Annotated in this window: 52 protein-coding genes (2 of these 52 only partly in view); 27 read left to right on the top strand and 25 right to left on the bottom strand. The window is 67.3% G+C overall.

Features of this window, described 5'->3' with window-relative positions; genetic code table 11:
- Positions 1-700: the 3' portion of a CpcT/CpeT family chromophore lyase gene (locus ACWCOP_RS01815; protein WP_478249516.1), read on the top strand. It extends 23 nt beyond the left edge of the window; 700 of the gene's 723 nt are visible here — the last part of the coding sequence; its start codon lies off the left edge, out of view; its stop codon occupies positions 698-700.
- A 46-nt stretch (positions 701-746) separates the two neighbouring features.
- On the top strand, positions 747-2,609 hold the full coding sequence (gene mnmC2 / locus ACWCOP_RS01810; RefSeq protein WP_478249515.1) for a tRNA (5-methylaminomethyl-2-thiouridine)(34)-methyltransferase MnmC2: 1,863 nt from the start codon (positions 747-749) through the stop codon (positions 2,607-2,609).
- Positions 2,610-2,618: 9 nt separating this feature from the next.
- Here the strand turns inward: mnmC2 and ACWCOP_RS01805 are convergent, their stop codons facing one another.
- From ACWCOP_RS01805 to ACWCOP_RS01795, 3 genes are all read right to left on the bottom strand, one after another.
- The gene (locus ACWCOP_RS01805) at positions 2,619-4,403 is read right to left on the bottom strand and encodes an LVIVD repeat-containing protein (protein WP_478249514.1); all 1,785 of its coding nucleotides are present in this window, start codon (positions 4,401-4,403) and stop codon (positions 2,619-2,621) included.
- Positions 4,403-5,215, bottom strand: a complete 813-nt coding sequence (locus ACWCOP_RS01800; RefSeq protein WP_478249513.1) for a DUF305 domain-containing protein — start codon at positions 5,213-5,215, stop codon at positions 4,403-4,405. Before ACWCOP_RS01800 ends, ACWCOP_RS01805 begins: the two co-directional genes overlap by 1 nt.
- A gap of 83 nt (positions 5,216-5,298) precedes the next feature.
- Positions 5,299-5,586, bottom strand: a complete 288-nt coding sequence (locus ACWCOP_RS01795) for a hypothetical protein (protein WP_478249512.1) — start codon at positions 5,584-5,586, stop codon at positions 5,299-5,301.
- A gap of 124 nt (positions 5,587-5,710) precedes the next feature.
- On the opposite strand from ACWCOP_RS01795, the gene ACWCOP_RS01790 reads away from it, so the two are divergent.
- The 3 genes from ACWCOP_RS01790 to ACWCOP_RS01780 are packed head-to-tail and all read left to right on the top strand — an operon-like array spanning position 5,711 to position 7,935.
- Entirely contained in the window at positions 5,711-6,571 is an 861-nt protein-coding gene (locus ACWCOP_RS01790; protein WP_478249511.1) for a WecB/TagA/CpsF family glycosyltransferase, read from the top strand.
- 38 nt (positions 6,572-6,609) lie between these two features.
- Entirely contained in the window at positions 6,610-7,065 is a 456-nt protein-coding gene (locus tag ACWCOP_RS01785) for a hypothetical protein (protein ID WP_478249510.1), read from the top strand.
- Positions 7,066-7,098: 33 nt separating this feature from the next.
- Entirely contained in the window at positions 7,099-7,935 is an 837-nt protein-coding gene (locus ACWCOP_RS01780) for an SDR family NAD(P)-dependent oxidoreductase (RefSeq protein ID WP_478249509.1), read from the top strand.
- A 33-nt stretch (positions 7,936-7,968) separates the two neighbouring features.
- Here ACWCOP_RS01780 and ACWCOP_RS01775 read toward each other — a convergent pair whose 3' ends face one another.
- From ACWCOP_RS01775 to ACWCOP_RS01765, 3 genes are read right to left on the bottom strand one after another with little or no spacing between them, the layout of a single operon-like run.
- Complete coding sequence (locus ACWCOP_RS01775; RefSeq protein WP_478249508.1) at positions 7,969-8,292, bottom strand: GrlR family regulatory protein; 324 nt, start codon at positions 8,290-8,292, stop codon at positions 7,969-7,971.
- Between the two features lie 50 nt (positions 8,293-8,342).
- The gene (locus ACWCOP_RS01770) at positions 8,343-9,305 is read right to left on the bottom strand and encodes an L-threonylcarbamoyladenylate synthase (RefSeq protein ID WP_478249507.1); all 963 of its coding nucleotides are present in this window, start codon (positions 9,303-9,305) and stop codon (positions 8,343-8,345) included.
- 15 nt (positions 9,306-9,320) lie between these two features.
- Positions 9,321-9,707 (bottom strand): Kazal-type serine protease inhibitor family protein, encoded by a 387-nt coding sequence (locus tag ACWCOP_RS01765; RefSeq protein WP_478249506.1) that lies wholly within the window; start codon positions 9,705-9,707, stop codon positions 9,321-9,323.
- Between the two features lie 119 nt (positions 9,708-9,826).
- Here ACWCOP_RS01765 and ACWCOP_RS01760 point away from each other — a divergent pair, with 119 nt between their 5' ends.
- From ACWCOP_RS01760 to ACWCOP_RS01740, 5 genes are all read left to right on the top strand, one after another.
- Positions 9,827-10,783, top strand: coding sequence for an oxidoreductase (locus tag ACWCOP_RS01760; protein WP_478249505.1), 957 nt, complete (start codon positions 9,827-9,829; stop codon positions 10,781-10,783).
- 77 nt (positions 10,784-10,860) lie between these two features.
- Positions 10,861-11,790 carry a methionyl-tRNA formyltransferase gene (fmt, locus tag ACWCOP_RS01755; protein ID WP_478249504.1) on the top strand — a complete coding sequence of 310 codons (930 nt, stop codon included), beginning with the start codon at positions 10,861-10,863 and terminating at the stop codon, positions 11,788-11,790.
- Positions 11,791-12,065: 275 nt separating this feature from the next.
- Positions 12,066-12,806 (top strand): tRNA pseudouridine(38-40) synthase TruA, encoded by a 741-nt coding sequence (gene truA, locus ACWCOP_RS01750; RefSeq protein ID WP_478249503.1) that lies wholly within the window; start codon positions 12,066-12,068, stop codon positions 12,804-12,806.
- A gap of 169 nt (positions 12,807-12,975) precedes the next feature.
- Complete coding sequence (locus ACWCOP_RS01745) at positions 12,976-14,952, top strand: DEAD/DEAH box helicase (protein ID WP_478249502.1); 1,977 nt, start codon at positions 12,976-12,978, stop codon at positions 14,950-14,952.
- A gap of 71 nt (positions 14,953-15,023) precedes the next feature.
- Entirely contained in the window at positions 15,024-15,629 is a 606-nt protein-coding gene (locus ACWCOP_RS01740; RefSeq protein ID WP_478249501.1) for an ankyrin repeat domain-containing protein, read from the top strand.
- A gap of 138 nt (positions 15,630-15,767) precedes the next feature.
- Here ACWCOP_RS01740 and folP read toward each other — a convergent pair whose 3' ends face one another.
- Positions 15,768-16,601, bottom strand: coding sequence for a dihydropteroate synthase (gene folP / locus ACWCOP_RS01735; protein WP_478249500.1), 834 nt, complete (start codon positions 16,599-16,601; stop codon positions 15,768-15,770).
- Between the two features lie 130 nt (positions 16,602-16,731).
- On the opposite strand from folP, the gene ACWCOP_RS01730 reads away from it, so the two are divergent.
- The 3 genes from ACWCOP_RS01730 to ACWCOP_RS01720 are packed head-to-tail and all read left to right on the top strand — an operon-like array spanning position 16,732 to position 18,664.
- Entirely contained in the window at positions 16,732-17,433 is a 702-nt protein-coding gene (locus tag ACWCOP_RS01730) for an exopolysaccharide biosynthesis protein (protein ID WP_478249499.1), read from the top strand.
- A gap of 38 nt (positions 17,434-17,471) precedes the next feature.
- A complete protein-coding gene (locus ACWCOP_RS01725) occupies positions 17,472-18,098 on the top strand; it encodes a disulfide bond formation protein B (RefSeq protein ID WP_478249498.1) in 627 nt (208 codons plus the stop codon).
- The gene (locus tag ACWCOP_RS01720) at positions 18,095-18,664 is read left to right on the top strand and encodes a demethoxyubiquinone hydroxylase family protein (protein ID WP_478249497.1); all 570 of its coding nucleotides are present in this window, start codon (positions 18,095-18,097) and stop codon (positions 18,662-18,664) included. The genes ACWCOP_RS01725 and ACWCOP_RS01720 overlap by 4 nt, the downstream gene beginning before the upstream one ends.
- A 22-nt stretch (positions 18,665-18,686) precedes the next feature.
- Here the strand turns inward: ACWCOP_RS01720 and pyrF are convergent, their stop codons facing one another.
- Positions 18,687-19,394 carry an orotidine-5'-phosphate decarboxylase gene (gene pyrF, locus ACWCOP_RS01715; RefSeq protein ID WP_478249496.1) on the bottom strand — a complete coding sequence of 236 codons (708 nt, stop codon included), beginning with the start codon at positions 19,392-19,394 and terminating at the stop codon, positions 18,687-18,689.
- 101 nt (positions 19,395-19,495) lie between these two features.
- Here pyrF and ACWCOP_RS01710 point away from each other — a divergent pair, with 101 nt between their 5' ends.
- Positions 19,496-20,902, top strand: a complete 1,407-nt coding sequence (locus ACWCOP_RS01710; protein WP_478249495.1) for an FAD-binding oxidoreductase — start codon at positions 19,496-19,498, stop codon at positions 20,900-20,902.
- On the opposite strand, the gene ACWCOP_RS01705 is transcribed toward ACWCOP_RS01710, so the two are convergent.
- The 6 genes from ACWCOP_RS01705 to ACWCOP_RS01680 all read right to left on the bottom strand — a co-directional run bounded on the left by ACWCOP_RS01705 (position 20,899) and on the right by ACWCOP_RS01680 (position 25,976).
- Positions 20,899-21,687 (bottom strand): metallophosphoesterase family protein, encoded by a 789-nt coding sequence (locus ACWCOP_RS01705; protein ID WP_478249494.1) that lies wholly within the window; start codon positions 21,685-21,687, stop codon positions 20,899-20,901. The genes ACWCOP_RS01710 and ACWCOP_RS01705 overlap by 4 nt on opposite strands.
- A 141-nt stretch (positions 21,688-21,828) precedes the next feature.
- Positions 21,829-22,092, bottom strand: a complete 264-nt coding sequence (locus ACWCOP_RS01700; RefSeq protein ID WP_478249493.1) for a hypothetical protein — start codon at positions 22,090-22,092, stop codon at positions 21,829-21,831.
- 29 nt (positions 22,093-22,121) lie between these two features.
- Entirely contained in the window at positions 22,122-22,703 is a 582-nt protein-coding gene (locus tag ACWCOP_RS01695) for a DNA-3-methyladenine glycosylase I (RefSeq protein ID WP_478249492.1), read from the bottom strand.
- Positions 22,704-23,933: 1,230 nt separating this feature from the next.
- Positions 23,934-24,806: an SDR family oxidoreductase gene (locus ACWCOP_RS01690; protein ID WP_478249491.1), complete on the bottom strand. Its 873-nt coding sequence runs from the start codon at positions 24,804-24,806 to the stop codon at positions 23,934-23,936.
- Positions 24,807-24,876: 70 nt separating this feature from the next.
- The gene (lepB, locus tag ACWCOP_RS01685; protein ID WP_478249490.1) at positions 24,877-25,626 is read right to left on the bottom strand and encodes a signal peptidase I; all 750 of its coding nucleotides are present in this window, start codon (positions 25,624-25,626) and stop codon (positions 24,877-24,879) included.
- Complete coding sequence (locus tag ACWCOP_RS01680; protein WP_478249489.1) at positions 25,623-25,976, bottom strand: YbjQ family protein; 354 nt, start codon at positions 25,974-25,976, stop codon at positions 25,623-25,625. The genes lepB and ACWCOP_RS01680 overlap by 4 nt, the downstream gene beginning before the upstream one ends.
- A gap of 195 nt (positions 25,977-26,171) precedes the next feature.
- Here ACWCOP_RS01680 and ACWCOP_RS01675 point away from each other — a divergent pair, with 195 nt between their 5' ends.
- Entirely contained in the window at positions 26,172-26,585 is a 414-nt protein-coding gene (locus ACWCOP_RS01675; RefSeq protein WP_478249488.1) for a DUF4870 family protein, read from the top strand.
- Here ACWCOP_RS01675 and ACWCOP_RS01670 read toward each other — a convergent pair.
- On the bottom strand, positions 26,582-28,363 hold the full coding sequence (locus ACWCOP_RS01670; RefSeq protein ID WP_478249487.1) for an acyl-CoA dehydrogenase: 1,782 nt from the start codon (positions 28,361-28,363) through the stop codon (positions 26,582-26,584). The two genes, ACWCOP_RS01675 and ACWCOP_RS01670, sit on opposite strands and share 4 nt — an antisense overlap.
- Positions 28,364-28,642: 279 nt before the next feature.
- On the opposite strand from ACWCOP_RS01670, the gene ACWCOP_RS01665 reads away from it, so the two are divergent.
- Both ACWCOP_RS01665 and ACWCOP_RS01660 read left to right on the top strand, forming a co-directional pair.
- Positions 28,643-30,139, top strand: coding sequence for a SulP family inorganic anion transporter (locus ACWCOP_RS01665; protein ID WP_478249486.1), 1,497 nt, complete (start codon positions 28,643-28,645; stop codon positions 30,137-30,139).
- A 256-nt stretch (positions 30,140-30,395) separates the two neighbouring features.
- The gene (locus ACWCOP_RS01660) at positions 30,396-31,259 is read left to right on the top strand and encodes a universal stress protein (RefSeq protein ID WP_478249485.1); all 864 of its coding nucleotides are present in this window, start codon (positions 30,396-30,398) and stop codon (positions 31,257-31,259) included.
- Between the two features lie 156 nt (positions 31,260-31,415).
- Here ACWCOP_RS01660 and ACWCOP_RS01655 read toward each other — a convergent pair whose 3' ends face one another.
- On the bottom strand, positions 31,416-31,847 hold the full coding sequence (locus ACWCOP_RS01655; RefSeq protein ID WP_478249484.1) for an iron-sulfur cluster assembly scaffold protein: 432 nt from the start codon (positions 31,845-31,847) through the stop codon (positions 31,416-31,418).
- 31 nt (positions 31,848-31,878) lie between these two features.
- Positions 31,879-33,270 (bottom strand): cysteine--tRNA ligase, encoded by a 1,392-nt coding sequence (gene cysS, locus ACWCOP_RS01650; RefSeq protein ID WP_478249483.1) that lies wholly within the window; start codon positions 33,268-33,270, stop codon positions 31,879-31,881.
- A 277-nt stretch (positions 33,271-33,547) separates the two neighbouring features.
- Between cysS and folE the strand changes: the two genes are divergently transcribed.
- Positions 33,548-34,177, top strand: a complete 630-nt coding sequence (gene folE, locus ACWCOP_RS01645; RefSeq protein WP_478249482.1) for a GTP cyclohydrolase I FolE — start codon at positions 33,548-33,550, stop codon at positions 34,175-34,177.
- 167 nt (positions 34,178-34,344) lie between these two features.
- Entirely contained in the window at positions 34,345-34,764 is a 420-nt protein-coding gene (locus ACWCOP_RS01640; RefSeq protein WP_478249481.1) for a DUF4168 domain-containing protein, read from the top strand.
- A 75-nt stretch (positions 34,765-34,839) separates the two neighbouring features.
- Here ACWCOP_RS01640 and ACWCOP_RS01635 read toward each other — a convergent pair whose 3' ends face one another.
- Positions 34,840-36,339, bottom strand: a complete 1,500-nt coding sequence (locus ACWCOP_RS01635; RefSeq protein ID WP_478249480.1) for a peptidoglycan DD-metalloendopeptidase family protein — start codon at positions 36,337-36,339, stop codon at positions 34,840-34,842.
- Positions 36,340-36,583: 244 nt separating this feature from the next.
- Here ACWCOP_RS01635 and ACWCOP_RS01630 point away from each other — a divergent pair, with 244 nt between their 5' ends.
- From ACWCOP_RS01630 to ACWCOP_RS01600, 7 genes are all read left to right on the top strand, one after another.
- Positions 36,584-36,808, top strand: a complete 225-nt coding sequence (locus ACWCOP_RS01630; RefSeq protein WP_478249479.1) for a hypothetical protein — start codon at positions 36,584-36,586, stop codon at positions 36,806-36,808.
- A 93-nt stretch (positions 36,809-36,901) separates the two neighbouring features.
- A complete protein-coding gene (gene chpT / locus ACWCOP_RS01625) occupies positions 36,902-37,576 on the top strand; it encodes a histidine phosphotransferase ChpT (RefSeq protein WP_478249478.1) in 675 nt (224 codons plus the stop codon).
- A 118-nt stretch (positions 37,577-37,694) separates the two neighbouring features.
- A complete protein-coding gene (locus tag ACWCOP_RS01620) occupies positions 37,695-40,415 on the top strand; it encodes a chemotaxis protein CheW (protein ID WP_478249477.1) in 2,721 nt (906 codons plus the stop codon).
- Between the two features lie 11 nt (positions 40,416-40,426).
- On the top strand, positions 40,427-40,879 hold the full coding sequence (locus ACWCOP_RS01615) for a chemotaxis protein CheW (protein WP_478249476.1): 453 nt from the start codon (positions 40,427-40,429) through the stop codon (positions 40,877-40,879).
- A 15-nt stretch (positions 40,880-40,894) separates the two neighbouring features.
- Positions 40,895-41,260: a response regulator gene (locus ACWCOP_RS01610; protein WP_478249475.1), complete on the top strand. Its 366-nt coding sequence runs from the start codon at positions 40,895-40,897 to the stop codon at positions 41,258-41,260.
- An 18-nt stretch (positions 41,261-41,278) separates the two neighbouring features.
- Positions 41,279-42,391, top strand: a complete 1,113-nt coding sequence (locus tag ACWCOP_RS01605) for a protein-glutamate methylesterase/protein-glutamine glutaminase (protein ID WP_478249474.1) — start codon at positions 41,279-41,281, stop codon at positions 42,389-42,391.
- Complete coding sequence (locus ACWCOP_RS01600; RefSeq protein WP_478249473.1) at positions 42,388-43,218, top strand: CheR family methyltransferase; 831 nt, start codon at positions 42,388-42,390, stop codon at positions 43,216-43,218. The genes ACWCOP_RS01605 and ACWCOP_RS01600 overlap by 4 nt, the downstream gene beginning before the upstream one ends.
- 233 nt (positions 43,219-43,451) lie before the next feature.
- Here ACWCOP_RS01600 and ACWCOP_RS01595 read toward each other — a convergent pair whose 3' ends face one another.
- The 3 genes from ACWCOP_RS01595 to fliI form a co-directional block, all read right to left on the bottom strand.
- Positions 43,452-43,949 carry a hypothetical protein gene (locus ACWCOP_RS01595; protein WP_478249472.1) on the bottom strand — a complete coding sequence of 166 codons (498 nt, stop codon included), beginning with the start codon at positions 43,947-43,949 and terminating at the stop codon, positions 43,452-43,454.
- Between the two features lie 463 nt (positions 43,950-44,412).
- On the bottom strand, positions 44,413-44,832 hold the full coding sequence (gene fliJ, locus ACWCOP_RS01590; protein WP_478249471.1) for a flagellar export protein FliJ: 420 nt from the start codon (positions 44,830-44,832) through the stop codon (positions 44,413-44,415).
- Between the two features lie 3 nt (positions 44,833-44,835).
- Positions 44,836-46,155: a flagellar protein export ATPase FliI gene (gene fliI / locus ACWCOP_RS01585; RefSeq protein WP_478249470.1), complete on the bottom strand. Its 1,320-nt coding sequence runs from the start codon at positions 46,153-46,155 to the stop codon at positions 44,836-44,838.
- 367 nt (positions 46,156-46,522) lie between these two features.
- Between fliI and ACWCOP_RS01580 the strand changes: the two genes are divergently transcribed.
- A complete protein-coding gene (locus ACWCOP_RS01580) occupies positions 46,523-47,965 on the top strand; it encodes a KamA family radical SAM protein (protein WP_478249469.1) in 1,443 nt (480 codons plus the stop codon).
- A gap of 572 nt (positions 47,966-48,537) precedes the next feature.
- Here ACWCOP_RS01580 and thiD read toward each other — a convergent pair.
- The 4 genes from thiD to ACWCOP_RS01560 form a co-directional block, all read right to left on the bottom strand.
- On the bottom strand, positions 48,538-49,416 hold the full coding sequence (gene thiD, locus ACWCOP_RS01575; RefSeq protein WP_478249468.1) for a bifunctional hydroxymethylpyrimidine kinase/phosphomethylpyrimidine kinase: 879 nt from the start codon (positions 49,414-49,416) through the stop codon (positions 48,538-48,540).
- A gap of 176 nt (positions 49,417-49,592) precedes the next feature.
- On the bottom strand, positions 49,593-52,091 hold the full coding sequence (locus ACWCOP_RS01570; protein ID WP_478249467.1) for a TonB-dependent receptor: 2,499 nt from the start codon (positions 52,089-52,091) through the stop codon (positions 49,593-49,595).
- 215 nt (positions 52,092-52,306) lie between these two features.
- Positions 52,307-53,197 (bottom strand): DUF1838 family protein, encoded by an 891-nt coding sequence (locus ACWCOP_RS01565; RefSeq protein WP_478249466.1) that lies wholly within the window; start codon positions 53,195-53,197, stop codon positions 52,307-52,309.
- A gap of 372 nt (positions 53,198-53,569) precedes the next feature.
- Positions 53,570-54,962, bottom strand: partial view of an error-prone DNA polymerase gene (locus ACWCOP_RS01560; RefSeq protein WP_478249465.1) — the 3' portion only. It continues 1,856 nt past the right edge of the window; only the last 1,393 of its 3,249 coding nucleotides appear in the window; the start codon falls outside the window, past its right edge — the gene reads right to left on this strand; its stop codon occupies positions 53,570-53,572.

Genomic DNA, 54,962 nt, shown 5'->3' with positions numbered 1-54,962 from the left:
TGTCGCCGGAGCGCTCAGCGCCTGCGCCACGCCTGAGACCGAGCCGGGCGCCGGGGAGGTTTTCTATAATCCCATGGCGCGCGCCGGCCAGGACTCAAGCCTTGATGTCGTGAGCGAGCTTGCAGGCGCCTGGTCCAACGCCGCCCAGTACGCCGCGGCGCCCGATGATCTCAAACGCGCGCCGGCGCCGGGCCATCCCTATGACTGGCTGGATCAGCAATATGCGCAGTTTCACCATGTCGATGCGCCGGCCATCGGCGGCCATGTCCTGTATCTGGAATGGCGCAGCGGCGATGCGGACGGCGAGATCAGCCGCCAGCGCATCTGGGCGTTTCGCCAGAATGAAGACGGCGTGCTCACCGGCATGGATTTTTACACCTTCAGGGACCCCGCCCCCTATGCCGGGCTGGGCGATACGCAGGGCGCGTTCGCAGGACTCGAGCCGGAGGATCTGATCGGCTATCCGGACGGCTGCACGCTCAGCGCAAGCGCCCAGCCGCGCACCGGCCTCGTGTTTGAAGTGACAGCGCGCAACTGCGTCATCACCGCCCGGTCGGGCCGGGAGATGGGCATTGAAGCGCGCATCGAAATCGGGCCGGATCGCATCGCATATCAGGAGGCCGGGATCATGGCGGGCGGCGGGTATGCATTCCGCGTGCCCGGCGGCCCGGCCTATGACCTCAGGCGGGCGGGCGAGTAACCGCCGAAACACTGGCCACACCGCGCCAGCCTGATATATCGCGGCCATGGCCTCTGATCCGTTCGAGCTGAAACGCCCCCACGCCGTGCTGGACTGGCGCGGCGCGGACCCGGTCGCGCGCGAAGCCGATGATGTGTATTTCTCCGCCGTGGACGGGCTGGCCGAGGCCCGCGCGGTGTTTGTGGCCGGCGCCGGCTTTCCGCAGCGCTTTTCACGAGACCTCACCGTGGTGGGCGAGCTCGGCTTCGGCACGGGGCTGAACTTCCTGGCGCTGTGGCAGGCCTTCCGCGCCCACGCCGCGCCCGGCGCCCGGCTTCATCTGGTCAGCGTCGAGGGCTATCCGCTCAGCCGCGCCGACGCCGCGCGTGCGCTTTCCGCATTTGTTGAGCTTGAGCCTTTGAGCACGGCTCTACTGGCGCGCTGGCCCTCGCCGCACAAGGGCGCCCATCGGCTGGTGTTCGAGGACGGACGCGTCACCCTCACCGTGTTTCACGACACGGTGGACGCCGCGCTCAGCCAGATGGATTTCGCCGCCGACGCCTGGTTTCTGGACGGGTTCGCGCCGGCGAAAAACCCCGACATGTGGACGCCCGCCCTCTTCTGCGAGCTCGCCCGCCTGTCAAAGCCCGGCGCCCCGGCGGCGACCTTCACCGTGGCGGGCGCCGTGCGCCGCGGCCTGGCGGACGCCGGTTTCGCGGTGGAGAAAAAGCCGGGCTTCGGACGAAAGCGCGAACGCCTTGAGGCGGTTTATCAGGGCGCGCCGGCGGCGAGGCGCGTCACGCCCTGCCCGGCGCCGTCGCCGCGCTCCGGCCCGGTCGCCGTCATCGGCGGCGGGATCGCGGCGGCGAGCCTTGTCGAGGCGTTTGCGCGGCGACATCGAACCGTCTCGGTCTTCGCCCAAGGCGGCTGGGCGGCCGGCGCATCGGGAGCGCCGCTGGGCCTTCTCACCCCACGCCTTGAAGCCGGCGACCGGCCCCACAACCGCGCGCTGCTGGCGGCGTTCGACTATGCGCGCCGCCTTTATGAGGCAAGGCCGGGTTTTGAGCCCACCGGCGTGCTGCGCCTGGCCGGCGAGGGCGCGGGCCTTGACCGTCTGGAGCGCCTCGCAGGCCTTCTGGACGAGGGTTTCAGCTGGCGCGAGCGCGAGGACGGCCCCGGTCTCTGGATGGCGCGGGCGGGTCTGTTTAATCCCGGCGCCCTGGTGGCGAGCCTTGTCGGCGAAACGCCGGTCATCGACGCGAAGGTCGCCCGCATCGAAAGAATCGGCGGCGGCGCGGTGCTTTACGGCGCGGACGGGCAAAGCCTGGGCGCGTTCGAAACAGTGATCGTGGCGGGCGGTTACGCCGCCTCAAGCCTTTTGCCCGATCTGGCGCCGGAAGCGACGGCGGGCCGGATCGCCGTGTTCGACGGCGACCCTCCGCACGCCCCCGCCACCTGGGGCGGTTACGCCGCGCCTTATCAGGACGGCGTGCTCATCGGCGCCACCCATGTGAAGGCCGACGCGCCCGAAGCGGAAGCCGACGCCGAGCCGGTGCTGCGCGCGCTGGCTGAAGACGGCCCGCTGGCGCTGACGCCAGGGACTTTGCGCAAAAGCTGGGGCGGGGTGCGCGCGGCCCTGAACGACCGGCTGCCGGCGGCGGGGATTCTGGCCGCTGAAGGGTTTGAGGATCGCTGGCGTGCGGCGGCGAGGGGAGCGACCGGGGGCGCGGCGTGGCCTGATGCGCCCGAGCCCGATGACGGCGCGGTGCTCACCCTCACAGGGCTTGGCGCGCGGGGCTTCGCCCATGCGCCGCTACTGGCCGAGGCGCTGGTCTCGGCCCTCATGAACGAACCCGCCCCGCTGGCGCGGGACGGGCTCGAAACATTGCATCCGGCCCGCTTTACCTGGCGCGCCCTGAAGCGGAGCTAGCTGGTCCTGCTAGCTCGCGGCCCGTGCGAGAAGCCCCGCCAGCGCAGCTGCACGTTCGCCGTCTTGGCCCTCAAGTTCGGCGGCCGCCTCGGTGAGGTTGTCGGCCACCCGGCGCGCAGAGCGTTCGCTGAGATTTCCGTCAGCCCAGCGGTCCAGAAGCGTGCGCGCGGCCTGGGCCAGGCGGGGCTCCAGCGCCGCGCCGCGATCGAGCTGATCAAGATAGGCCAGACCCACCTGCGCGGTGTCGGCCCAGACGATGCGTTCCTGGGTTTGCGGATTGTGCACCGCCGTCATCACCTGCTCGGCGGCCGCGATCTCGGCCTCTGAGAGGTCTGCGTTCGGCGACAGGCGGAGCACGTCCAGGCCCCGGGCGATCTCGCTGGCGTAGATGCGCCCGTTATACCAGTAGGACGACCAGTGCCCGCCCACCGTAAGCTCGTCGGCGTCGATGGGGCCTCGATCAAAGAAGCCGATTTCATAGGGTCTGGCCGGATCGGTGAAGTCGATGAGCGACAGCCCGCCCTGATACCAGGACTGGATCAGGATGTCGCGGCCCGGCACCGGCACCAGCGAGCCGTTATGAGCGACGCAGTTCTCTGTCCCGGTCTGCACGCCCGGAATCTTGAACAGGCTCCGGCCCACCAGCTCGCGATCCTCGATGGCGGCGATATAGTTAGCGCCCCATTCTTCCGGACTGTCGGCCTGGCACATGGCCCCGACGCCGCCGCCCCACTCGTCGGTGAAGACGATGGAGTCGGCGTCATTGTTGAAGATCGCGGCGTGCCAGTAGGCCATGTCCGGATCGAAGGTCTCCGAAATCCGCGCCGGGTTCTCCGGGTCGGAAATGTCCAGAAGGATGCCGTTGCCCGAACACGCGCCGGCCGCCAAACCCATTTCGGGATAGACCGTGATGTCATGGCATTGATTGGTCTGGGAGGTGCGCTGGCTCCTGAGCCCCATGCGGCCGCCGCGCCACAGGCCGGCCACTTCGCCGGTCTCGGCGTCGGCGAAGATGCGCGGGCTGTTGACGATGGCCGCCGAGGCGGGATCGTCGAGCATCACCTTGATCACGTCGATGGAGTAGAGCGCGGTGTCGGGGTTCTCCGAGGGATCGCCGGTGGCGCACCCTTCCAGCTCTTCCCCCGAACGCGGCGAGCTGGTGCCCTGATTGTAGACGTAGAGGATCCGCTCATCGCCGGGGTGGGGCACCAGCGTGTGGGTGTGCGAGCCGCGGCAGGTCTGCACCGCGCCCACCTGAACAGGGTTCGCCATGTCGGAAATATCGAAGATGCGGATGCCGCGGAAGCGCTCTTCATTGACGTCGCCCTCGGCGCCGGACGTGCCGCAATCCAGGCGGGCGCGATTCTGCTCGACGCTCATGAACAACAGATCGCCATGGACCGACACGTCGCCCTGGCCGCCGGGGCAGACCACCGACAGCACGGTCTCGGGAGCGCCTTCTCCGGTCACGTCATAAACGTTGAACCCGTGATAGCTGCCCATGAAGACCTTGCCGTCGGCGAAGGCGAGATCGGTGTTTGCCAGGGCCAGAAACGAATAGGCCGGCTCCGGCGCGTCCGCGGCGAACATGCTGGCCCGGGTGATGGCGGCGGGATCATTGAAACCCTCCGGCGAGGGCAGCGCGAAGAGCAGCTCCAGCCCGTCAGCGGCCTCGCCGGCGTCGTAGAGGCCGGGCGCGAGGCCCTGGCGCGGATCGGCGTCCTGGGCGTTTGCGGCGCCGGCCACAAGGGCGGCGAGAGCGGCGGAGCAGGTCAGGCGGGCGAGACGGGTCATCAAGGGTGTCCTTCGTGAGACGGATCCGCGTGCAAAGCCGAGAGCATGCCCTGCATGCGCAGGATCTCTGCGGACTGGTCGGCGACCACATGGGTCAGAAATTCGCTTAACGTCGTTTCCTCGCCGGCGCCGGGCTGGCTGAGCAGGGCGGAGACCATGTCCACGGCCCCCTGGTGGTGATGAATCATGCCTTCCAGAAAGAGCCGATCGAACGTCTCCCCGCGCGCGGCGGCGAGGGTGTCCATCTGGGCCGGCGAAAGCATGCCGTGCATCAGCGGCGTGGTGTGGGGATCGGGATCGGCCATGGCCTCAACCTCGGCCATGGCGGCGTGCCCTGAATGATCTGCGTGCCCTGAATGATCGCCATGACCGGAATGACCGGCGTGCCCGGACATGTCTGATGCGGCGGGTTGCGCGCCGCCGCCGGCGCCGTGGTGGGCGTGACCGGGGCGCAGATCGGCGTCCACAAGCGGTTCGCCGCGTGCTTCCAGCCAGCTGCGCATCCGGGCCATCTCGCCCTGCTGGGTCAGCGAAATGCGCCGCCCCATGCGGGTCACGCCTTCATGATCGGTGCGCGCCTCGATAAGGGCGACCATGTCCACCGCCTGTTGGTGATGGACGATCATGTGCTGCATGAACCGGGCGTCGGCGGCCCCATAGCCGGTCCGGCTGAGCGCAACGCTCTGCTCGGCTGACAGGGTGCGCGACGGGTCGCCGGGCGCGCCCGGCTGGATCAGCGGCGGCGACGCAAGCGATAGCGCCGCGCCAAGCATGGCGCAGGCCGAGCCCGTGATCAAAATCGCGCGGAGCATCCCCTCTCCCCTTCCCCATGCACCTTCGTGCTTATAGGAACTGAGATTACCGCAAGCGGCGCGCCGGGCAAGACAGGGCCGGATTACCGAGCTGTAAGGTGAATCCGCGCCGGGGTTTCGGGTTCGGCCTGCCTTATGCGCAGCTCGATCAGCGGGCATCCGCTGGACAGGCAGTCGCCCGCCGCCACAACCCGCACCGGCCCCTGCGAAGCGGCGAAGGCGAGGATCACAGGGCCGGTCTGCATCTCCACCGCTGCGCCGGTGCGCACCGGACCGGACGTGATCACGCCTGCGGCCATCAGAAAAGCTGCAGCGATCAAGCCGCCCGCCAGAAGGCCGAGGTTCAGGCCGGTCTTGATCCTGGTGGTCATGGCGGAGCTCCCCGACGGTTTGCTGTCTTCCCCTCCATGATGCGCGCCGAGCCCGGTCTGGATGCGGCGCCCTTGTTGCGTGGCCTGCGCCATACCTTTCCCAGGTTGGAGCAAAACGGCACGCATGACGGCGATTTCGCGACCAGAGCAGATCGGTACGGCCACGCCGGTGACGGCCCCCAAGGGGCCGGACCGGCGGGTGCGCGCGCGCCATGTCTGGTTTCTCAATTCGGCGTTCGACCGCATCGGCTTCGACACAGCGCTGGAGCGCATCGCGTTTCGCGATCCCGGACAGCCCTTCGCCTTCGTCGTGACGCCCAATGTGGATCATCTGGTGCGCCTGCGTCGCGATCCGGTCTTCGCCCCGCTCTACGCCCAGGCCTGGCTCACCGTGTGCGACAGCCGGATCCTGGAGCTGATCGCCGCCATGTCGGGCGAGCACATCGACGTCACCGCCGGCTCCGACCTCACCGAGACGCTGTTTGAAACCATGATCGACCGCGATGAGCCGGTCGTGGTGATCGGGGGCGATGAAGCCGTCAAAGACGGCGTGAAGCGGCGCTACGGCCTCACCGATCTGCGCTGGCACACCCCGCCCATGGGCCTGCGGGACAACCCTGACGCCATCGCCGAGTGCGCCCGCTTCGTGGCGGAAAACCCGGCCCGCTTCGTCTTCCTGTGCGTCGGCTCGCCCCAGCAGGAGATGATCGCGGAAGCTTGCATCGAGCGCGGCGACTGCACTGGCGTCGGCCTGTGCGTCGGCGCGTCGCTGGATTTCCTCTCCGGCAAGGCGCGCCGGGCGCCGGTCTGGATGCGCAAGGCGCGCCTGGAATGGCTGCACCGCCTGGGCGAGGCGCCCCGGCGCATGTGGCGGCGCTATCTGGTGGACGGGCCGAAAATCATCTTCCTGTGGTGGGAATGGCGGCGCGCCCGCGCACGCCTGCGCGGGTTCGAGCGCGACATGGCGAAGCAACTGGGCCTCTAGGCTTGCGCCGGCGCCCGGCGCGGCCTTAATCGGTCGCCATGACCCGCCGTCTCCCGCTTCTTCTCCCTTTGCTGCTCAGCCTGACGCTGGCCGCCTGCGGCCGCAATGACGCGCCGGACATACCACTCTACACGATTGATCAATCGACGCCCGCCGCAGCGCCTGATCCCGCCCTTGAAGGCCGGTGGGAGACGGTGCTGGACACCTCGGTGGATCCGCGGCCGTTCACCCTCATGGTTGATCTCTCCGGCCCGGCCGCAGACGTGCGCATGACCTCGCCCAGCCAGGGCGGGGCCGTGATCGCGTTCGAGCAGGTGCGCCTGGACGGATCGCGCATCGCCTTCGCCACGCCGCTGGGCGCGCTGCGCTTTGAAGGTGCTCTGGACGGTGAAGACCGGATCGCCGGCGAAGTCGTGCAGGGCGGGCTGGTGTCGCCGCTCAGCTTTACCCGCGCGCAGGTTTCTGGACAGGAGGCGGGCGAGCCTCCACGTTAACGCCGACTCACAGCGCTCTGAAGGAGCATCGCCATGGCCCGCCGTCTTTGCCTTGTCACCGGAGCCTCCAGCGGCATCGGCGCCGCCTTCGCCCGTGAATTCGCCCGCCACGGCTGGGATCTGGCGCTGGTGGCCCGGCGCGAGGACAAGCTGAAGGATCTGGCCGAGGAGCTGAAAGCCCAGTTCGGCGTTGACAGCCTGGTGATCACCGCAGATCTCGCCGAACCCGGCGCGCCGCAAGCCGTCGTCAGCCAGGTGGAGAACGCAGGCCGCACCATCGACGCTCTGGTGAACAACGCCGGCGCCGGACAGCCGGGCGGCTTCACCGACACCAGCTGGGACACCCAGGCCGGGTTCATGGAGCTGATGCTCACCAGCTATCTCAAGCTCATGCATCTCACCGCCGGCGGCATGGCCGAGCGCGGCTTCGGGCGCATCATCAATATTTCCTCGGTGAGCGCGCTCCTGCCCAGCGCCAACGCTCACACCCGCTATTCCGGCGCGCTGTATCCGGGGATCAAGTCGCTGCTGATCAAGGCCAGCGAAGCGCTGGGCCTGGAGCTTGAGGGCAAGGGCGTAAACGTCACCGCCGTGGCGCCGGGCTATACCCGATCAGAATTTCATGATGTGAACGGCGCCCGCGCCACGGTGAGCAAGCTGCCCGACTACTGGATGTTAACGGCGAGCGACGTGGCCGAAGCCGGCTACGACGCGGTGGAGCGCGGCGTGCCCCTGCGCGTGCCCGGGGCCTGGTATAAATTCCTCGTCGGCGCAGCGCGCGTCCTTCCCGATCCCGTCGGGCGGGCCCTGATGCGCGCCCAGGAAAAGCGGATGGTCAAGCAGGCCGAAGCCCAGACCCAGGGCGTTTAGAGGCGCGAGCGTATCGGCTGAGGGCGCGCCGCCCTATTCAGGCACCCGCGTCAGGACGGCCTGGAATCCGAGGGAGGGCGCGCGGTCTGCGCGGCCTTCAAACACGTAGTGCTCACCCTTGCGGCGCCCGGTGAGGGTGAGCGTGAAATCATCCACCTCGCCGAAGACTGATTCTTTCGACATATCATGCTTGCGCACCCGCAGGCGCACTTTGAGCGCGTCGCTTCTCCCGGTGATCTCGCCCACATAATGCATCGCCGAATCGCCACCGCGCACCCGGTCGCCGTCCACGACGATGACGCCGGAGGCGTCGTCGAGCGGCGTACGGAACTCCGTGATGTAAAGGCCGGGGGTCATCAGCATCGTAGATAGGTAGCACACCAACATAATGCATCGGGAAGCTGCGCTCAGCGCGCCGCCGCCCGGGCGAGCCGGTCAATGATCGCTTCGCCTAATCCCTTCAAGGGGATGGGCGCCACTGCAATCCGATCGGCCCGCTGGTCTAAAAACCGCAGCCCGGCAAACAGGTTCGCCGCCGCTTCGGCCAGATCCCGTGAGGGGGAGAGGTTGAAGATATCAACGCCGTCCATGTGCGGATGCGGCCCGAACGCCAGATAGGCCTCACCGCCCTCCGCCCTGATTGCACCAAGGCGGAGCGTCGCGTTCGGCGCATAATGGCTGGTGAGCATGCCCGGCGCGGTGATCGCGCCGCCCGCTTCAGCGAGCGGTCCGCACACCGTTTCAAGCGCTTCGCGCGAAATGCCGCCCGGGCGCAGAAGGCGCGGAGGATCACCGCTGACATCCACGATCGCGCTTTCAACCCCGACCGCGCAGGGTCCGCCGTCCAGGATCAGGTGGATTCGCCCGTTCAGGCTGTCCTTCACATGGGCGGCGGTTGTGGGGCTGACCTGGCCCGATGCGTTGGCGCTGGGCGCGGCCAGCGGGCGGTCCAGCCGGGCGATGAGCGCCTGAAGCGCGGGCGAGCGCGGCACCCGCACCGCCAGAGTCTCCAGCCCCGCCGCCGCGAGGTCGCTGACGCCGGACCCGGCTTTGCGCAGGCCCACCAGCGTCAGGGGTCCGGGCCAGAAGGCCCGCGCCAGCGCCGTTCCGGTCTCACCCAGCTCCACAAGGGCGGCCGCCCGCTCAAGCGTGTCGCAATGGGCGATGAGCGGGTTGAAGCTGGGCCGGCCCTTCGCCTCATAAATCCCCGCCACCGCTTCACCGTCGCAGGCGTCGGCGGCGAGGCCGTACACCGTCTCGGTGGGCGCCGCGACGCACCCGCCCGCTGCGAGAATCCCGGCGGCGGCGTCAAGGGCGCCGGGATCGCCGGCGGGCCGGATCGGCGTGTCTGAAGGCGGAACGGGGCGCATGGCGTGCGAGAAATCCTAGCGATCCGGCGGACAGGCGCCCTGGGTGGAGACGCTGGTTCCAGCGGCGTTGGCCAGGCACGCATTTGCGTAGGTTTCGCCGTCGCAGCCGCAAACCGGGCTGTAATTGCGCGGACAGGCCACGGGGCGAACCCGGCACATCCCTGTCTGATCGGCGGCGCCGCACATGGCCTCAGGCTCCATGTGGCAATACTGGCGGTCCTGCGGATCTTCAGAGCAGCTAAGCCCCATCATGCCGCCGCACATCTCGCCGTCGCCCACCATGGAGCCGGGGCCCGCGACGAAGGGACCGGACGGCGCTGACGGATCAACAGGCTCATCAGCCGGCGCCTGGGCGCAAGCGGCCAGCACGAGTGCGAAAAGGACGGCGAGACGGCGGATCATGGCGAAGCTCTCCTGCAAGTGGAGCGCAATCATGCCATGGCGGCGCCCACACGGCATCAGGGCTTTCCAGCGCGCGTCATTCGCGCAAGGCTCGCGCCGTTTTCCAAAGGAGCTTTTCCATGTCCGATCCCCGTCAGACCCCCACAGGCAGCCCGTTCGGCGCCCGCTCCACCGCCGCCGAAGTCGCCGCGAAGGCCGACCTTGCCGGCAAGACCGTAGTGATCACCGGCGGCTATTCCGGCATCGGACTGGAGGCCGCCAAAGCCCTGGCGAGCGCGGGCGCGCGCCTCATCGTGCCGGGACGCTCGCCGGACAAGGCGCGCGCCGCGCTTGCCGGCCTTGACGCCGCGGTCGTGGAGCTGGATCTGGGCGAGCCCGACAGCATCAAGGCCGGCGCAGAGGCGATCCGGGCCGAGGCCGGCGCCGGGATCGACATCCTCATCAACAACGCCGGCATCATGGCCGGCCCGCTGCGGCGCAATTCCAAGGGCTGGGAGAGCCAGTTCGCCACCAATCATCTGGGCCATTTCGCCCTGTTCGCACATATCAAGGACCTGCTCCTCAAGAAGCAGGGCTCGCGCGTGGTGGCCCTGTCCTCGCTGGCCCACCGGATCAGCGACGTGAATCTTGACGACTGGAACTGGCAGGCCGGCGAGTATGAGAAATGGCAAGCCTATGGCCGCTCCAAGAGCGCCAACGCCCTGTTCGCGCTGGAGCTGAACGCGCGCTATGAGGACAAGGGGCTGAAAGCCTATTCGGTCCATCCAGGCGGCATTATGACCGAGCTGCAGCGCGACCTGCCGCAAGAAGAAATGCGCGCCATGGGCTGGGTCGATGAAGACGGCAATCTCAACAAGGTCTTCAAGACGCCTGAAGCGGGCGGCGCCACCACGGTGTGGGCGGCGACCTCGCCCCTGCTGGAGGATCGCGGCGGGGTGTATTGCGAAGATTGCGACGTGGCGGGGCCGCCCAAGGAAGAGCGCAGCTTCTTCGGTTTTCAGCCCCATATCCGCAACCGGGACACCGCCGCCCGTCTGTGGACCTTGAGCGAGCGGCTGACCGGGCTGAGCGCCTGAGGCTTCACCTCGCGCCCGCTTCGGCTTAAGTCCCTCGCGTCAGCAAGTTAGTCAGCCAGCCGCGCGGGACTTTCGCCATGCCCCTTCGCCTCGCCTTCATGGGCACGCCAGACTTCGCCGCCGCCAGCCTCGCCGAGATCGTCGGGGCGGGCCATGAGGTGGCCGCGGTCTACACCCAGCCGCCCCGCCGGCGCGGGCGCGGCCAGCAGGAAACAAGGACGCCGGTGCACCTTCTGGCCGAACAGTTCGGCCTGCCCGTCCACACGCCGGAGCGCTTTCGCGAGGACGACGTGCTTGAAGCGTTCGAGGCGCTTCAGCTTGATGCGGCGTGCGTCGTCGCCTACGGCCAGATCTTGCCCGCCCGCGCCCTGGCCGCGCCGCAGCTGGGGTGCCTGAACCTTCACGCCTCGCTCTTGCCGCGCTGGCGCGGCGCCGCGCCGATCCAGCGCGCCATCATGGCCGGCGACGAGATGACCGGCGTGCAGATCATGCAGATGGAGGAAGGCCTCGACACCGGCCCGGTCCTCATGAGCGAGGTGGTCCTCATCCACGACACCGACACGGCCGGCAGCCTGCACGACCGGCTGATGACCACCGGCGCGCTTTTATGGCCGCGCACCCTGGCCGCGCTGGAGCGCGGCTCGTTGGGCGCGGTCCCCCAGTCAGAAGACGGCGTCACCTACGCGAAGAAGATCACCAGCGCCGAAGCGCGCATCGACTGGGCCAAGCCCGCCGGCGAGGTCGCCGACCATATCCGCGGCCTGTCGCCCTTCCCCGGCGCCTGGTTTGAACTGCCCGGCGACAAGGCGGTGCGGGTGAAGGTCCACTTCGCAGACACCGTGAAGGGCGACGGCGAGCCCGGCGAGGTGCTGGACGGCGATCTCACCATCGCCTGCGGCCGCGGCGCGGTGCGCCCGGTGCGCCTGCAGCGCGAGGGCAGAGGCGTGGTGGACCGGGCCGCCTTCCTGAACGGAACCGATGTGCCGGCCGGGACGGTGCTCGTTTAGCAAGCCGCTACAAATCAAACTCACGACTGAGAATGCTGACAAGTTTCTCTGCTGCCGCGCGATCTAGCTGGATAGTTTGGCTAATCTTTCCAGGGAATTGTCGGTCAACTGAGCCGTAGGTGTTCAGCTGAACTAAACGTCCGGCGCCGGTTCCTACGGAAGCGTACTTGCAAACCACTTCTGATTTGTGCGGCTGAAGCCTCATACTATCCATCGATTCAAAATGCGAAATCCTAGCCAAACTCACCTCCCACGTTAGAGGTCCACCTTAGCCCATGCCCCGCTACAAGCTCACCCTTGAATATGACGGCGGCCCGTTCGTGGGCTGGCAGCGCCAGGACAACGGGCCGAGCGTGCAGGCCGCCCTGGAGGCGGCGGCGCGAAAGTTCGATCCGAGCGCCGGCGAGGTCTTCGGCGCCGGGCGCACCGATTCCGGCGTTCACGCCCTTGCGCAGGTCGCCCATCTGGACCTTGAAAAGGACATGCCCGGGGGCAAGGTGCGCGACGCCTTCAATCACCATCTAAGGCCTGCCCCCATCGCAGTGCTCACCGCCGAGCGGGTGGGCGCGGACTTTCACGCCCGGTTTGACGCAAAGCGGCGCGGCTATGTCTATCGCATCGTCTCGCGCCGGGCGCCGCTGGCGCTGGAGCGCGGCAAGGCCTGGCGCATCAGCCGGCCGCTGGACGCCGGCGCCATGCACGCCGCCGCGCAACACCTCATCGGACGCCATGATTTTTCGACGTTTCGCGACGCGCGCTGCCAGGCGCCGAGCCCGGTGAAATCCATCGAGATCGCAAGGGTTACAGCCCTTCCCGGCGGCGAGGTGCAGATCGTGGTGGAGGCCATCAGCTTTCTTCACCGCCAGGTGCGCTCCATCACCGGCTCGCTGGTGGAGGTGGGCTTAAGCAAGTGGAGCCCGGCCGATTTCAAGGCGGCGCTGGACGCCGCCGACCGCACGCGCTGCGGCCCCGTGGCGCCGCCGGACGGGCTGTATCTGGACTTCGTGCGGTACTAGGCCGGCGATCATCGCCCGCTCCTGCTTCGCCTCGCCCGCGCGCCTGCCCCAACATCGCCGTTTTCCAAAAGCGCAAGGCTCTGCTATAGAGCGCGGCTGACATGCGGGCGTTCCCGCTGCGAGACCTTTTGCGCCGGGCCGAACGCCGTCCGGGCTGACACGGATTTTCATGACCCTGCCCGAAAACTTTCCCTCCGCGCTGAAAGCCGCGCTGGAGACCAAAGGCTATACTAGCCTCACCGAAGTCCAGTCCGCCGTTCTGGCGCCCGAGGCCGAGGGCCGCGACCTTCTGGTCAGCGCCCAGACCGGCTCGGGCAAGACGGTGGCCTTCGGACTGGCCATGGCGCCGCAGCTTCTGGACGGCGCCGACCGGTTGCCGCCCGCCGGCGCGCCGCTAGCCATCGTGATCGCCCCGACCCGCGAGCTGGCCCTTCAGGTCCAGCGCGAGCTGGCCTGGCTGTATGCCGACGCCGGCGCGCGTCTGGCCTCCTGTGTCGGCGGCATGGATGCGCGGGCCGAACGCCGCACGCTGGAGCGCGGCGCCCATATCGTTGTGGGCACGCCGGGCCGTCTGCGCGACCATATCGAGCGCGGCGCGCTGGATCTGTCCGCCGCCCGCGCCGCCATCCTGGATGAAGCCGACGAAATGCTCGATTTCGGCTTCAAGGAAGATCTAGAATTCATTCTGGATTCGGCTCCGGCCGAGCGCCGCACGCTGTTGTTCTCGGCCACCGTGTCGAAACCCATCGCGCGCATCGCCGAGACGTATCAGAAGAACGCGCTGCGCATCTCCACGGTGAGCGGCCAGGGCCAGCACGCCGACATCTCCTATATCGCCCACCTGGTGGCGCCCCATGACCGCGACAACGCGGTGATCAACGTGCTGCGCTATCACGGCGCGCCCCGCGCCCTGGTGTTCTGCGCCACGCGTGAAGCGGTGAACCGTCTCGCCGCCCGGCTTGGCAATCGCGGCTTCTCCAGCGTCGCCCTGTCCGGCGAGCTGTCCCAGGCCGAGCGCACCAAGGCGCTGCAGGCCCTGCGCGACGGACGCGCGCGGGTTTGCGTCGCCACCGACGTGGCCGCGCGCGGCATCGACCTGCCGGGTCTGGATCTTGTGATCCATGCCGAACCGCCGACCAATGGTGAAGGCCTCCTGCACCGCTCCGGCCGCACCGGCCGCGCCGGCGCCAAGGGCGTCAGCGCCCTGATCGTCCCGACCAATCGCCGCGGCAAGGTCCAGCGCCTCTTGCGCGACGCCCGCATCGAAGCCGAATGGACCGACGCGCCCGACGCCGACGCCGTGCGCGCCAAGGATTCCGAGCGCCTGGCCGACCACCCGGCCCTGGCCGGCGAGATCGACGAAACCCGCCTTGGCGAGGCGCGCGCCCTTCTGGAGCGCTTCAGCGCCGAGAAGATCGCCGCGGCCTTCATCGCCGAGCTGGAAACCCGCCTGCCCGCGCCGGAAGAGCTGGGCGCCGCGCCCGCCATGCGCGACCGGCCCGAGCGCGGCGACCGGCCTGAGCGCGGCGAACGCCACGAGCGGGGCGATCGCCCTGAGCGCGGCCCGAAGCCGTCACGCTCAGATTTCGAACCCGGAGCCTGGTTTGAGATGAATGTGGGGCGCAAGCATCGCGCCGAACCGCGCTGGATCCTGCCGCTCATCTGCCGCATCGGCGGGGTCACCGGCTCTGATATCGGCCAGATCGATATCGGCGAGACCGCGACCCGCTTTGAAATCACGGGCTCCCAGGTGGCGGCTTTCGAAGCCGCCATGACGCAGCCCCGCGACCACGACGAGAAAGTGCGCATCGCCCGCGCCGGCGCCGCGCCGCTCCAGCCCGCTGACGCCAGCGCTCCGCCGCCGCGCAGCAAGCCGGCCCGCAAGCCCCGTCCCGGAAAGTCGGAGCGTCAGGTGATCAAGACCGAGCGCAGCCCGTCCGCCATCTATGAGGACGGCCCGGCCCGCCCGAGAAAGCCGCGTCCCGGCAAGTCCAACGGCGACGGCCCGGCGAAATTCGCCAAGCCGGCCGGAGACGGCCCTCGCAAATTCGCCAAGCCGGCCGGGGACGGTCCGCGCAAATCCGTCAAGCCCTGGCCGCCCGAGGGCGCAAAGCAGCTCAAGCGGATCAAGCGCAAGAAGGATTAAACCCTTGTAACTATCCGATTTGTCACATCCTGGCAGGGACCCGGCAAGGGCGCTCCGCCTAGATGTGACGTATGGATACGTTTCGCGTCTTTCTTGAGTCTGCGCCTGCGCCATCCCTCAGGGCGGCGTCGCCATACCTTGCCGAAACATCGCCGCTTGGTGAGGCTTGCACGCCGCACCCGATCCAGGCGGTGTGCGAGCAGGTGTTCGACGCGCGCGTGAGCGACGCAGAAGGGTTCGCCCGCGCCAAGGCGTTGATCCGCGCCGGCGCGGACCTGTTCCACCGCGACCCGGTCACCCTCGACGGCCTGGTGACGATCGCGATTCGGCTGTCCGCGCCTTCGCTCGCCCACGCCCTTCTGGACGCTGGCGCGCCCCATGATGTGAAGGGCCGCTCCGGCGCGCGCCCCCTGCACTGGGCCGCGATCATGGGCATGCCTGATCTCCTGGAGCGGTTCCTGCCCGGTGCTGACCTTGCCGAGCGCGACAGCAAACTAGGGTCCACCCCTCTGGGCTGGGCGTTGGAAGGCTGGGCCAGCCCGCCAAAAGGCTCTCATGGTGGTCAAATCGTCTGCGCGTCCGCGCTGGTGGAGGCCGGCGCGATTGTCGAGGCCCCGTGGCGCGAGAGCGCTCGCGTGAAGCAGGACTGCGCCCTGCGCGCGGCGTTGCGGATCTGATCAAACCTCTTTTTTTGTTTGCATATTCATAAAACGACGGCTTTAACCGGGTCGCCGCAGGCTGGGGAGCCGCGCGGGGGACCGGTTGGCGGCGCACCAGATCTGGAGCGCCGCCAACCTGTCCTCTCCCTTTGACCGTCAGCCGGCGGCCAGAATCGCGGCCTGGACCTTGAGCGCCTGCACGGTTTCGCGCACATCATGGACACGGATCACCGCGCACCCGGCGCGCGCCGCGTGCAGCGCCGCAGCCAGACTGCCGCCCAGCCGGTCCTGCGCGTCGTCCGCCGTCTCATCCACCGCCTGGATGAAGCGTTTGCGCGAGGCGCCGAACAGCACCGGAAACCCCAGCCCTGAAAAACGCTCCAGCGCCGCCATGAGCGCCAGATTGTGCGCCAGCGTCTTGCCGAAGCCGATGCCTGGATCCAGCAGAATCCGCGCACGGAGCACGCCATGGGAGAGCGCCGCGCCCGCACGCTGTCCCAGATGGCGGGCCACATCGGTGACGACGTTTTCATAGGCGGGGCTCTGCTGCATCGTCTGCGGCGCGCCCTGCATGTGCATGAGCGCCACAAGGCATTTCAGCTCCGCCGCAGTCTCCAGCGCGCCCGGCGCCTGCAGCGCGTTGACGTCGTTCCACATGAGCGCCCCGGCCTTCACCGCGGCCCGCGCCACGCCCGGCTTCATGGTGTCGATGCTGATGGCGGCTTCCGGGCGCTCCGCCAGAATGCGCTCAATCACCGGCAACACGCGCGCGAGCTCTTCGTCCTCGCTCACCGGATCGGCGCCGGGGCGCGTGCTTTCGCCGCCGATATCCAGCCAGTCCGCGCCTTGATTGAGCAGCGCATGTGCGTGGGCTGCGGCGGCGTCGACGCCGGCGAAACGCCCGCCGTCGGAGAAGCTGTCCGGGGTGACGTTGACGACGCCCATGACCTGCGGCCGACCGTCGCTGTGGGGTGTGAGAAATTCATGCATGATCAAGGCGGGTAGGCCTCCGCCCGCCTTCGGTCAAGCGGCGCGCGGACGGTCCTCGCCAGAACCGTGTGCGCCTGCGTTGCCGGAGCGGGCGCCCGGGGCTAGGGTCTGGCCGATCCCGGAGCGCCCCATGACCGAGTCCGCCCCCACCCCCGAAGCCGAGCCCGGCCCCGCTGAAGCCAGCCCTGAAGCCGCGCCCGCGGGCGGGCTGATCGCGGCGCTGGAAGAGATCGCCGTCGCCGCGCCGGCGGACGGCATGACGCTGGGCGCCTTCACCGAGGCTTTGGGCGAGCGGGTGTTCGGCGTGCTCCTGTTCGCTCTGGCGATCCCGGTCTGCATGCCCTTCCTCTATGGCGTGCCCCAGATCGTAGCGCTGCCCATGATGGTCCTCGCTGTGCAGATGGCCGCCGGCCGCGACCAGCCCTGGCTGCCGGGGAAATTCGCCGGCCGCATCATGAAGAAGGCCGATCTCGAAACCATGGCCCGCGGCGCCCGCAAATGGTTCGGCTGGGTCGAGGCGCTTGCAAGGCCCCGACTGCTTGCCCTTTCCGGCGGCGCTGCGGAGCGCATGGTGGGGGCGGTTTTCGTGCTTTTTTGCGCTTCGATCCTGCTGCCCTTGCCCGCCACCAACACCACGCCGGGCATCGCCGTGGCGCTCGCCTCCATCGGCCTGATCACCCGCGACGGGTTTCTGGTGCTGATCGGGCTGGTGCTTGGCGTGGCCTGGATCGCTTTGCTGGTCATCGGGTTTTCGGTGTTCGGCCTGGCGTTCATCGATCTCGCCAAGGACTTCATCATGGGTCTGTTCACCGCAGGTGATCCGGCCGTCTGACGCTCGCATCGCGCGCCAACTCGCGGTATCTAGATGTCATGAGCCGAGTTTCCGACCTGATCTCCTCCCTCGTGCGCCCGGATCGCTGGCCGATCATAGGCGCGGCCGCCTCCGGCGCGCTGCTTCTTGGCGCCTTCGCCTTCGAGGTGTTTGGCGATTATCCGCCCTGCCCGCTGTGCATCGACCAGCGCTGGGTCCACGCCTGGGCCGTCTGGGCCGGCGTCATAGGTTTTGCGCTGGTCCACGCCATGCGCGCGCTCGGGCCCCGCGCGGCGCGCGATGCGGCGCGCGCCATGGAGCCGGTCCTGCAAGGCTCCAGGCTGAATCGCTACTGGCTCGCCCTGCGCGCGCCCGCCGGCATGGCGCGCACAGCCTGCGCCGGGCTTGCGGCGATCTTCGCCTGGTCCACCTGGACGGCCCTGCGCCACGCCGGCGCCGAATACGGCTGGTGGCGCATTGATTGTCAGAGCGTGGACACCTCCGGCGTGACAGCGCAAAGCCTGCTGGCCGATCTTTCCCGCGCGCAGAACGTGGTGTTGTGCGACGAGCCGGCCTGGACGCTGCTGGGCGTCTCCATGGCCGGGTATAACGCCCTGTTCAGCGCGGTGCTTTGCCTTATCTGTCTCATGGCTTTGTCCCGCAATCCTTCCTGGAGGGTGTTATGAGCTTCCAACGCAAGAGCGTGCGCCGCCCCGGCCGGGTGCGCGACACCCGGCGCATCGAAGACATGGTGCGTGTCGATCACGCCGGCGAGTACGGCGCGGTGCGCATCTATAACGGCCAGCTCGCCGTGTTCGGCGATCAGCCCTCGAAATCGCGCATCGCCGGCCAGCTCCAGCGCATGAAGGCGGACGAGCAACATCATCTGAACGCCTTCGACGACCATATCCGCAGCGGCCTCGCCCGGCCCACCCTGCTGGGTCCGATCTGGGACGCGGCCGGCTTTGCGCTGGGCGCGGTGACCGCGCTTCTAGGCGAGCGCGCCGCCCACGCCTGCACCGAAGCGGTGGAGAGCGTCATCGAGGGCCATTACGGCGACCAGGTCGAGCAGCTGCGCCTCATGGGCGAGACCGAGCTCGCCGACCAGTTCGCGCAGTTTCAGGCCGAGGAAGTCGATCACAAGCACCTGGCCGTGGACGAAGGCGCGAGGGACGCGGTCGGTTATCCGCTGCTGTCGGCCGCCATCACCGCCGGCTGCCACACCGCCATCGCGGTGACGGCGCGGGTTTAAAGCGGATCTCTAGACCAAAGCGTCAGCCGCCCGGCCCCCTCGCAAAACGCATCTCCTCGCCAATACGCCGCGCCGCGTCTCCCGGGTCGGCGGCGGCTGAAATCGGGCGACCCACCACCAGATGCGTCGCCCCGGCGTTAAGGGCCTCCGCGGGCGTGGCGATGCGTTTCTGGTCGCCGGCGTCCGATCCCGCCGGGCGCACGCCGGGCGTCACGATGAGAAAATCCTCCGGGACAAGCGCCCGGATCTCGGCGGCCTCCAGCGGCGAGGCGACGACGCCGTCCACTCCCGCCTCCACCGCCTGATCTACCCGGCGCATCACCATATCGCGCGCGCCGTAGGCGTATCCCATCTCAGCCAGCATGGCGTCGTCATAGGCGGTGAGCACGGTGACGGCGAGGATCTTCAGGTCCGATCCGGCCCGGCCCTCCACCGCCGCGCGCATGACGGGCGGCTCGCCGTGCACGGTCAGAAGATCGCCCGCCCGCGTGGCCGCGATGGAGCGGGTCGCCTTCTCCACGGTGGCGGGGATGTCGTGGAGCTTGAAATCCAGGAAGGTCTTGTAGCCGCCGCCCTTCAGCCGCGCGGCGAGCTCCATCCCGCCCACGGGCAGAAGCTGCAGCCCGATCTTGTAAAAACCGCACCCGGCCCCGATGCGCCCCACCAGCATTTCGGCCTCGGCGACGCCCGGCAGGTCCAGCGCGGTGATCAGGCGGGGATCGGCGGTCATGGCGGGCTCCTGTGGTTGGGGTCGGGCCGGTTTAGCGGCGGGTGTTCGAGCGGGCAAGGCGCCCCTGTTCGCCCCGGCGTGGACGGCCTAATATCCATTCCATGACCCCTGACCTGATCACCCGCCTCACACAATCCCTTGACCCCAAGGCCTGGTCCACCGACCCCGGCGAGCTGGAGGGCCATGTCAGCGACTGGCGCGGGCGCTATCGTGGCGCGAGCCCGCTGCTTTTGAAGCCTGGCTCCACAGCCGAGGTCGCGTCGATCCTGGCGCGCTGCAACGAGGCCGGGATCGCGGTGCTGCCCCAGGGCGGAAACACCGGGCTGGTGGGCGGCTCCACGCCCCAGGGCGAGGTGGTGATCAGCTTGAAGCGCATGAACGCCGTGCGCGCGGTGGACGCCGATAACGAGTCCCTGACCTGCGAGGCGGGCGCGGTGCTGGAGACCGTGCAGGGCGCCGCCGCAGACGCCGGAAAGCTGTTCCCGCTCTCGCTGGGCGCGCAAGGCTCGGCGATGATCGGCGGGCTTATCTCCACCAACGCCGGCGGGGTGCATGTGCTGCGCTACGGCATGATGCGCGAGCTGGTGCTGGGCCTTGAAGCGGTGCTGCCGGACGGGCGGGTGATCAGCGATCTTTCGGGCCTTCGTAAGGACAATACCGGCTACGATCTCAAACAGCTTTTCATCGGCGCTGAAGGCACGCTGGGCGTGGTCACGGCGGCGACGCTGAAACTGTTCGCGCGGCCCGCCTCCACCGCTGTGGCGGTGTGCGCGGTGGACGATCCCCACGCCGCGGTGGCGCTGCTGCGCCATATGAAGGACACCACCGGATCGGTGGCGGCCTTTGAGCTGATGCCCAGAACCGGCCTCGACCTGGTGGTCGCCCATGTGCCCGGCGCCCGCCATCCGCTGTCCGGCGATCCGGCCTGGTGCGTGCTCATCGAGCTCACCAGCGCTGAAAGCCAGCGCGCGCCGGCGCTCATGGAGGAGGCGCTTGAAGCCGCCTTTGAAAAATCCCTGCTCACCGACGCGGTGATCGCGCAATCTGAGGCGCAGGCGAAAGAGTTCTGGGCGCTTCGCGAGTCCATTCCCGAGGGCGAGAAAGCCCACGGCAAGGCCGCCAAGCACGACGTCTCTGTGCCGGTCTCGCGCATGGCGGCCTTTATGGGCGAGGCGATCAAGCTGGCTGAAGACGCCGACCCTGAAGTCATGGTCATCGCGTTCGGGCATGTGGGCGACGGCAATGTCCACTTCAACGTGGCGGCCAAAACCCCCGGCGCCGGTGAGGATTTCATCACCCGCATCAAGCCGGTGACGGCGAAGATCTATGATCTGGTGGACGCCCATCACGGCTCGATCTCGGCCGAGCACGGGGTGGGCATCCTCAAACAGGCCGAGTTCGTCCGGCGAAAGCCGGTGGAGGCCGAGATCATGGGCCGCATCAAGGCGGCGCTGGACCCGAACCACATCATGAATCCGCGCGTCCTTCTGGGTCCCCGGAAAGGTTAGCGCGCCGCGAAATCCAGCCTCTGCTCGGAGATCGGCACGTAGGTGTGGTCCTTGGTGGCCACATAGACCTGCAGCTGCGCGCCGGTGGCGTCCAGATCGATGACGTTGAAGCCCGCCGGCTCGTCGCGGGTGCGTTTCGACAGCGCCGTGGACGCGCCCACATGCCAGGACTTGCCGCCGTCGGGCCGGTCAAACGCCAGCGCGAACGCCTGATGCAGATGGCCTGACAGCACCAGATCGACCTGGGCTTCGGCCAGGATGCGCGTGGCGTCGGTGGCGCCTTTGGTGCGCGCGCGCCCCGTCTGGCCGCCGGGAGAGAACAGCGGGTGGTGGCCGGCCACGATGCGCACGCCCTCCACATCCGAGAGCGCCTGCGCGGCCTCGCGGGCGTGGGCCTCGCGCACCTTGCCCAGCGACCAGTCCAGCCGCGCCTGCAGCCCGCGCGAGGTGGAAAGCGTCTCCAGCCCGTCGCGCCCGCCGCGCCAGCGCGGCGCCACCGTGCCGCCCAAAAGGCGTTCAAACCGGCCCCAGGGACGAGCCAGGCGCGAGAACAGGTCCCAGTACGGGGTGTCGTGATTGCCCGGCGCGGCGATCACCGGCGGATCAAGCCGGGCGAAGAACTCCGCCGCCGCGGTGAACTCGCGCCGCCGACCATACTGGGTGAAATCACCCGCCGCACAGATCACATCGCCCTTCAGCGCGGCGATGGCGTCGGCCAGGCCATCCACCAGAGGCGGGTTCTCGGCGCCGAAATGCAAATCGGCGAGGTGTATCAGACGGGTCATGCGCCCCCTTAGACCGCAGTGCGCAGCCGCACGCAAATCCAACGCGGCCAAGCGGAGCGGTGTTCCCTATTGTAGAGACCTGTCGGCAGCGCCCGCGCGCCAGTCCCCGTCGACCAGCGCTCGCCCTTCATGGCTCGCCCGTTAATGTCCGTGCGGCTCCAGACGGTCGCGCCGGGCTTCGCGGCGCTCCTGGCGGTCATCGCCCTCGCCGTCGATCACTTCGTGCAGGCTGCGCACCGGCAGGCGGTCCACCCCGTCGCCATCGGTACAGCGCCAGTCCATGACGCCGGAGGGGCCGTGTCGCCCGCCGGTGTCGCAGCGCACATCATTGAGGGCGTAGCCCGGCGGCGGCTCGCCAAAGCCCTGCTGGCCGGCGCAAGCCGAGAGGCCGAGCGTCATGATCACGATACAAGGCGCAGTCCATAAATCCCGCTTCATTCCCGTTCTCCCATCCGCGCCACGGCCGCGTGGCGGTGGCAGGTGGTCACATGGTCGTTCACCAGTCCGCAGGCCTGCATGAACGCATAGACGATGACGGGACCGCAAAACTTGAAGCCGAGGCGTGTCAGCTCCTTGCTCATCCACAGGCTGACATGGGTCTTGGCCGGCACCGTCTCCTGGCGCTTCCAGGTGTTCTGCACCGGAACGCCGTCGACAAAACTCCACACGAAATACGAAAAATCGCCGCCACGATCGCGCATATCGCACCAGACGCGCGCGCCCTTGATCGCCGCCTCGATCTTGGCGCGCGAGCGCACGATGCCCGCATCGCCCAAAAGCCGAGACACGTCCGCCTCGCCGTAGCGGGCGATCTTGTCAGGATCGAAGCCGTCAAAGGCGGCGCGAAAATTCTCGCGCTTTTTCAGAATGGTGAGCCAGGACAGCCCGGCCTGAAACCCGTCCAGCATCAGCTTTTCATACAGCGCGCGGGACTCGTATTCCGGCACGCCCCACTCGGTGTCGTGATAGGCCACGTAAACGGGATCGGTCCCGCACCAGGAACAACGGTTCTCCATGGCCGCCATATTAGGCGAGGCGCGCCGCGCGCGCCCGGTTTTTCTCAGCCGCCGGCACGGCGTCTTTCCGGCGCCGGTGTGTGCCGGGGCGGTCTGTGCTGAGCCGGCGCGCGCGGGGATGACGTCACTCATGGTCGGGCTCCTCTTTCGGTTTTCGGGTGGTTTCGTTTTTTTGGGGGGTGGGGCGCAGACATGGCGACGCGCCCGCCGCACGAAAGTGCGCGAGGCTTTAAGGATGGCGAGGGCGGCGCGGGAGGATCCAGGCCGGCTCTGTTATGTATTTGRAGGCCGGATACGACCCCCGCGCCGCTGAGGTGATTTTTCGGTCAGCGGGACTCAACGGAACCTCCCCGTCTACCCGTAACCCGCCGCTTTGCGGACCGGTGCGTTAGCCGGAACTCACTCGGGACACCCCGTCATTCCCGCCCGAACAGGACGCTCCGGAGCGGCCTCGCCTGCGRGATGACGGGGGTGATTATGGGGGAGGCGAGAGTGGGGGCGGATAAGTTTTYTGGTTTCGCTYKATCCTGAGGGTCCTTCGAGGCTTTTCGCTGACGCGAAAAGACGCCTCAGGATGAGGAAATAGAACGGCTTTCCAAAACCCTCATCCTGAGGTGCGAGCCCGAAGGGCGAGCCTCGAAGGACCGGAAGGATAAAGCGCCTGCACGGCCGCACTGGGTCCCCGCTTTCGCGGGGATGACGAAATGGGGGGGCGGTCTGGACAGCCGTCGAAGCTGGATGCAGCCGCAAACCGACATCGCCGGTTCCCGGTTTCATCCCCGGCGCAAAGCCGGGGGGAAGACCGGGATCTGCGGCGGATGGACTCGAAACGCRAAGCCAGCYTSGCCGCAGGCACAGCGCCAGACCCATAAAGCGCGGTAGATCCCGGTTCCGCCCCCGGCGTAAAGCCGGGGATAGGACCGGGAACCGGCTCGCTCATTCGTTTAAAGGCGTGGGGCGTAAGGAAGCGGCTGAAAAAGAAAGAGCCGGTCCCGCGTTAGCGGTGACCGGCTCAGTTTAGCATACCCTATCGGGGAGGAGACGGTATGCGCAAAGGGAAGGATGAGAGCGGGCCTTGGCCTGTCCTCGTCGTTCGCGGGGGTATATGCCCTCAGCCCCTCGGCGCCGCAACCGGCGCGCGGCCATAGCCGCTATGCAAATTTGCGCGAGATCGTCGTGTCGCCGCCGCAGATCCGTCACGGCGGCGTCACTCAGGGCGCAACGGCCGGCTTAGTGGCCCAGCGTGATGTCCATGATCTTCACGCCGTCCGGGGCGGGCGGGTCTTCGGGGACGAAGAAATCGGGCAGAAGCTCCTCGCCGGGCGAAACCGAGAACTGATCGAGATCGGTGACGCCTTCGCTCACCAGGAAGCTGTCGTCGATGAGGAAATGGCCGGTGAAGCTCGCCGCCGGCTTGCACAGGACCCGGTAGGCGGTCTCGGCCAGGATGTCCGGCTTGCGGCAGTTCTTGAACGCCTCCTCGCCGGCCAGCACGTTAGCGATGGCGGCGGTGGCCACCGCCGTGCGCGGCCAGATGGCGTTGGCGGCGATTCTGCCTTCAAACTCGCCGGCCCAGCCCAGAACGCACAGGCTCATCGCGTACTTGGCGCTGGTATAGGCCACGTGGGGCGCGAACCATTTGGTGCGCATGTCCAGCGGCGGGCTGAGGGTGAGGATGTGCGGGTTTTCAGACTTCTCCAGCCAGGGCAGGCATTTCTGGGTCACCAGAAACGTGCCGCGGCCATTGACCTGATGCATCAGGTCCCAGCGCTTGAGGGGCGTGTCCTTTGTGGACATGGGAAAGATCGCCGAGGCGTTGTTGATCACCGCGTCGATGCCGCCGAAATGCTCGGCGGCCTGCTTCACGGCCGCCTCCACATGGGCCTCGTCGCGGATGTCGCAGACCAGCGGCAGCGCCTTGCCGCCCGCCGTCTCCACGGCCTGCGCGGCGGTGTGGATGGTGCCCGGCAGCTTGGGGTGGGGCTGGTCGGTCTTCGCGGCGATGACGATATTGGCGCCGTCGCGCGCACAGCGCACGGCGATGGCCTCGCCGATGCCGCGGCTGGCGCCGGTGATGAAGATGGTCTTGCCTTCAAGGCTCATGGAAAACACTCCCGTTTGATGCGGGAGGAAGCCTAGACGTCAGCCAAAGCCAGCGAAAGCGGCAAGCGGCCTACAGCCCGCGCCAGACCCGCCAGGCGGGGCAGTAAAGCCCGTCCTCCTCGCGGCAATTGGCGAAGGTGAACAGCACCGTCCAGGCGCGCCCCACCACCTCGTCCTTGTGGACATAGCCAAGGCCTGCGCGGCTGTCGGAGGAGGCGTCGCGGTTGTCACCCATCAGGAAAAGCTGGTTTTCCGGCACCAGGAAGGGGCCCACATCGTCGAACGGGCCCGCATCGGTGCGCTCGTAGATGACGTGTTCGCGCCCGCCGGGCAGGGTCTCGTCATAGACCGCCACGGAGACCTCCGAGCCGGTGTAATCGCGATAGGTGCGCTCGCCCAGCGGCTCGCGCGGGACGCGGTCGCCATTGATATAGAGCCGGCCGCTGCGCATCTCGATGCGGTCGCCGGGCAGGCCGACGACGCGCTTGATCAGATTGAGGTTCTGGTCAGGATCACGCACCACCACCACATGGCCGCGCTCAGGCAGGGAGCCGAAAATCCGCCCCGACCAGCTTTCGGGCAGGAGATAGCCCATGCCCAGCGGCAGTGAATGGCGCGAATAGCCGTAGGCGAACTTGCTCACCAGCACCCGGTCTCCGACCTCCAGGCTCGGCTGCATGGAGACCGACGGGATGTGGAACGCGGCGAAGAAGAAGGTGACGAGCACGAACCACACCGCCGCGACCCCGCCCAGGAAGGAGACGATTTCGCTCGCCTCGCTGGCGGCCTTGCGGCCCATGCGCTTCACCAGATCGCTCATTTCAGTTTCACCGCCGTACCGTAGGCCAGGATTTCCGCAGTGCCTTCCATAACGGTCGAGGTGGAAAAGCGGAAGGTCACCACCGCATCGGCGCCGAGCTGTTCGGCGTGGGCCACAAGCCGGCCCAGCGCCTGCTCGCGCGACTCGCCCATGAGCTGGGTGTACTCATGCACCTCGCCGCCCACCAGATTGCGCAGGCCGGCGATGAAATCGCGGCCGAAAAAGCGCGCGCGCACCACCGAGCCCCGGGCGATGCCGATGACCTGCTCGATCTCCCGGCCCGGAACCGCGTCGCCCATGGTCACGAGCACCGGCGCGCGCGAGCCTGGATGATCTTTCATAGTCGCCATGACACACCCAAATCCGATCGGCCGACCCCGCCTTGGAGCTGTCCGCCTCGACCGGGCGCGGCGCTCCCAAGCGCATACCAATACCAGTGTTTAACCTGATTCCAAACGCTTAACGCGCAAGGGCCGGCCCGCTTCGCGCAGCACGACGGACGAATCCGTGTTATCAGGGAAAATTCTGCGCTGTGGAGCCTTGCCATGACCGATTCGACCACGGACCCGAGCCGAGAACCTGGCCCTGAACAGCCCGGCGCCGGCCCTCGCACCAGCCCGCGCGACCAGAGCGGCGACCGGATTCTGGTGATCGTCAATTATGTGCTGGCGTTTCTGGCGTTGTCCAACGGCGTGACGCTGCTGATCGCGGCGATCCTGGCCTATGTGCGCCGCGACCAGGCCGAGCCCTGGCTGAAGAGCCATTTCGAGTTCCAGATCGCCACCTTCTGGTACGGGCTGGTCTTCTTCCTCGCCGGCTTCGTGACGCTCTGGATCCTGGGTCTGGGCCTTCTGATCTGGCTCATCGGCGCCATCTGGCTGGTGATCCGCGCCGCCGTGGGCCTCATCCGCCTGATCGACGGACGCGCCCACTCAGACCCCTGGGGTTTTCTGGTCTAGGCGCTCTCCAGCATCGCCTCGCCGGGTTCAAACAGGGGCGCGGCGCCCAGCTTGATGTCGCCCAGGAGGCCGGGCGCGCTGGACAGGATGGTGTCGGCGTAGACCCGCGCAAGCGAGATTTTCGAGCGCGCGTAGGGTTCGTTCTCGCCGTCTTTAAGCATGCGCTGGGCCGCCACCGCGCCGACGCACATGAGCCAGCCTCCGGTTACGTCGCCGGCGAGCTTTAAAAACGGTGTCGCGGCGGCGAGGCGATCATCGTCGGACGCCTTGAGCAGCCAGGCGGACGCGGCCTCCAGCGTGTCGCACGCCGGTTTCAGGCGCGCGGCCAGCTCGGGCAGGTCCGGGTTGGAGCTGGTGTCGAGATCCTCCACCGTCTGGCGGACATCCTCGATCAGCTCGCCCATGGCTTTGCCGCCGTCGCGCACCAGCTTGCGGCCCACCAGATCGATGGCCTGAATGCCGTTGGTGCCCTCATAGATCGGGGCGATGCGCGCATCGCGGTAATGCTGGGCGGCGCCGGTCTCCTCCACAAAGCCCATGCCGCCATGGACCTGGATTCCCATGGAGGCGACTTCCACGCCCATATCGGTGGCCCAGGCCTTGGCGATGGGGATCAGCAGATCCTCCCGCCGCTTCGACCAGGCCTTTTCCTCGGCGTCGTCGCCCCAATGGCCGAGATCGGCTTCCACCGCGGCGTGGTAGCAAAGCGCGCGCGCCGCCTCGATCCGCGCCTTCATGAGGGCGAGGGTGCGGCGCACGTCGGGATGATCGATGATGGCGTGAGGCGCCTCGGTGTCGACGCCGGCGGCGCGGCCCTGGCGGCGGTCCTTGGCGTAGGCGAGGGCCTGCTGATAGGCGCGCTCGGCGATGCCGACGCCCTGCACGCCCACATTCAGGCGCGCCGAGTTCATCATGATGAACATGCCGGCCATGCCCTTGAACTCCTCGCCCACGAGCCAGCCCTTGGCGTCGGCGAACTCCATGGTGCAGGTGGGCGAGCCGTGAATGCCCATCTTGTGCTCCAGCCCGATGGCCTTGGCGCCGTTGCGCTGGCCGGGATTGCCGTCCGCGTCGGGCAGGAATTTCGGCACCAGGAAGAGCGAGATTCCCCGCGTGCCCGGCGCGCCGTCCGGGGTGCGCGCCAGCACCAGGTGGACGATGTTATCCGCGCAGTCATGCTCGCCCCAGGTGATGTAGATCTTCTGGCCGGAAATCGCCCAGGAGCCGTCGCCGTTGGGGACCGCCTTGGTGCGCAGCGCGCCCACGTCCGAGCCGGCCGACGGCTCGGTGAGGTTCATGGTGGCGGTCCACTCACCAGAGATGATCTTGGGCAGATAGACCGCGCGCTGCTCGTCGGTGCCCACCTCGATCAGCGCCTCGATGGCGCCGAAGCTGAGCATGGGACCGAGGCCGAAGGCCATGTTGGCGCTTTGCAGCATCTCCATGAGCGCGCAGCCCAGCGCCTTGGGCAGGCCCATGCCGCCCACATCTGAGGGAAACTGCAGACCCTGCCAGCCGCCCTCAACGAATTTGGCGTAGGCTTCCTTGAAGCCTTCGGGGGTGCGCACCACGCCGTTCTCCAGCGTGCAGCCCTGCTGGTCGCCGATCTTGTTCAAGGGGGCCAGCACGTCATTGGCCATCCGGGCCGCCTCATCGAGGATCGCAGCCGTCAGATCGGAGCTGAATTCAGGAAAGGCGCCGGTGGCCTTCACGCTGTCCAGCGCGGCGATTTCTTCAAGCGAGAATCGGATGTCCCGGACCGGGGCGCGATAGCTCATGGGGAATCCCTTCCGTCGTGATGCGGCGTCGATGGTCGCAAACATAGCGCCTTCAGCGCCGAACGGTAGGGGCGCGGCGCCGCACCCGTAAAGTGCGATGCGCCGTCAGCGCCCGCCCCGCGCGCCCACCCCGCATTGTTGCGTCGCAACACGAAATCGCCTATACGCCAGCCATTCCCGACAGAGCCGGCCCGGCCCCGAAAGGCGTGCGGTCTATTCTGATTAACAGTCACGACGGCGCGGCTTCGCGCGCGCCGCCTGAAGAAGAGTTGCCGGTTCATGGCGTTTCACGAGATCCACCAGACGGTCCTGCGCTATTTGCAGGAGACCTGGTTTTTCAATGTCCGCGGCGACGTGCTCGCCGGGCTGGTGGTGGCGCTGGCGCTGATCCCTGAAGCCATCGCGTTTTCCATCATCGCCGGGGTGGACCCCAAGGTGGGCCTCTACGCCAGCTTCTCCATCGCCGTGCTGATCGCCTTCACCGGAGGCCGGCCGGGGATGATCTCCGCGGCGACGGCGGCGACGGCGGTGCTCATGGTCACGCTGGTGGCCGAGCACGGCCTGCAATACCTGCTCGCCACCACGGTTCTGGCGGGCCTGTTGCAGATCGGCGCGGGCGTTCTGCGCCTGGGCTTTCTCATGCGTTTCGTGTCGCGCTCGGTGCTCACCGGCTTTGTGAACGCGCTCGCCATCCTGATCTTCATGGCGCAATTGCCCGAGCTCACCGGCGTGACCTGGGTGACCTATGTGATGGTCGCGGCCGGCCTGGCGATCATCTATCTGTTCCCGAAACTGACCACGGTGATCCCCTCGCCGCTGGTGTGCATCGTGGTGCTGACGCTGCTGAGCTTCTTCCTGGGCCTCGACGTGCGCACGGTGAGCGATATGGGCGCGCTGCCCGACACCCTGCCGGTCTTCCTGCTGCCGGACATTCCGCTGACCTTTGAAACCCTGCAGATCATCTTCCCCTACGCCGCCGCGGTCGCCGTGGTGGGTTTGCTGGAAAGCCTTCTGACCGCGCAGATCGTGGACGATCTCACCGATACGCCCAGCGACAAGAACCGCGAATGCATCGGCCAGGGCGTCGCCAACACCGTCACCGGCTTTTTCGGCGGCATGGCGGGCTGCGCCATGATCGGCCAGTCGGTGATCAACGTGAAATCCGGCGGAAGGGGACGCCTGTCCTCGCTCATGGCGGGCCTGTTCCTCTTGTTCCTGATCCTGGTGCTGGGCGATCTGGTGGCGCTGGTGCCCATGCCGGCCCTGGTGGCGATCATGATCATGGTGTCCATCGGCACGTTCTCCTGGTCCAGCGTGAAGGCGCTGCGCACCTATCCCTTTAGCTCCAATCTGGTGATGATCGCCACGGTGGCCGGGGTGGTGATCTCCCACAATCTCGCAGTGGGCGTCGCGATCGGGATCGTTCTGTCCGGCGTGTTCTTCGCCTGGAAGGTCTCCAACCTGTTCACCGTCTCCAGCAGCTTGAGCGAGGATGAACGCGCCCGCACCTACGCGGTGGAGGGCCAGCTCTTCTTCGCCTCGACCGAGGAATTCATGAAGAGCTTCGATTTCCGCGAGGCCCTCACGGACGTCACCCTCGACCTTTCCCGCGCCCATATCTGGGACATCTCGGCGGTGCAGGCCATCGATCTGGCGGTGACCAAGTTCAAGCGCGAAGGCGCGACCGTGACCCTGGTCGGCATGAACGAGGCCAGCGAAACCCTGATGAACCGCCTCGGCGCCAAGGAGGGCGAAGCGGTGGAGACGGGCCATTGAGGCGCCGGACTCTGTCCTCCCCCTTGATGGGGGAGGTGTCCGCAAAGCGGACGGAGGGGGTGGCGGCGCTGCGATCGTCCGCCGTCAGTGCGGAGGCTCCCCCCACCCGACCGCGCCTTCGGCGCGCCCACCCTCCCCACACGGAGGAGGGACAAGACGCGCCGTACTCGGTCCTGACCATCGCCTTGTGCGGTCACCACACTCCCTATCGCCCTTCCTCTTTTGAACGCTCCCTTATTCGGATAGAGACAGCGTCATGACCCGCATCACCGCCTTCATCGACACCTCCGCTTATAGCGAGAGCGTCACCGATCACGCCGCCTGGGTGAGCCGGACCACCGGCTACGGGCTCGATCTGGTCCATGTGGTGGATCACCGCCGGCGCACCGCGCCGCTGGATTTCACCGGCAATCTGGCGCTGGGCGCGAAATCCACGCTCATGGACACGCTCACCAAGCACGACGCCGAGGCCGCCCGGCTGGCGCGCGAAACCGGCGCCGCAGTGCTGGATGCTGCGAAGGCCCATGCCGAAGCCGCCGGCGCGCTGGACGTGCACGCCAAGCTGCGCACCGGCGCCATGCTGGATGCGGTGAAGGATTTCGAGGACGGCTCGCGCCTGCTGGTCGTGGGCAAGCGCGGCGAGCACGCCGACTACGCCGCCGGGCATCTGGGCTCCAATCTGGAGCGGGTCGTGCGCGCGGCCCATCGCCCGGTTCTGGTGGCCAGCCGCGCCTTCAAACAGCCCCGCCACGCGGTCATCGCCTTTGACGGCGGCGCCAGCGTCGGCAAGGCCATCAGCCATATCGCCGACGGCGCGCTGTTCGGCGGCGTGAAACTGACCTTGCTGAACGCCGGGCGGAGCGATGACGGGCTGGAGCGCGAGATGAACGCGGCGGCCGGACTCCTCACCGAGGCCGGCCATCAGCTGGAGACGGTGTTCACCGCCGGCGAGCCGGAGAAGGTCATCCTGGCCCATGTGGCCGAGACCGGCGCGGACCTTCTGGTCATGGGCGCCTACGGCCATTCGCGCATCCGCACCCTGATCATCGGATCCACCACCACCGAAATGGTGCGCAGCTGCCGCATCCCGGTGATGCTGTTCCGCCCGGAGATGGGTTAGCGGTCTTCGGCGAGCCGCCGCGTCCTTCGAGGCTTTTGCTGCGCAAAAGACTCCTCAGGATGAGGAAAACAGGGGCCCGACTTACCCTCATCTGCGAGGTGCGACCCCGGACTTGATCCGGGGGAGCCTCGAAGGACGCCGGTGAGCAGCGGGCTCCTACCGCCCCGCCGTGCGCGCCGCCATCGCCTCGCACGCCGCGTCAAACGCCAGAAGGATCGAGCCGTGGCGCTGGCGATAGCTGGCGGCGGGCTGAAGGACTTCAAGCTCTGCAAACCGCCCCGACGGCGCCGGGCCGTTCTCCTGCAGCATGGCTTTCAGCGACGCACGCCCGGCTTCCACCTCGCTGCGGTCCGCCCCGATCGCATGGCGCGCGAACACCGAGGCGCTCGCCTGACCCAGCGCGCAGGCCGAGACGTCCATCCCAAGATCGGCGATGCGCCCGGCCTCATCGAACATCAGATCCAGCGTCAGCTCAGACCCGCAAATGCGCGACACCTTCGTGGCGCTGGCGTGGGGCTCCCCCAGCCGCTCGGCGTGGGGAATGTCGGCGGCGAGCTGAAGCAGCGCGTTGGAATAGACGTCGGTCATGGACGGGAGATCGGGCCGCGGCGGGGAAGGATCAAGCCTTCATCCGCCATGTCGTCCCCTCCGGTCCATCATCGGCCTGCACGCCATGCTCGTCGAGCTGTTCGCGGATCTCGTCGGCGCGGGCGAAGTCCTTGTCGGCGCGGGCTTTCGTGCGCTCCACAATGAGCTGGTCGATCTTTGCGCGCTCCTCGTCCGCCACGGCGTCAAGGCCGAACCAGGCGTCGGGATCGCTTTGCAGAAGGCCCAGAATCGCGCCGGCGGCCTTCAGCTCGGCCGCCGCCTCGGCCCGGGCTTGATCGTCATCGGCCTTGTTGGCGCGCGCGGCGAATTCAAACAGGGCGGCCAGGGCGCGCGGCGTGTTCAGATCGTCATGGAGCGCGGTGAGCACGGCCTCCGGCGTCTCGGCATCAGCAGACGCGTCCACATCGCCCATGCGCCGCAGCACGCCATAAAGGCGGTCCAGGCTCTTGCGCGCGCTGCCGATGAGGGCGGGCGTCCAGTCCAGCGGGGCGCGGTAATGGCCGGTGAGCATCGCGTAGCGGATCGTCTCGCCCTTCACCCCGTCGGCCAGCATCTCGTGGACCGTGACCACATTGCCGTCGGATTTGCTCATCTTGGCCGAGTTCATGGCCAGAAAGCCGTTATGCAGCCAGTAATTGGCCAGCGGCGCGCCGTCATGGGCGCAGGCCGACTGGGCGATCTCGTTTTCATGGTGTGGAAACACCAGGTCGATTCCGCCGCCATGGATGTCGATGGTCTCTCCCAGCGAGCCCTCGATCATGGCCGAGCATTCGATATGCCAGCCGGGCCGCCCGCGCCCCCAGGGGCTGTCCCAGCCCGGCTCGCCGTCTTTGGCCGGCTTCCACAGCACAAAATCGGCCGCGTTCTTCTTGTAGGGCGCCACTTCGACGCGGGCGCCGGCGATCATCTCGTCCAGCGGGCGTTTGGAGAACTCGCCATAGGGCTGGTGCGTGTTCACCGCGAACAGGACATGGCCCTCAGCCTCATAGGCGAAGCCGCCTTCGATCAGCCGGGCGATGAAGGCGGTGATCTCGTCCATATGGCCGGTGGCGGTGGGTTCGAAGGTTTTGGGCAGCACGTTCAGCGCCGCGGCGTCCTCGTGATAGATCGCGGTGAAGCGGTCGGAGATCACCTTGATGTCCACGCCCTCGGCCCCGGCGGCGGCGTTGATCTTGTCGTCCACGTCGGTGAAGTTGCGCGCAAACAGCACCGCTGCTTCGCCATAGGTCCGGCGCAGCACGCGAAACAGCACGTCGAACACCACTTCGGGGCGGAAATTGCCCACATGGGCGGGCGCATAGACCGTGGGTCCGCACACATACATCGTCACCCGCGCGGGATCCTGGGGCGTGAACTCGCGCTTCTTGCGTGAGGCCGTATCGTAGAGTGTGAGCCCGGTCATGATCGGCGTGTCCCGCTGTGGCGATGGTGGAGCGCGCCGGTCTACACCGAAGCCCGGCCGCAAAAAAGAGGGCCCGCCCATTGGACAGGCGGCGCGGAAGGCCTAATTAGAGCGCTGGCGCAAAACCAAGCCCGCGCCGCACCGACTTCAAAGACCCGGCGAACGCCTGGCGGACGTGTCCGCAAGCGCAAGAGCCGGATCCGGAAACCGGTACTTCGTGAAGACGTCTCCAGACAAAAGACAGCTTCGCGCCCGTCAACGAAAGGATCCGCCGACAATGGACGCCATGACCGATAAAGACACGCTCGACGCCTCGCCCGCCACCGACACGCCCCGCCCCAGCCGCGATGAAGCCGAAGCCGCCGTGCGCACGCTTTTGCGCTGGGCCGGCGACGATCCCCGGCGCGAAGGCCTTCTGGAGACGCCCAAGCGCGTGGTGAAGGCCTATGAAGACTGGTTCAGGGGCTATGGCGAGGATCCAAAAGCGATCCTGGGCAAGCGCTTTGAAGACGTGCAAGGCTATGACGACATGGTCATGCTCACCCATATCGATGTGGAGAGCCATTGCGAGCACCACATGGCGCCGATCCTGGGCACGGCGTGCGTCGCCTATCTGCCCGACCGCGCCGTGGTGGGCATCTCCAAGATCGCCAAAGTGGTCGAGGCCTACTCCAAGCGGCTTCAGACCCAGGAGACCATGACCGCTCAGATCGCCGACGCCATTGAAGACGCCATGAACCCGCGCGGCGTGGCCATCTTCGTTGACGCCAAGCACCAGTGCATGACCACGCGGGGCGTGCATCACCCCAACGTGTCGACCATCACCACCACCTTCACCGGTGAGTTCAAGGCCAACCCGGAACTGCGCGAGCGCTTCATGCGCCTTTGCGAAAAGTCGCAGCGTTAAACGTCACGGCTTAAGACGGCGAAAGAGCTCCGGCGCGCCTGCGCCGGGGCTCTTTCATTTATGGTCTTCTTGTGACGTTTCAGTTTAACGGTCGAAATGAGCGGCATGGTTTGTTAGCTAAGGCCTCCTGTACTGACGACAGTGATCACCCAGGAAGGAGTTCAACCATGAACCTTCGCCAATTGACCACCGCCGCCGGGGCCGCAGCCGCCAGCCTCGCCTTCGCCGCCACGCCCGCCATGGCCCAGGCCGCACGATCTCAAGCCCAGGCCCAGGCTCAGGCGCAGATGCAGGTGGAGCCCATCGCCAACGCCGAGCTCACCGACGCGCAGGTGGAGTCCTTCATCGACGCGGCCATGGCCGTCCAGGCCGTGGTTCAGCAATACCAGCCGCAAATGCAGGCCGCCGAAAGCCAGGAGGCCGCGGCCGCGCTGCAGCAGCAGGCCCAGGGCGAGCTCGTCTCCGCGGTGGAGGACGCCGGCCTCACGCCGGAGACCTATCAGTCCATCGCCGCCGCCGCGCAGACCGACCCCCAGGTCGCCGAGCGCCTGAACGCCGAAGCCCAGTCGCGCCAGAGCGCCGACTAATCGGCGCCGCGCACCTGGACATGAAAAGGGCGGCCCCGCGGGCCGCCCTTTTTTGTGCGTCGCTCAAGAGCCGCTTCAGGTGTTGTCGGCGTCCAGTTCCGCCACCAGGGAGGTCTCTGGCGGGGCGGAGCCGTCGGCGGGGCGCGCCGCGTCGCGGATCGCCACGATCCGCTCGCGCTCGGCCGCGAACAGCGCGAGCTCGCCGTCGCTGAGGGTCTTGCCGGTGGGCAGATCCAGCGCCAGCGGATTGGTGGGCCGGCCGTTGAGGTGGACTTCATAGTGCAGGTGCGGGCCGGTGGAGCGCCCGGTGGTGCCCACATAGCCGATGGTCTGGCCCTGTTGCACCCGTGCGCCGGCGCGGATCCCGCGCGCAAACCCGTTCAGGTGCGCATAGGCGGTCTCATAGCCGTTGGCGTGCTGGATGCGGATATAGTTGCCGAAGCTGCCGAAACGGTTCGCCCGCGCCACCACCCCGGCGCCCGCGGCCATGATCGGCGTGCCGCGCGGAGCGGCGAAATCGGTGCCGTTATGGGCGCGATTGGTCTGCAGGACCGGATGGAAGCGCATGCCGAAATTGGAGCTGATCCGGGCGCCGTTGATGGGCATCTTCATGAGCAGGCGGCGGGCGCTTTCGCCCTCGGACGTATAATAGCCGATCTCGCCGTCCGGCGCCTCGAAGCGGAAATACTCCAGCGCGTCGCCGCGCCCGTCGAACACCAGATAGACGATCTCGCCGGTGCGCACGGTCTCGCCGCGCCGGTTCACGAAGCGCTCGAACACCACGTCGAACGCGTCGCCAGGCTGGATGGTCCGGAAGTCCACCGCATAGCCCAGGATCCCGGCCAGCTCCACCACGATGCGGTCGGTGGCTCCCACCTCCAGCGCCGAAACATAGAGCGAGGAGTCCACCTCGCCGCGGGCGCGGACCAGTTGACGCTCCAGCGCCGGAGCCGCTTCACGGGCGCGAAAATTGTCGTCCATGCGCGCCACGGTGAGGGTGCGGTCTGAATCAGGACGGAAGGAGAAACCGGCCAGGCGCGCTTCGCCGCTATGCTGGTCATCGGCGATCTGGCGCAAGGTCGGCGTCTCCATGAAGACGGTCAGGCTCTGGCCTGCGCGCAGATTGCGCGCCGAAAAGAGCGGCTCCAGCGCGGCGATGGCGCGGGCGGCGTCGAGGCGGCTGGCGCCGGCGGCGTCCAGCACGCTGGCGAAGGTCTGGCCGCGGCTGACGGTGATTTCGTGCGCGCTCACCTGGGGCCGCCAGGTGGCGTCGGTGAACAGGGCGTGCTCGGCTTCGATGAGCGCGCGGCCGGTGTCGAACACCGCTGCGCGCATCAGGGCCGGGGCCGGCGCCTCTCCGGAAAGGCCGCCGGCCGTCACCACGGCGTCGGCGCCGGTCGCCAGATCGGCGGCCAGCTCCAGCTCGACTGGAGATGCGGCCCGCGCCTCGCCCGGGGACGGGTTGCGCAGGATCAGCAGCGCGAAGGTGAACAGGAGGACGCCGGTCAGCGTTAAGAAGAAAGCCAGGGTGCGAGACCGGCGGGCGTCGGCGTGTTTAACGTCGAATCCGGACATGAGTGTGTTTGAAAACCCCTCGTAACCGCACATTTACAGCCGCGCCGGCGCGTGGTCCGCGTCGCGAAGCATTCACCAGGCCGTTCTGCAATTACCAGACCGAAACCACAGTGTCGGCGGCGCGGTGCAGCTTGATCTGCGATATGTTGACCCAGGCGAACTGGCTTGCCAAGCCATGCCGAAAAGAACCTGAGCATAATTAACAAACCCGTAAGCTCGACGCAGCCCCCTCCGGAGGCCCGCCATGAAACAGACCTTTCTGCTCCTCGCCGTGCTCGGCGGCCTTGTCGCGGCCACCGTGTGGGTCGCCGTTGATGTCTGGACCAGCATGGACACCGCGATGAGCTGGCATGGCTGGCTCGCTCTTACCCTCGGCGTGGTGTTCACCGCAGGCCTCGGCGGCGGGTTGATGTGGCTGGTGTTTCACTCCAGCCGCAGCGGCCATGACGATATGGACGACAGCGTCTAGCGGCACGCCAGCCCCGGCTGCGCGGCGCCGGCGCCGCGCAGCCGGGATGGAGTGGCGCCTGTTCGAATTTGAGAATCGCGTCACAGTGGCCGCATGACACAGATCGCCGCGCTCTCCGCCACCGACCTCGCCGCCCTGCTCTGCTCGCGGGTTTGCCATGACATCGCCGGACCGGCCAGCGCCATGGGCGCGGCGCTTTCGGTTCTGGACGATGACGATGCGGCGGACATGCGCGACGACGCCATCGCGCTTCTGCGCAACGGCGCCGGACAAATCCGCTCCAAGCTGGAATACGCCCGCGTCTGCTTTGGCGCAGCCGGATCGCGCAGCGGCGACATGGCCCTCAGCGAGATCCGCAACCTGGCGCAGTCCATGTTCAGCGAGGCGCGCTCGGAACTGGCGTGGAAGACCGAAGGCGGCGAAATTCCCAAGAGCGCCGCGCGCGTTCTGCTCAACCTGATCTGGCTGGCCGTCGACACTCTGCCGCGCGGTGGAACCGTGACGATCGAGGCGGCCGCCTCCGGTGACGGCGGCGCGCGCCTGCGCGTGGTCGCCGCCGGGCCGCGCCTGCGCCTGGATGCGGCCTATATCACTGCGTTCAAGGGCGACGCGCCCGAAGACGGGTTCGACGGCCGCAATGTTCAGCCCTATTACGCCGGACTCATCGCCCGCGAAAGCGGCGGCCGGGCTGAAGCAAGCCTCACCGAGGACCGCGTCGAACTGGCCGCTCTGACCGGGCCGGGACACAGCATCCAGGCCGCCGAATAAGCACGCCGCAGCCCGTCGCTGCGACGCTCGCGACCGGGTCGGCCGTCCAACCTTCCGTTAACCCTGCCATGACACTGTGAGGGCCTGAACCGCCATGTCAGGGCTGCGGGGTTTATTCATGGATGAGTTGATCGGCGAATTTCTGAGCGAAACGTTCGAGAGTCTGGACGTTATCGATTCAGAGCTGGTGAAGTTTGAGGCCGACCCCACAGATCGGGCGACGCTGGATAATATTTTCCGGCTTCTGCACACCATCAAGGGCACGTGCGGCTTCCTTGCGCTGGAGCGGCTGGAAGCGGTGGCCCACGCCGGTGAGACGCTGCTGGGCAAGTTCCGCGACGGCGATCTGGTGGCCGATTCCAGCGCCGTGACGCTGGTGCTGGAAGCGCTGGACCGCATCAAGGAGATCCTCACCGGGATTGAAATGACGGGGACAGAACCCGCCGGCGAGGATTCAGAGCTGATCAATCGCCTGGAAATCCTGTCTGAAGGCGGCGCCGACCCCAAGGCCGCAGCGCCGTCCCGTGCACCGGCCCCTGCGCCTGAGCCCGAACCCGAACTCGCGGCGCCCGAGCCTGAACCTGAACCGGTCGCGGAGGCCGGCTACGGATTTGACGCCGATCTGGGCCGTGAACTGCGCCTGGGCGAGGTGTCGCTGGCCGATCTGGAAGCCGCGTTCATGAACACGCCCGGCCCCGAAGAAGACGAGGCGCCCGCGGCCGCCGAAATCGAGGACGAGGATCTGGACGCCGAGCTGGACGCGCCCATGGTCAGCGCCGCGCCCGCCGCCAACACGCCGGCCCAGGCGGAAGCGGCGCGTCCCGCCGCCTCCAACGGTCCGGCCCGCGCCAGCGCCACCATACGGGTGAGCGTGGACGTGCTTGAAAACCTGATGACTACGGTGTCCGAGCTGGTCCTGGCGCGCAATCAGATGCACCAGATCGTGCGCGGCGTTGAAGACAGCGCCCTGAAGACGCCGCTGCAGCGCCTGTCCTCGGTGACCGCCGAGCTGCAGGAAGGGGTGATGAAGACCCGCATGCAGCCGGTGGGCGACGCCTGGAAGAAGCTGCCGCGCATCGTGCGCGACGCCACCCAGGATCTGGGCAAGAAAATCAAGCTGATCCAGGAAGGTGAAGACACCGAGCTGGATCGCCAGGTGCTTGAGCTGATCAAGGATCCGCTCACTCACATGATCCGCAATTCCTGCGATCACGGCCTGGAGACGCCTGAGAAGCGGATCGCTGCGGGCAAGAGCGAAACCGGCACGATCAGGCTGTCGGCCTATCATGAAGGCGGCGCGATCATCATCAAGCTCGTTGATGACGGCGCCGGCATCGACCCGGCCAAGATCCGCGCCAAGGCGCTGGAAAAGGGTCTGGCCACCGAGGATGAGCTGGCCCAGATGAGCGAAGCGCAGATCCAGCGCTTCATCTTTGCAGCCGGATTCTCCACGGCGGCGCAGATCACCAACCTGTCCGGCCGCGGCGTCGGCATGGACGTGGTGCGCACCAATATCGAACAGATCGGCGGCTCGATCGATCTGGTGAGCGCGGTGGGCAAGGGCTCCACCTTCACCATCAAGATTCCGCTCACCCTGGCCATCGTCTCGGCCCTGGTGATCAAGTCGGGCGAGCAGCGCTTCGCCGTACCGCAATTGTCGGTGCGCGAGCTGGTGCGCGTGGGCCCGGGCTCGCCGGTGACCGTGGAGACCCTGAACGGGGCCAGCATGATCCGCCTGCGCGAGCGGCTGCTGCCGGTGATCGGGCTGGAGCAAGTGCTCTCCCAATCGCTGCAGGAAGGCGCGATGTCAGGCTATGTCGTCGTGCTGGAAGCCGCCGGGCGCAAGCTGGGTCTTGTGGTCGACGACGTGCTCGACACCGAGGAGATCGTGGTCAAGCCGCTGTCGGGTCCCTTGCGCGCCACCACCGTATTCTCCGGCGCCACCATTCTGGGCGACGGATCGGTGATCATGATCCTTGACCCCAATGGTCTGGCCCAGGAAATCGCCACCGAAACCGAAGACGCCGACACCGGCCGGGGCGAAGTGACCGAAGCCGCCGCTGAAATCAGCGCCCGTCAGCGCCTGCTGCTGGTGCGTGCGGGCGGCTCCGAACCCAGGGCCGTGCCGGTCAGCCTCATCACGCGCCTTGAGGACTTCGAGGCCTCCGCCATCGAGATGACCGACGGACGCCGGGTCGTGCAGTATCGCGGACGCCTGTTGCCGCTGGCCCATGTGGGCGGCGACGGCGCCTTCCGGACCGAGGGCCGTCAACCGGTGCTGGTGTTCTCCGAGGACGGAAAATCGGCCGGAGTCGCGGTGGACGAGATCCTGGACGTGGTCGAGGAAGTGCTCGACCTGGAGATGGGCTCCGAACGCCCCGGCGTGATCGGCTCGGCCGTGATCAAGGGCAAGGCCACCGAGGTGCTCGACATCGCCTGGCACATGGAGCGCGCCTGGTCCGGCGCGCCCCAGCGCATGAAATCAAAATCCCGCAGCGCCATTCTGCTGGTGGAGGCCGACGCGTTCTCGCGGCGCATGCTGGCGCCGCTGCTGGCGGCGGCCGGTTATGACGTCACCGTGGCGGGCGGGCTTCACGAGGCGCGCGACGCGGCCCAGATGGGCGCGGCCTATGATGTGGTCGTCGGTGATCCGGGCGCCCTCGCGCGCCTGGCCTCCGAGGGCTATTTCACCGACACGCCGCGCCTGGGTGTGGGCGAAAACGCCTATGGCTCGCCCATGGACGGGTTTGTCGCCGTGATCGACCGCGCCGACCGCGGCGGGCTGATCGCTATGCTGGACAAGGCCGCGCGCACCGAGCGCGCCGTCGAAGCGGCTTGAAGGAGACCGGCATGAGTAGCGAAGATCGCTTCGAATACGTCACCGTGAAGATCGGCGGCCAGCTGTTCGGCGTCGAGGTCCATGAGATCCGCGAGGTCTTCTCGCCCCAGGACGTCACCCGCGTGCCGCGCGCGCCCGGCGACATCGCCGGCCTGTTGAACCTGCGCGGGCGCATCGTCACCGCGGTGGAGGCCCGCTTCAAGCTCGGTCTGCCCCCGCGCGACGCCGGCGCCCCGGTGATGGCCCTGGGCCTTGAGCAGGGTTCGGAACTGTTCGGCGTCCTGGTCGACGAGGTGGGCGAGGTGATGCGGCTGAAACCCGACACCCTTGAGCCCTCGCCGGCCCATCTTGATCCGAAATGGCGCGCGCTTCTCAAAGGCGTGCACCGGCTCGACAACCAGCTTCTCGCTGTCCTCGACGTGCGCGCCCTGATCTCTTGGCGGGCCGCGGGTCTGGCGGCGTAACGGAGAGAAAGCGCCATGAAAACCTGCCTCGTCGTCGACGACAGCCGCGTCATCCGAAAGGTGGCGCGCCGCATCGTGGAAGGGATGGGCTTCGCCTGCGAGGAGGCCGGCGACGGCCAGCAGGCGCTGGACGCCTGCCGCAAGGCGATGCCCGACGCAGTGCTGCTGGACTGGAACATGCCGGTGATGAACGGGCTGGATTTCCTGATCAAGCTGCGCGCCGAACCCAACGGCAAGAAGCCGGTCGTGGTGTTCTGCACCACCGAAAACGACATGGCCCACATCTCCCAGGCCCTGCGCGCCGGGGCGGACGAATACGTGATGAAGCCGTTCGACGGCGACATCATCGAAAGCAAATTCGCCGAAACCGGCCTGGTCTGACCTGAAAGCGTGAACCCAGTGAGCGCAGCCGCCAATATCGATCCCCCCGCCGCCGGCGCCCTGCCCCGCGTGCTTATCATTGATGACAGCGCGGTGGTGCGCGGACTTGTGGCCCGCTGGGTCGAGCAGGATCCGCGCCTTGACGTCGCCGCCACCTGCGGCGACGGCGAGCAGGGCGTGCGCAAAGCCGGTGAGCTGCAGCCCGACCTGGTCGTGCTCGACATCGAAATGCCGCGCATGGACGGGCTCACCGCCCTGCCCCTGATCCTGAAAGCCGCGCCGCGCGCGCGCGTCGTGATGGCTTCCACCCTGACCCGCAAGGGCGCGGAAGTGACCATGCGCGCCCTGTCGCTGGGCGCCGCCGACTATGCACCCAAGCCCGAAGCGGGCCGGGTCGCGGGCGCGGACGCCTATCGCGATTCCCTGATCGCCAAGCTGGTGGCGCTGAGCCCGCGCTATCGCTCCCAGCCCTCCACCTTCATCGCGCCTGCAAACCAGCCGGCGCCGCGCCTGGCGCCGGTCTACCCGTCAACGCCGCGCACCCTTGTGACCACCCGCCCGGGACTGATCGCCATCGGATCGTCCACCGGCGGTCCCCAGGCCCTGCGCGAGGTGATGAGCGCCCTGCCCCAGGATACGCGCGCGCCCATCGTCATCACCCAGCACATGCCCAAGCTGTTCACCGCCATCCTGGCCGAGCATCTGACCAAGTGCGGATTACCGGCGAGCGAGGCGAGGCATGGCGAGATTCTGCGCGCCGGCCATGTCTATGTCGCGCCGGGTGATTTCCACTTCACCGTTCATTCTGACCGCACCGGATTGCGCGCCCAGCTGGACCAGACTCCGCAAGTGAATTTCTGCCGCCCGGCGGTGGACCCGCTGTTTGAAAGCTGCGCCGCGGCCGCGGGCCGCGCGCTTCTGGCGGTTGTGCTGACCGGCATGGGCCATGACGGGCGCGACGGCGCGCGCGCGGTGCGCGCGGCCGGCGGCCAGGTGATCGCCCAGGACCAGGCCTCCAGCGTGGTCTGGGGCATGCCCGGCGCGGTGGCCGAGGCCGGCCTCGCCGATCAGATTTTACCTTTGAATGATATCGGCCCGGAGCTTGCCCGGCGCCTGAAAGGGACGATATGAGCGCGCTTCCCCCCGCCAAGTTCGACTTTCTCTCCAATGATGTGAGACAGCGCACCGGGCTCATGCTCGGGCCGGAGAAGGCCTATCTCGTAGATTCGCGCCTTGGCCCGCTGGCGCGCAAGGAAGGCTTTGCGTGCGTGGAGGCCCTCATCGACGCCATGATGCGCGGCGATCGCCAGCTCTGCATCGCCGCGAGCGAGGCGCTGGCGACCCACGAGACCTTCTTCTTCCGCGACAAGACCCCGTTCGAGCTCTATGAAAAAACCATCGCGCCGGCGCTGAAAGCTGCGCGCGCGGGCCGGTCCTTGAAGGTCTGGTGCGCCGCGGCGAGCTCGGGCCAGGAGCCCTATTCGCTGGCCATGCTGGCCGAAGAAGGCCTGACGCCGCCCGCCGACATCCTGGCCACCGATATGAGCGGCCCGGTTCTGGAGAAGGCGCGCGCCGGGGTCTACACCCAGTTTGAAGTGCAGCGCGGCCTGCCGATCCAGCGCCTGGTGAAGCATTTCGATCAGGCCGGCGAAAGCTGGAAGATCAAGCCGGCGATCCGCCAGAAAGTCCGCTTCGAACAGAGCAATCTGCTGGAGGACTTCTCCCGCTACGGCAGGCTGGACGTGATCTTCTGCCGCAACGTGCTGATTTATTTTGATATCCAGGCCAAGGCCAAGATCCTCGACCGCCTCGCCGCCCAGCTGGCCGATGACGGCTATCTGGTGCTGGGCGCCGCCGAAACCGTGGTGGGCCTCACCGAGGCCCTGCGCCCGGTGCCCGGCCAGCGCGGCCTCTACGCCAAACCCGCCACGGCCGCCAAGAGCGCCGCTGCGGCGTGAGCGCCCGGCCTGGCGGACCCAGCCTCTCACCCGCGGCCTTTAGAGTGAACGCTCACTCATAAAGCGGTGGGGCCGGGATCAACCTGGACGCCGGAGCGGCGAAAGCGGGCGTGCAAGTTTACGCAAACGCCTCAGCCGCAGACGCGGGCCGTCCTGGCGACGAAGGTGAAGCGGGTGCTGGGCTGAGCGTGGAGATATGGCGCGGCGAAAACGCCGCGCTTGAGACGCTGCGCCTACCAGCGCGCCTGCAGGCCGAAGCCGAGATAGTGCTCTTCGTCTTCCCAGTCCTCAGTGCCGAGGGTGAATTTGCGCACCTCGCGCACATAGCCCACCGAGGCGTAGGCGTGATCGCTGAGTTCCATGGCGACGCCGAGATGGGAGTCGCCCACCGTGGTCGAGGCCGAGACCGGCGCCACGGTGAACTCGCGCAGACCGCCGGCGGCCACCGCATAGCTTTCCCGGCCTGCACCGCCCACAAGCCACCAGTTGGGCTCGTTTGGACCGGCGGGCGGAGCGTAGGAGAGGTCCAGACCCAGCGCCTCTCCCGACCAGGCGGAGCTCGACTGAACGCTGGCGCGCGGCGATATCTGGACGGCGCCCGCGCCGGGCTCTTCGCGCCGGGGCGGCGACGCCATGAAGCGTGCGGCGCGCGCCTCGCGGCCCAGCACGGAGGCGGCCACGGCGCGCGAGGCCTCGGAGACTTCGATATCGGCGAAATCAGCGGCGGACACGCGCCCGATCTCCGGCGGCGTCAGGGGGATCGCAGACCGGTCTCCAAAACCGGAGCCCGACCCGGAGCCCAAACGGGCGGCGGAACTGGAAGCGGCGCTCGAGGCCGTCGATCCGCCCGACGCCGATGAGACCCCAGATGCAGACATCGCGCCCGGCGCAAGAGCGGCGAAACTCGCACCCCCGGCCACCAGCGCGGCCAAAACCAGCTCGAAGCGTCTTACCAAGCGCACATGCGTCCCCCGACTAATACGAATATTAGGACGCGATTAACGGTCGAACGCAAGCCTTTTCAGGGCGAATTCAACCAGCAAGATCCGTCAACTCGTATAAGTCGCCAGGACGATCGCGCCTTGGCGTGCGAGAGCCTTTTCAGCGAAGATGGACGTCGGCGTCGCAGGCCTAAAAAGCGGCGAGTCAAAGATCTGGAGCGATATCGGTCGATCAGAATCGACTGATATCGCGTTAGTGCGCCGAGCGCCGCATGCGGCCTGCGATCTCGTCCATCTCCGCCTGTTCGGCCGCCCGCAGCGTGTCCTGAATGCGCGAGAGCCTGCGCTCTTCCAGAAGCTCGAATTTCTTCAGCTCGCCGTAGGCGGTCTCCAGACGCTCGCGCAGGCCGTCGGCCTGGGCGTCCACCTCGTCGAGGCTGAGCCGCAGCTTCTCCTTGCGCTGGATCACCGAGCGCGCATAGCTGCCATAGGCCAGATAGCCGTCCTTGCTCTCGCCCGCCACGGCCTGCTCTTCGGGAACGCTTTCCTCGAGCCTGTCGATCTGGTCGTGAATCGAGACGCGAACCTGCTCGATATCGGCCATCTGCTTTTGCAGCTCTTCGACTTTAAAGCGCGCCAGCCTGATCAGCGGCGCATGAGATCTCGTCGCCATGCCTTACCCTCCATCACCCAGAATTCCGGACAGGACCGCGAAACTCTCTTCGATCGAAGAGGTGTCGTCTTTCGCCTGCCCCAGAATGTTTTCAAGCGGTTCGTTGACCGCAATCGCCCGGTCCACCTCCGGGTTCGACCCGGGCGTATAGGCCCCGAGCCGAATGAGCTCCTCCATGTCGGCATAGGCCGCCAGGAGGCCGCGCGCCCGCTTGGCCAGAGGCGCCTCTTCGGGCGCATAAACCTCCGGCGCGGTGCGCGAAATTGATTTCAAGACGTCGATCGCCGGGAAGCGGCCGCGCTCGGCGATGGCGCGGCTCATCACGATATGGCCGTCCAGAATGCCGCGCACCGCATCGGCGATGGGCTCGTTATGGTCGTCGCCGTCCACCAGCACGGTGAACAGGCCGGTGATCGATCCGGTCCCTTCCAGGCCCGGCCCCGCGCGCTCCAGCAGCGCGGGCAACTCGGCGAACACAGACGGGGTGTAGCCGCGCGTGGTGGGCGGTTCTCCGGCTGCAAGCCCGATCTCGCGCTGGGCCAGCGCAAAGCGCGTCACCGAATCCATCAGGCAGAGCACGTTGAGGCCCTGATCGCGGAAATATTCAGCCGTGGCCATGGTGGTGTAGGCGGCCCGGCGGCGGGCCAGGGCGGGCGCGTCGCTGGTTTCTGTGACGACGACGGATTTCACCCGGCCTTCCGGGCCCAACACGTCCTCGACGAATTCACGCGCCTCGCGGCCCCGTTCGCCGATCAGGCCGATGACGATGACGTCGGCGCCTGATCCGCGCGCCAGCATGGACATGAGCACCGATTTGCCCACGCCCGACCCGGCGAACACGCCCAGGCGCTGACCTTTGCGCATGGGGGTGAAGATGTTCATGGCGCGCACGCCCAGCTCCAGCCGGTCGCCCAGGCGCTGGCGCGAATGGGCGCAAGGTGCGCGCCCTTTAAGCGGATAGGACGCATCCCCGGTGGCCAGAACGCCGAGCCCGTCGCGGGGCCGGCCGAAACTGTCGATCACCCGCCCCAGCCACGCCCGGCAGGGCTTTATCGCCGCGCCGCCCGGCTCGATCACCGCCCGCGCGCCGGGGCGCACGCCGGCCAGATCGCCATAGGCCATCATCAGGGCGGTCTCGCCGCGAAAGCCGATGATTTCACACCGCGAGGCGTCGCCGGACCCGGTGTCCAGGCGCACGCCGGCGCCCAGGGTCAACGCCTGGCGCGGCCCCTCCGCCTCGATGAGCAGGCCGTTCACCGCGCTCACGCACCCTTTGAAGGTACGCGTCTCCAGCGCATCGATCTCTTCGATCAGCCTGTCCACGCTTCATTCTCGCAGCGTTGCGGCGCGTTTTGCGCCCGTGTTGATACAAGCTTTAACCCAAACGCGGTTTCAGTCGCGTAAACGTCGCTGCGCGTTCGCAGCGCCCGCTTTAGCCGGTCACTGTTGACGGCTGAGCCTAAAAAGCCGTCAACCGGTTCCATTTCGGTGTCAAATGACTATTTTCCCCCGCTCGCCGCCCGAGACGGGTCCGGGATGTGGTCCGGGGCGGCTACTGGAGAACACCCGATTTCCAGACGGCCAGGGCCGCTCAGCAAGCCCTTGCAGGGCGTGCTGCGTCCGAGCCGAAGAAACACCGCACCGCGGGCGTCATCGCCGCCGCCGAGCACTCGACGACGAGGAAAGCGTCATGCCGCTTGATGGAAAGATTCACATCGCCGGGTCACGCCCGAAAAAGAAGGCGCAATCGCGCCGGCACAAGGACAATGTCTACGCGCGCATAGAAGAGACCAAGTTCAAGCGCTACATCGTCCATGATATCGCGCGCTATCGCGACTATGTGGATGCGGGCGGCGCGCAGGTCTATTCCCAAGCCGAGCTGGACGAGTTGGAGGCCGCCGGCGTGTCCGATCGCCTGCCGCCGCGCGCCACGGGCTATTATCTCGATCTGGCCAAGCGTTCAGAAGCGGTGAAGAACCTCATCAAGGCGCGCCCGGAAGAGATGGACGATCTGGCCGGCGAGGCCGACCCGTCAAACCAGCTCAAATACTCCCCGACGCCGGGCCTGTTGCACAAGTACGAGCTGATCCTTCTCTACGTGGTGCGCGCCTGCTCCAGCTGGTGCCGCTATTGCTATCGCTCCGACTTCCTCACCGGAAAGACCGAGAAGGACACCGCCTCGATCCACGAGATCACCGAGTATGTGGTCGGCCACAACGAGAAGGTGGCGCGCGGCGAGATCACCGACAAGCCGACGATTCGCGAGGCGCTTTTGTCCGGCGGCGATCCCATGGTGCTGTCGAACCGCAATCTGTTTGATTTTCTCAACGGCCTGGCCGAAGCGGGCCTGGAGATCATCCGCATCGGCACCAAGGAGATGGCCTTCTTCCCCGAGCGCTTTGACGACAATTTCTTCGAGATGCTGGACCTGTTCCACGAGCTGCACCCCCAGGTGCTGATCGCCTTCATGGTCCATTTCACGCACCCGGACGAGTTTCTGCGCATGGGCGAGGCCGGAGACCATATGCGCGACGAGCACGGCCGGCATTTGCGCAATCCGCTGGTGGAGCGCGCCGCGAAGGCCCTGCGCTCGCGCCCCTTCGTGACGCTGGAGAACCAGACGCCGATCATCGATTCGGTCAATGACGACGCCGATACGCTGCGCCTGATGCAGCAGGAATTAAAGCGCATGGGCGTGAACAATCACTATTTCTTCCAGTGCCGCGAGATCGAGGGCCACCGCGCCTTCGCCGTGCCGGTGGAACAGGCCTGGGCCCTGCACACGCAAAGCCAGCACGGCCTGTCCGGCATCGAACGCTCGCGCTTTGCGCTGTCCACCGAATCGGGCAAGATGGAGCTGGTGGCCGTCATCGACGGCGATGAGCGCCTCTCCCACCTGCCCGGCCCGCTGGGCGAGGCCATGGCCGAGGGCGTCGTCGTCTTCCGCCTGCACCGCACCCCCCATTCGGACCGGCAAAGCGATATCGTCATTGCACGGAGAAACCCGGACGCCCTGTGGATCACCGGCTATGAAGACCGCATCCTCTATGACGGCCGTGTGGCCGCCGGCGACGACAAATGGGGGCCTCTTCTGGCGGCGCTGGCGCCCGCGATGATGGACGCGGCGGAGTAGGGCGAAGGCTTTCCCCATAAAGGGGAGGGACTGAGAGCGCGGCCCCAAACCTCGCTCATCCTGAGGAGTCTTTTTGCGGACGCAAAAAGCCTCGAAGGACGCACAGCGCTCGATCCTGGGGGTCCTTTAAAGGCTCGCCTCTGGCTCGCACCTCGCAGATGAGGAGGACAGGGATATCGCAAGAAGAACGCCGCCCGCTCTGTCCTCCTCCTTGATGGGGGGGGGAGCCTGCCGAGATCGATCGAACAGGCGAACGCGCCGCGCGAAGCGCGGGGCGGAGGGGGTGACGGCGCCAGGGTTTCAGATCAGGGCGCCCGTCATCACACCCCACCCGTCAGGCTCCGCCTGACACCCTCCCCATCCAGGGGAGGGACAGAGGTGCGGTTCCTGTCCTCCCCCTTGATGGGGCGGTGCGATCGTGAGGGGCAATCGCAAGCCCGACCTGAATTCCCGGTCAAGGGCGAAACCCGCAGAGCCGGGATCTGGTGCAAGGTGATCAACAGGTCCCGGATCTGCGCCCCTTTTGGGGCTTGTCCGGGCATTCAAGGCTTGAATATTTTTCGCGAAGCTCGCTAGCCGCGCACCGGCGCCTGGCCGAAGCCGCTGGAAAACGTCCAGCCGTGATGGACCGGGCCGGAGCCCTGGCCGAGGCCGGGGGCGCGCTTTATCGCTTCGTGCAGGTAGTCGCCGCCCTGCTCCACCGCCCGGTCGAGGCTGAGGCCTTGCGCCAGCAGCGCCGCGATGGCGCTGGCCAGGGTGCAGCCGGTGCCGTGGGTGTGGCGGGTGCGGATGCGCGGGCGGGTGAAGAGGCGCACGCCGTTGCGGGTGGCCAGAAGATCGATCACGTCGCCGCTCTCCATATGGCCGCCTTTCACCAGGACAGCCTTGGCGCCGCGGCCCAAAAGGATCTCCGCGGCCTCGCGCTGGCCGTCCAGATCCTCCACCTCCACCCCGGTGAGCGCGCTCGCCTCGGGCATGTTGGGGGTGAGGAGGTACGCGCGCGGAACGAGAGAATCGCGGATCGCCGCCAGCGCGGTGTCGTCCACCAGCCGGTCACCGGAGGCGGCCACCATCACCGGATCGACAATGAGAGGGATCGACAGATCGCCGTGATCGTCCAGCGCTTTGAGAACGGTCGCAATGGTCTCAGCCGAGCCCAGCATGCCGGTCTTGATCACGTCTGCGCCGATATCCTCCAGCACCGCCGCGATCTGGCCGGCCAGGATGTCCTGCGGGACCGGATGCACGGCGCTGACGCCCTTTGTGGACTGCACCGTGATGGCGGTGATGGCGGTGGCGGCGTAACCGCCCAGCGCCGTCACTGTCTTTATGTCGGCCTGGATTCCCGCCCCGCCGGAACTGTCCGATCCGGCGATGGCGAGCACGCGGCCCTTGGGGTCTTCACGGTCGGTGAGCGGGCTGTCGTCGCGATGAATATCGTCGTCGGTCATGGCGTCGGTCCTGGAGGGGGCATGGATCGGCTCCGTTGTGCGTCGCTCCGTGAGCTAGAGGCCCCGGCCCCAATTCGCAAGACCGTACTCGCAAGACCGGGTTTGCAAGACTGCAGACAGAAACGGCCGGGCGCTCTTGCGCCCGGCCGTCCCCCCGTCCCTGGATCACCCCGGATCTAGAAGCGCATGCGGGCCTCAACGCCCCAGCTCGGTCCGCGGCGCAGCGTGCCGAAGAAGCCGCGCGGCGAGCCGCGATCGGCGCCCGCGGGCGCGGAGTTGGGCGAGAAGCTGGAGGCGATATACGGCGTCTGCAGCCAGCGCGTGGCCATCACGATGGAGTCTTCATCGGTGATGTTGCGGCCCCAGACCTGCAGGCGCAGATCGTCCCTTTCGATACCAAAGCGCAGGCCCATCAGGGTCGCGTCGCCGGTTTCGGCCAGATTGTGCACCTGAACGAATTTCGAGGACTCATAGGTCAGGTCAGACTGGACGAAGAAGTCCCACTGACCGCTCAGGATCGGGTAGCGCACTTCGCCGAAGGCTGACGCCTGATGCTCGGCGGTCAGCGGCAGCTGATTGCCGGCGATGGAGCAGTTTCCGGTCTGGCCGAAATAGGAGGTTCCGGTTCCAGGCGCGGAGGAGCCCGGCGTCAGGATGCCGCCGCCGGAGGTGAGCGTCCACTGGAAGTCGTCGCACCCTTCGGTGAACTCGGCATTGGTCCAGGCATAGGTCAGCCCGTAGGTGAACCAGTCGCTGGGCGCGTGATTCCACGCCAGCTCCACGCCGTAGATCTCCGCCGCGCCCTGGTTGACCGCGACCGAGTTGACCGCCGTGCCGCCGGTGTTGGCGATGGCCTGGGTGACCTGAACATTGGTGGCGTCGGTGTAGTAAGCCGCGCTGGTTAACACCGCGTCGCCGCCGAAATAGCTGTTCTTGTAGCCGATTTCGAAGTTGTCGGACTCTTCCTGGTCGTAGGAGTCGCGATTGATCGCAGCGCCGTCCGACCCGTTCAGGCCGCCCGGCTTCACGCCCTGGGCGTAGACTGCATAGACCGTGCCCGAACCCAGCTGGTAGTCCAGCGTGACGCGGGGGGTGAAGCTGTCGAACGTGCCCTCCTGGGCGAGCGACACCGCGCCGGCGGCGTATTCCTCGCGGGTCTTTTCTTCTTCGGCGACACGGGCCTCGACGGTCATCGTCAAACGCTCGTTGAAGTCATATTCAACCAGGCCGAACACCGCCTGGTTGGTGGTGGTCAGCACGTTGCTGATCACGCCGCCAGTGGCCAGATCATTGAAGTTGAAATCGAAATTGTCTTCGGTCTGGTCGTAGACATACGCCCCGATCATCCAGCGCAAGGCCCGGTCGGCGGGCGATTGCAGCTTGGCCTCGAACGAGTAGTCGGAGGTCTCCCCGCGGGTGGTGTTCGCGAAGAAAGGCTCCGCGCCGGTGAAGGCGGGGGCGAAGGAGAACCAGTTGACGCTGGAATGGTCGGAATCCGAGCCGAAATAGTCTTCCTCGGCCCGGCCTGCGCCGTTCAGCGTGAGCACATAGCCAGAGCCGCCGATATCCCAGTTGGAGATCACCGTCGCCAGCACCCCGTCGCGGGCGATTCCGTCGAAGGCCGTCCCGTCCGCGGTGGAGTATACGTCCTGGCCCAGCGCCGGCAGGAACGGCAGGCCGTTCAGATTGGTGAAGACCGCGCCGTTCAGCGGCACGCCGTCCACCGCGCGCCGGCCGGTCGCCGGTCCGGTGTTCAGCGCCACGATGCCGGGCTGGATCACGCCGCAGAAATACTGGTTGGTGTTGGTCGAGCCCGAGCGCGGCCAGTAGGCGTTGGACCGATAGCCCGGCGCGCAATTATTGGACTGCGACGGCTGCAGGAAGAGCGGCAGCGTGCCGTCCTGATCCTCGTAATACATGATCCGGCCGCGCACGTCCCAGTTGGGCGTGAAGCGGGCGTCCAGCACGCCGGAAATCGACAGCGAGTCTTCCGATCCCACCGTGTCGCCGGTGACCGCGTTGTTCCATTCGCCGTCATACTGATAATCGCGCACCGTCAGCGAGTATCCCAGCCGGTCGCCGGCCAGCGGGCCGGCCACGCGCAGGGAGAAGTCGCTCTCGCCATAGGTGCCGGCGCGAATCGTGGCGTTGGCTTCAAACTCTTCCGGGGCGCCGCGTGTGACGTAGTTGATGGCGCCGGCATAGGTGTTGCGGCCGTAGAGCGCCGACTGGGGACCCTTGATCACTTCGACGCGCTCGATATCGTTGGGATCAAGCGAAGAGATCGAGCCGGGATAGTAGATGCCGTCGATGAAGTAGGCGGTCCCCGATTCCACTCCGAACTGCACGCCGGCCAGCACGTTGGACTGGCCGCGGATCACGGGGCGCTCGGTGGAGCGGCCGAAAGCGGCGGAGAAGGACAGGCCCGGCGTGAAGCGGGCGATGTCGTTGACGCTGGAAATGCCCAGCCGCGAAATGTCGGAATCGGTGAAGGCCGTGACCGCCACCGGCGCTTCAAGCAGGCTTTCCTCGCGGCGCCGGGCCGTGATCGTGATCACGTCCTGGGCGGTCGAGGCTTGCGCTTCGGGCGCGGCTTCCTGGGCGTTTGCGGCCGGAACCGCCATGCCGGTCAACGCAAGAATCGCCGCCGACGTCGTCAGAGTAAACTTGGTCACCTGTCATTCTCCCCTACGCGGCCCGGTGGGCCTTCGCGTCGCCTGTCCGCCGACCGTTCGCGCGGCCTTGTTTAGCGGAGATGGCATATTGATATATCATTTAGCGCGCAGTCGCCCCTCTTCGTCTAGGGGTATGCGGCCATGGGCGTCTCAGTGTTGCAATTACGTTACAAAACTGGCCGCCGGCTTGGACCGACGGCCGTTTTTGAAGACCGCTAGTTGCGGTCCGGCGCTTCAATCTCGCCGCTGGCCACGTCGCGATAATAGATCCAGCTCGTGACATTCTCCCGGTCGTCATCCAGAGGCGGCGGGCTGGTGTATTCGGGATAGTGCGCGGCGATCTCGGCCTTGAAGAAGTCGGGCAGCTCGTCCCAGCTGTCCAGCTTGGTGCCGGCGGTGTGCATGTAGATCACCCCCTCGCGCCCGTTCATCCTCATCCAGGGCAGCCAGTCGCTCATGCGCACCCAGCCCACCTCCACATCGGCGGTGGTTTGCGCCGGATCGGTGAGGTTGGAGACATTGCCGAAGAAGTTGAACATTTCGGTGGCGTGATAGGTGCCGCCGATCTCGGCCTCGAACTCGCTGGCCAGCGGGTTGGGATACCAGAGCGGCACCGTGGCGGTCTGCCAAAAATCATCGCCCTGGATCGAGCCGCGGAAAGCGGCGGGGCCGCGCGGCCCGTTGGGGAAGCTGGGCGCGCGCGAATTGACCGGATCATTGGCCACGTGCAGCACGTCCACGGTCTCGCCGGTCCAGGGATTGTCCCAGGTGGAGAGGATCTCGTTGGTCTCCGGATCAAGATAGAGCAGCAGCTCCCGGCTCACCATGCGGTAGCCGGTTCCGTATTCGGGGTGCTCGATCGTGGCGCAGGCGCGCACATTCATGCCCTCGACGCGGAACATGCGCCGGTCCGGCTCACCCTGGCGCCGCGAGAAGGCGTAGCCGTGCCAGTAGAAAGTCACCGGCTCGCCGTCCACGGTGGAGCAGGCGATCTTGCGGTTCATCTCCACGACATGGTCGGGATTTTCAAAGCTGAGCGGATCCTGCGCGGCGGCCGCCGAAACGGCGAACACGCCTGCGCCCAGCGCGGCGATCAGGGTTTTCATGACTGTCTCTCCTCCTCGGCGATCTGAAGCCGCCGCATCTAAATGGTATATCATTTGATTTCGGACGCCGGATCAAGCTTTTTTGGAGGGGCGGGGTCTGGGTGGGCGTCGGGGCTCAGTCTTTGGAAGGTGGCTTCGCCAAGCTCTGGAGACGCCGCGCTCGCCATCTCACCCCACCCGACCCGAGGCTCCGCCTCGGCCCACCCTCCCCATACAGGGGAGGGACAAAGATCCGTGCTGATGTCCTCCCCCTTGATGGGGGGTGAGCCTGCCGAAATCGATCCGGGGGAATCGATCGAACAGGCGAACGTCGGCGCAGCGGACGGAGGGGGGTGACGGGGACGGGGCGCAGGACGGAAAGGGCGGGCCGCCTCAGTGAAAATCCCGGCTCGCCGGGATGATCTGCGAGCCTGCGAATCCGAGGCTGCGTTTGGGTTTCTCGCGGGGATCGCCGCCGGGACGGGCGATTTCGTCGGCATGGGCGAGCGCGGTGTCCAGCCCGCCCTCGGTGAGGGTGGAGAGCGCCGGGGTCCAGTCCACCAGCTGGTCGGCCACCAGATGGATCACGTCGCCCTCGCGCTGCAGCTTGCCGGTGACGGCCAGGAGCTTGGCCCCGATCACCACCCGGCGGAAGCGCGCGAACACGGCCGGCCAGATGATGACGTTGGCGACGCCGGTCTCGTCCTCCAGCGTGGCGAAGATCACGCCCTTGGCCGAGCCGGGGCGCTGGCGCACCAGCACAAGGCCCGCCACGCCCATCCGGGCGCCGTTGCGCGCCGTTGAAAGATCGGCGCAGGTGCGATAGCCGGCCTGGCGCATGGTCTCGCGCAGGAAGCTCATGGGGTGGGCTTTCAGCGACAGCGACAGCGTGGAGTAATCGCGCGCCACCTCTTCAGACAGGCCCATCACCGGAAGCCGCGCGCCGGAGAGATCCGGCGCATGAGCCTCGCCGCCGGCTGCGAACAGCGGCAGGTCCGGCCCCGGCTGGGCCAGCGCCCGCCAGCCGGCTTCGCGCCGGGAGGCGAGCGAACCGAACGCGTCCCCGGCGGCCAGCCGATCGGTCTCGCCGCGCTGCAGGCGCGCGCGCCGCGCCAGATCCTCGACGCTGTCAAACAGTCCGCCCTCCTGGCGCGCCGCCATGACGCGCGCCGCAGTGATTTCGCTCAGCCCCTTGATCTGTCTGAGGCCCAGTCGCACCGCCCGGCGGGCGCCGCCTTCAGGCGTGGCGGGCGGCCCGTCAAAAGGAGCAAGCGCCTCCAGCGTGCAATCCCAGTCGGAGGCGTTCACATCGGGCGGGCGCACGATGACGCCGTGCTCGCGCGCGTCGCGCACCAGCTGGGCCGGGGCGTAAAATCCTAAAGGCTGGCTGTTCAGCATGGCGGCCAGAAACGCGTCTGGATAGTGACGCTTGATCCAGCAGGAGACATAGACGATGAGCGCAAAGCTCGCCGCGTGGCTTTCGGGAAAGCCGTATTCGCCAAAACCCTCCAGCTGCTTGAAGCAGCGCTGGGCGAACTCGGGCTCGTAGCCGTTGGCGATCATGCCCGCCATCAGCTTTTCGCCCATCTCCTGGATCGTGCCGGCGCGCCGGAAGGCCGCCATGGAGCGGCGCAATTTATCCGCCTCGCTGGGGGTGAAGCCCGCCGCGACGATGGCGATCTTCATCGCCTGCTCCTGAAACAAAGGCACGCCCAGGGTCTTGCCCAGCACCTCCTCCAGCGCCTTTGAGGGATACTCCACCGTCTCCTTGCCCTCGCGGCGGCGC

The organism is Apolloniradiicaulis salifontis, assembly GCF_053756655.1.
Note: the sequence above shows the minus strand (reverse complement) of the source record. Positions and strands in the feature narration are given on the sequence as shown.

What these genes read in the sequence shown, in the direction of transcription:
- mnmC2 (WP_478249515.1), top strand. Translation starts at nt 747, where the DNA reads ATGGCCTCTGATCCGTTCGAGCTGAAACGCCCCCACGCCGTGCTGGAC.
- ACWCOP_RS01805 (WP_478249514.1), bottom strand. Translation starts at nt 4,403, where the DNA reads ATGACCCGTCTCGCCCGCCTGACCTGCTCCGCCGCTCTCGCCGCCCTT.
- ACWCOP_RS01800 (WP_478249513.1), bottom strand. Translation starts at nt 5,215, where the DNA reads ATGCTCCGCGCGATTTTGATCACGGGCTCGGCCTGCGCCATGCTTGGC.
- ACWCOP_RS01795 (WP_478249512.1), bottom strand. Translation starts at nt 5,586, where the DNA reads ATGACCACCAGGATCAAGACCGGCCTGAACCTCGGCCTTCTGGCGGGC.
- ACWCOP_RS01790 (WP_478249511.1), top strand. Translation starts at nt 5,711, where the DNA reads ATGACGGCGATTTCGCGACCAGAGCAGATCGGTACGGCCACGCCGGTG.
- ACWCOP_RS01785 (WP_478249510.1), top strand. Translation starts at nt 6,610, where the DNA reads ATGACCCGCCGTCTCCCGCTTCTTCTCCCTTTGCTGCTCAGCCTGACG.
- ACWCOP_RS01780 (WP_478249509.1), top strand. Translation starts at nt 7,099, where the DNA reads ATGGCCCGCCGTCTTTGCCTTGTCACCGGAGCCTCCAGCGGCATCGGC.
- ACWCOP_RS01775 (WP_478249508.1), bottom strand. Translation starts at nt 8,292, where the DNA reads ATGACCCCCGGCCTTTACATCACGGAGTTCCGTACGCCGCTCGACGAC.
- ACWCOP_RS01770 (WP_478249507.1), bottom strand. Translation starts at nt 9,305, where the DNA reads ATGCGCCCCGTTCCGCCTTCAGACACGCCGATCCGGCCCGCCGGCGAT.
- ACWCOP_RS01765 (WP_478249506.1), bottom strand. Translation starts at nt 9,707, where the DNA reads ATGATCCGCCGTCTCGCCGTCCTTTTCGCACTCGTGCTGGCCGCTTGC.
- ACWCOP_RS01760 (WP_478249505.1), top strand. Translation starts at nt 9,827, where the DNA reads ATGTCCGATCCCCGTCAGACCCCCACAGGCAGCCCGTTCGGCGCCCGC.
- fmt (WP_478249504.1), top strand. Translation starts at nt 10,861, where the DNA reads ATGCCCCTTCGCCTCGCCTTCATGGGCACGCCAGACTTCGCCGCCGCC.
- truA (WP_478249503.1), top strand. Translation starts at nt 12,066, where the DNA reads ATGCCCCGCTACAAGCTCACCCTTGAATATGACGGCGGCCCGTTCGTG.
- ACWCOP_RS01745 (WP_478249502.1), top strand. Translation starts at nt 12,976, where the DNA reads ATGACCCTGCCCGAAAACTTTCCCTCCGCGCTGAAAGCCGCGCTGGAG.
- ACWCOP_RS01740 (WP_478249501.1), top strand. Translation starts at nt 15,024, where the DNA reads ATGGATACGTTTCGCGTCTTTCTTGAGTCTGCGCCTGCGCCATCCCTC.
- folP (WP_478249500.1), bottom strand. Translation starts at nt 16,601, where the DNA reads ATGCATGAATTTCTCACACCCCACAGCGACGGTCGGCCGCAGGTCATG.
- ACWCOP_RS01730 (WP_478249499.1), top strand. Translation starts at nt 16,732, where the DNA reads ATGACCGAGTCCGCCCCCACCCCCGAAGCCGAGCCCGGCCCCGCTGAA.
- ACWCOP_RS01725 (WP_478249498.1), top strand. Translation starts at nt 17,472, where the DNA reads ATGAGCCGAGTTTCCGACCTGATCTCCTCCCTCGTGCGCCCGGATCGC.
- ACWCOP_RS01720 (WP_478249497.1), top strand. Translation starts at nt 18,095, where the DNA reads ATGAGCTTCCAACGCAAGAGCGTGCGCCGCCCCGGCCGGGTGCGCGAC.
- pyrF (WP_478249496.1), bottom strand. Translation starts at nt 19,394, where the DNA reads ATGACCGCCGATCCCCGCCTGATCACCGCGCTGGACCTGCCGGGCGTC.
- ACWCOP_RS01710 (WP_478249495.1), top strand. Translation starts at nt 19,496, where the DNA reads ATGACCCCTGACCTGATCACCCGCCTCACACAATCCCTTGACCCCAAG.
- ACWCOP_RS01705 (WP_478249494.1), bottom strand. Translation starts at nt 21,687, where the DNA reads ATGACCCGTCTGATACACCTCGCCGATTTGCATTTCGGCGCCGAGAAC.
- ACWCOP_RS01695 (WP_478249492.1), bottom strand. Translation starts at nt 22,703, where the DNA reads ATGGAGAACCGTTGTTCCTGGTGCGGGACCGATCCCGTTTACGTGGCC.
- ACWCOP_RS01690 (WP_478249491.1), bottom strand. Translation starts at nt 24,806, where the DNA reads ATGAGCCTTGAAGGCAAGACCATCTTCATCACCGGCGCCAGCCGCGGC.
- lepB (WP_478249490.1), bottom strand. Translation starts at nt 25,626, where the DNA reads ATGAGCGATCTGGTGAAGCGCATGGGCCGCAAGGCCGCCAGCGAGGCG.
- ACWCOP_RS01680 (WP_478249489.1), bottom strand. Translation starts at nt 25,976, where the DNA reads ATGGCGACTATGAAAGATCATCCAGGCTCGCGCGCGCCGGTGCTCGTG.
- ACWCOP_RS01675 (WP_478249488.1), top strand. Translation starts at nt 26,172, where the DNA reads ATGACCGATTCGACCACGGACCCGAGCCGAGAACCTGGCCCTGAACAG.
- ACWCOP_RS01670 (WP_478249487.1), bottom strand. Translation starts at nt 28,363, where the DNA reads ATGAGCTATCGCGCCCCGGTCCGGGACATCCGATTCTCGCTTGAAGAA.
- ACWCOP_RS01665 (WP_478249486.1), top strand. Translation starts at nt 28,643, where the DNA reads ATGGCGTTTCACGAGATCCACCAGACGGTCCTGCGCTATTTGCAGGAG.
- ACWCOP_RS01660 (WP_478249485.1), top strand. Translation starts at nt 30,396, where the DNA reads ATGACCCGCATCACCGCCTTCATCGACACCTCCGCTTATAGCGAGAGC.
- ACWCOP_RS01655 (WP_478249484.1), bottom strand. Translation starts at nt 31,847, where the DNA reads ATGACCGACGTCTATTCCAACGCGCTGCTTCAGCTCGCCGCCGACATT.
- cysS (WP_478249483.1), bottom strand. Translation starts at nt 33,270, where the DNA reads ATGACCGGGCTCACACTCTACGATACGGCCTCACGCAAGAAGCGCGAG.
- folE (WP_478249482.1), top strand. Translation starts at nt 33,548, where the DNA reads ATGGACGCCATGACCGATAAAGACACGCTCGACGCCTCGCCCGCCACC.
- ACWCOP_RS01640 (WP_478249481.1), top strand. Translation starts at nt 34,345, where the DNA reads ATGAACCTTCGCCAATTGACCACCGCCGCCGGGGCCGCAGCCGCCAGC.
- ACWCOP_RS01635 (WP_478249480.1), bottom strand. Translation starts at nt 36,339, where the DNA reads ATGTCCGGATTCGACGTTAAACACGCCGACGCCCGCCGGTCTCGCACC.
- ACWCOP_RS01630 (WP_478249479.1), top strand. Translation starts at nt 36,584, where the DNA reads ATGAAACAGACCTTTCTGCTCCTCGCCGTGCTCGGCGGCCTTGTCGCG.
- chpT (WP_478249478.1), top strand. Translation starts at nt 36,902, where the DNA reads ATGACACAGATCGCCGCGCTCTCCGCCACCGACCTCGCCGCCCTGCTC.
- ACWCOP_RS01620 (WP_478249477.1), top strand. Translation starts at nt 37,695, where the DNA reads ATGGATGAGTTGATCGGCGAATTTCTGAGCGAAACGTTCGAGAGTCTG.
- ACWCOP_RS01615 (WP_478249476.1), top strand. Translation starts at nt 40,427, where the DNA reads ATGAGTAGCGAAGATCGCTTCGAATACGTCACCGTGAAGATCGGCGGC.
- ACWCOP_RS01610 (WP_478249475.1), top strand. Translation starts at nt 40,895, where the DNA reads ATGAAAACCTGCCTCGTCGTCGACGACAGCCGCGTCATCCGAAAGGTG.
- ACWCOP_RS01600 (WP_478249473.1), top strand. Translation starts at nt 42,388, where the DNA reads ATGAGCGCGCTTCCCCCCGCCAAGTTCGACTTTCTCTCCAATGATGTG.
- fliJ (WP_478249471.1), bottom strand. Translation starts at nt 44,832, where the DNA reads ATGGCGACGAGATCTCATGCGCCGCTGATCAGGCTGGCGCGCTTTAAA.
- ACWCOP_RS01580 (WP_478249469.1), top strand. Translation starts at nt 46,523, where the DNA reads ATGCCGCTTGATGGAAAGATTCACATCGCCGGGTCACGCCCGAAAAAG.
- thiD (WP_478249468.1), bottom strand. Translation starts at nt 49,416, where the DNA reads ATGACCGACGACGATATTCATCGCGACGACAGCCCGCTCACCGACCGT.
- ACWCOP_RS01565 (WP_478249466.1), bottom strand. Translation starts at nt 53,197, where the DNA reads ATGAAAACCCTGATCGCCGCGCTGGGCGCAGGCGTGTTCGCCGTTTCG.